Source organism: Pedobacter lusitanus (genome assembly GCF_040026395.1).
Lineage (GTDB): Bacteria > Bacteroidota > Bacteroidia > Sphingobacteriales > Sphingobacteriaceae > Pedobacter > Pedobacter lusitanus.
In genome coordinates this window covers 115343-173013 of record NZ_CP157278.1, presented here as the reverse complement: position 1 = coordinate 173013, position 57671 = coordinate 115343, and the positions used below count along the sequence as shown (strand labels likewise).

The window sequence follows — 57671 nt, the reverse complement described above, 5'->3', positions numbered from 1 at the left end:
TCTCAGATTATACATATCCTGGTTTCTGGAGGCCGACAGATCAAATGCCAGACCTTTAACCAGATTTTTAATATTCAGACTAAGTTTACCGGTGAAGCTTTCATAACTGGTAGTCTTAACACCTGCATTATTTTCTATATCAATAGGATTCAATTGTAAATCGCCATTGTACCGCTGACCAGTCACATCTTCGTCCGGTGTAAAAACAGGCTGCCTGGTACGGATACGATACAACAGGTCGATAATGTTTCCTGAATCATAAGAGTTTTCGTGGATCGTTGAATTTACATATCCGGCAATCAGACCTATACTTACATACTTGTTGACCTGAGAATTTACCGATAAACGTAAGTTCTGTCTGGAATTATCATCCGGGCCAAAACGTAATACACCATCACGTTTATAGTATGATCCGGATAATAAATAGTTTAATTCCTGTTTTCCTCCGCCTACTGACAATGCATAATTCTGAGAAGCATTGACTTTTTTCATCCCCTCTTTAATCCAGTTTGTATTATCATAATAATCCCAGCGATCTGCAGTTAAACTTGGTCTGTAGTTGAAGTTTGGATTTTTAAGCCACTCGATCTGTTCATCTGTAAACTCTTTTGCTCCCGTTGCGTTAAAACGGGCTTCATCAATCAGTGCCTGTTCGTCCCAGGAGTTTAACCGTTCAGGTTGTCTGGCTGTAATATTTAAACTGTAGTTATTGCTGAAATTAATCTTCGTTTTACCACTGGTAGACTTTTTAGTGGTAACCAGCACGACTCCGCCAGCGGCCCTTGCTCCATAAATAGAAGCTGCTGCTGCATCCTTTAAAACTGATAAATTTTCAATATCATCCGGATTGACCAGAGCCAGATCCATTTCCACTCCATCAACCAGGACTAAAGGTTTAGTATCATTAGCAGAAGAGAAGCCCCTGATACGCACGGCATAACTCTCTGCTCCTGGCTTACCGCTGTTCCTGGAAATCGTCACCCCCGGTGATATTCCCTGTAGCGCGGCAATTGCATTGGGCACGGGTCTGTTGGTCAGTACATCGCCGCTGATCTGAGCCACAGATCCTGTAAGGTTTACTTTTTTCTGTGTACCATAACCCACAACTATGACTTCATTCAGTCCCTGTGAATCTTCGTCCAAAGTAACGTTTACTGTTGCCTTTCCGTCAAATGAAAGTTCTCTCGGAAGAAAGCCGACAAAGCTGAAAACAATTATACCACTGCTGGTGGCGGATGTCAGGCTGTATTGACCGTTACCATTGGTAAATGTACCGGTTTTAGTGTTTTTGATGATTACGCTCACACCCGGTAAAGGTAAGCCCCTGGCGTCTCTCACTGTACCTGTTACTTTCTGCTGTGCAACAGCACTAAGGGAAAAGCAACAGCCAATCAAAAGACAAAGAAAGTAGCTGTAAAGTTTATCCATAATTTTTTTTATTTGGTTTATTTGCTTGTTTAACCCAATTCTGGAATTGGAAACCATTGATTGACAGCTGTTCTTATACCGGAAGGACTTGATTAGACGGAAGATTTAAAGAAATCGCACAGCAGTGCTGGCATCTCTGAGAGAAGTTTAGGGAATTCATCATATTATATTTGGTTTATTTGATTCGGAACTGAAATTAAACAACAGCACTCTAAATGGATTAAGCTAAATCTTCGAAAACGGCCTAAAGGCCGCTTTTTCATCATTTCAAGCGTTTGAAATAATTGAGATTATTGACTGGAGGTTAAATTGAAATCATGTTCAGGTTAAGTAAGAGATCGGAGTTGAGAAGGGGTTGATAAGGCCATTGGCCTTATCAACCCCTTCTCAACTCCGATCTCAATGCGACCTCTGGCTTATCTTCGGGTGAGCTGCGTGGGAATTGTACGTTTCCGGTCATTACCTGTTCAGGAATGAACAGCCAGGTTCATTTATATCCTTTTAAAACAATGATTTAACGGTTTTTATGATTAGATTACGTCTGGCACATCATTAGCTTATCAAGTTATATTATTAATTGCTAACCCCGGATAAAGATGTTCAAGTTAAACCTAAAGATTGCATGGAGAAACCTTTGGAAAAACAAAGGCTACACTTTCATCAATATTCTGGGACTTTCTATTGCAATGGCCAGCTGCATTCTCATTTTTATATTTATTCGCTATCAATTGAGTTTTGATAAAGGTTATAAAAATGACAACCGGATATACAGATTTACTACGCAATGGAAATATAACAGTTTTGAGGATTATAATCAGGGTGTACCTGTTCCTTTGGCTGCAGCAGCAAGGAATGAATTACCGGGTTTAGAGAAAGTTGCACTTTTAGCAAGCAGTAATGAGGTGATTCAGGTTAAGCATAAAAATGGAACAGACAGGATAAAAACCCGGGAACACATTTTTTATGCCGAAACAGACTTCTTTGACATTTTTGATCTGAGCTGGCTTAGCGGAAAACCAGCCCTGGCTTTAGCAGCACCCAATACGGTAGCACTATCAGAAACTACAGCAAAAAAATATTTCGGCACTGTTGCCAATGCATTGGGAAAAAGCATTCTTTATCAGAATAACGTATATCTGAAAGTTACAACTATCTTCAAAGATATGCCGGCAAATAGCAGTATACCATTAAAAATTATCGTTAGTTATCAGAATTTTTATGGCAAAAATAATAAGGACTGGAATTCTGTTGGCTCACAGATTGAATGTTATGTATTATTAAAAAATGGTCTGACAGCGACAGATCTTGATGGGCAATTAAGCTTGTTTAATAAAAAGCATTATCAGGATAAAAAGGTTGAAGGCAACCAGACTAACACCCTTCAGGCTTTAAGAGATATACATTTTAGTGAACAATATGGCAATTTCGCGAATAAGAATATCACCAGAAAAGAAATTTACGGGCTGGTCATTATAGGCTTATTTTTAATGCTTACTGCCTGCATAAACTTCATCAATCTGAATACAGCTCAGTCTATCAACCGCTCCAAAGAAGTTGGTGTGCGTAAGGTAATGGGTGGTGAACGCAAACAATTAATAGTTCAGTTCTTAACAGAGACTTTTACAATTGCATTGCTCGCTCTGATCGTTGCCTGTATTTTAACTGAGCTGGCACTACCGCAAATGCAGAACCTGTTTAAAGATCAGATTTCATTTGACTTCTTTGATCATCCGGTAATTCTTCTTTTTCTAACCGGGCTTACTGTTGTGGTAAGTTTAATGGCAGGTTTTTACCCGGCACTGATTATTTCAGGTTTTAGTCCGGCTTTGGCGATCAAAAATAAAATCACAGTAAATTCAGGAAATATGAGCCTGCGTAAGATTTTGATAGTCATTCAGTTTTCAATAACCATCATATTGATTATCGGGACAATCGTCATCCTACGGCAAATGGATTATGTGCATAAGAAATCATTAGGCTTTACGACCGATGCTATTGCGATGATCAACGTCCCTACAGATAGCTTAAGCCGGACCAAATACAGTATTTTTAAAAATCGTGCACTGCAGCTGAAAGGCATAGAAGGATTTAGTTATTGCCAGCGCCCCCCGCTGTCTGGAGACGTAAGTTCAACCAGCTTCATCTTTGACGGCCGTAAAAACGAAGATTTCGAAGTGAGAACTTCTATGGCAGATGCCGATTATTTCAACCTCTTTGATCTTAAATTGATTGCCGGAAAAATATACCTGGAAAGTGACACCAATACGGGTTATGTAGTTAATGAGACTTTCCTGAAAAAGATGAATATCCATAATCCACAGGACGCTCTCGGTAAAACAATAACCCTGAATAACAAAAAAATTCCCGTGACAGGTATCGTAAAAGATTTCAATGATAAATCACTCAAAGAAAGCATCTCTCCACTTGCCATTTTTTCACAGAAAAACGCTTATTATCTAATTGCAGTAAAAGTAGATAAGAATCAGCTTATGCCGGCAATGAATAAAATAGAAGGACTGTGGAACAGTACCTTTCCTAATGGGATTTACAACGCTGAATTTGTAAATAATGATATTAACCGGTATTATGAAAGTGAACGTATCACAGGAATATTATTCCGGGTGTTTGCACTGGTTATCATTTTTATATCATTTATAGGTCTGTTCGGTTTGATTTCATTTGTGGCTACACAGCGCACTAAGGAAGTAGCGATACGAAAAGTACTGGGCGCATCAACACTGGAACTGGTAAAAATGCTTAACGGCTCATTTTTATTCCTGGTTTTTATTGCCAATCTGGTAGCCTGGCCTCTGGCCTACCTCTTTACTACAAAATGGCTGGCAGGTTTTGCTTACCGTATAGATCTGGACATATGGCCATTCGTAATGGCCTTTGTAATCTCTATGCTGACGACTTTAATAACGGTAAGTATCCGCTCTTATAAAGCAGCGATTACCAATACAATTGATGTGCTTAAAAGTGAGTAGTTTTTTTTCAATTATTTACCAGTCATAATAATACCAATTGGTATATTTACTGACAAATAAAGATTGCTATGAAAAACGATACCACTCAAATCAGACAGGGACTGATCGCTCAGCTCGGTAAAACAGTAACGAACTCTCCATCGGCTTTTATGTTATGGCTTGCCCCGGTAGTACGGGAAATTGAAGAAGGAAGTATGACATTTGACTATCAGGTCAGAAAAGAAATGACCAATCCGATTGGCACTTTACACGGAGGCGTTACCGCGGCTATTATGGACGATATGATTGGCGCTACGATCATTAGTCTGGGCAGAGAGCACTTCTATACTACTGTTAATAATGTGATAGATTATTTTTCGACGGCAAAAATCGGAGACACGATTACTGGAAAAACAAAAATCATTAAAGCAGGCCGGCAAATTATCAATGTACAGTTTGAATTATGGAACATGGACAAAGAAAGATTACTTGCAAGAGGATACTCCAATGCACTGAAAACGGATCATAAAATAAATGAAGCAGAAAGCATTAAATAATGTAATTCTGTTCCTAACTTAAGTTTCTAAAATAAAAATTATGCAAAGGGTACTCTCCTGTCTGGTTTTAGCCTGCTTATTTCCAGGGTTTCTGATGGCACAGCTTCATCCTCCTGTTAATGCTGCTGCACAAAGAGTAGATCATGTGCTTGACTCCTGCAGTAAAAGGAATTTTAACGGAGCAGTGCTAATTGCAAAAAACGGAAAAATTGAATATCTGAAGTACACAGGACTTGCTAACAGGCATTATGATATCAGGTTTTCAGAGAAAACCAGGTTCAAAATATTCTCTGTAACCAAGACCTTTACAGCAGTTTTAATTATGCAGCTGTATGAACAGGGAAAAATTAACCTGGATGCAACGATAGCTACTTATTATCCGGAATACAAAGGTGAAGCAGCCAAAAAAGCTACTATAAGAAATCTTTTGACTTACAGCAGCGGAAGAGATACAAAGGATATGAGGGATCTTTTTGAAGCTTACAGCAATGATATATGGACTCCTGATGAATTTATTCAGAAATTCTGTTCTGAGAAGCTGATTGATACTCCGGGCACCAAATTCAATTATAGTAATGGAGATTACATTATTTTAGGCAGGATCATTGAAAAAATCTGCAAAAAACCATACGAAGAAGTACTGAGAGAGAAAATCCTGAAACCTCTGCATATGGTTAATACTGATTACCTGCATCATAATGATATTATAAAAGATATAGATGAAGGTTATGCCAATGTGGATTCCAGTACAACTGAAATAATTATGCCTACCAATCATTATATAGATAATCATTTTGCTGCCGGAGCAATGTACTCTACACCAGAAGATCTGCTGCGGTTTGATCAGGCGATTTTCAACCATACCCTGCTTAAAAAAGAAACCGTTGAACTCATGCTTACTCCTTATGAAAAACTAGGCGATGTAGCGATAGGTTTTTGGGTTTATCCAAAGAAATTCGGCAAAATTAACACGCTGTTTGCAGAAAGACAGGGTGCTGGTTACGGACATAATGCCAACTGGGTGCATCTTATAGATAAAGGGCTGACTTTTATATTATTATCCAACACCAATACTGTTGAGCTCAACAAAATGCGCATGAATGTGATCTCTGCTTATCTGGGACAATAGCATAAAAGTCCAGGGGTCCCCTTTATTCGTAATTTCCTTTATTTAAAGACGGGGTTCGAGCTTTTCAACCATAAAATCCAGCTTCTCTGTGAGTGAGTGATAAGATTTGGCATCCTGTTCTTTCAGTCGCACAGGGAACAAAATACCATGCAGATGATCTGTTTCATGCTGCAGGATGACAGCGGTGAATCCTTCTATAATTTCCTCTTTATGCGCCCCGTTTATGGTGGTATAAATTAGTCTGATTGTATGATGACGGACTACCTGTCCTACTGTATCAGCGATAGACAGACAACCTTCTCTGCCTTTGCGCAGCAGTGCTGATTTCCAGGTTATCTGCGGGTTCAGGAAGAGCTCAAATGGCAGTCCCTCTTTATCAAAACGCTGTACCCAGATGATATTACGGTTAATGCCTACCTGTGGTGCCGCAATACCAACACCAGGTCGTTTTGGATCAGCAAGCATAGCTAATTGCATCCTTCGGGCTAAGACTGGTATTAAAGGATCTTCCGGATTGATATTACTGGAAGCCGTAGTAAGAATTTTTAATTCACCGGGATCGCTTACCTGGGTTACTTTCAGCATTTTAGTGGTATCTCCTGAAAGGATCAGCTTCTTTTCAGCTGTATTGAAACTCTGTGCCATAATGTGTTGTGTGCTAAAAATAATAATGCAGCATAGTGCAAAAAAACCTGTTTTCATATTTCGATTGTTAAATCAGACAACATGTCTATCCATATAACCATTTATTTTTCTGAAACTGTTCGGAGAATAACCTTTAGCCTTTTTAAAAACCCGGATAAAATGAGCCGCATCTGCATAGTCCAGTTTATAGGCAATTTCCTGCACCAACAAATCCGTGGAAAGTAAAAACCTTGTCGCTTCAAATAACTTCCGTTCATTAATCAGTTGCTGCGGAGTCATTCCCGTTTTCTTTTTTATCATTTGATTGAACTTCCGTTCTGCCAGTTTCAGTTTTTCTGCATAAGCAGCAATAGAATACCCTCCCTGAAAGAATAAATGCAGATTCTTATTGAATTCATGAAAGATAGTAGAAATATTCTTCACCGCATTATTTTTCATGACCAGATGAGGCTTGAGCAATAACAACAAGGCTGTAATCAACGAATTTCCCAGCATGGTATGATTACTGCTTTCTATCGTCTCTTCATCCTTATCCATCAGATTAATGATAGTCATAATGGAGTGAAAATCTTTAGGTGAAAGCTTAAGTACCGGAGATAATGAAGTGTTTGCAAACAGATTGTAAATCTCTTTACTCAGACCGAAATTCTCTTCAATAATTGATTCCAGATTGATCAGTAAGACTTTACCGGAAAGGTTATCTATGCTTTTGAACTGATGCCCGACATCTGGCTGAAGCAGATGAACATTATATTCTCTGAACGAATATTCTGCTCCATCTATCAGATGTACTCCGTCTCCACTTTCAGTAAAGAAAACAGCAAAATAACTATGCTGATGTATATTGTCAGGTATTACCCCTATTCCCTTAAAAAGCTTAATATTTTTGAGATCTTCTATCAGAAAATTTGCCATGAATTCCGGCTGACCGGGAAAGGCAACTCTTTTAATGCTATTCAAAGAAGCCATTGCTATTTAATAACCATATAATTAATAATCATAAATAATTACAAATACGCGGACACAGCTCCACCAGAACAACGCTCTATGCTAAATGATAATAGCATTTAGCATAGAAATCATCCTAAAAAAACTGAGCTTATTATTTATAGATAACAGCTGATGTCCGATAAGGTTAAGCAGTGTTTATCTCGAGGAGAAAATTTTGTGATTTGTCATGTTTTTCATATATAGGTGCACAAATATAACACTATGATCCTATCAGAAATGGTAGTAAAACGACAAATAATTGTATATTTCAACTCTCATTGTCATACAAATTTATTTCCCTGTATTTTTCTCTGAATCTGTTTGGTGTACAGCCTTTATCTTTTCTGAAAACCCGGACAAAATAAGCAGCATCTGTATAGCTTAATTTATGTGCAATCTCCTGTACAAGAAGATTAGTTGATAATAATAACCTGGTCGCTTCCAGTAGTTTTCTATCATTAATGATCTTGATTGGGGTAAAACCCGTTTTTTTCTTCACCAGCCTGTATAGGGTCTTTTCAGTCATACCCATCTTTTCTGCATAAAAAGACAGTGATAATTCTTCACAAAAAAAAGCATCGACATAACTGTTAAACTCGTAGAATTTATCCCCAAAATCTTCTCCTGTATTCATCAGGGTTTTCAGATAGGGTTTGGTTAGCAATAACAGCGCAGTAATCAGGGATCGCTTATACATCAGATAAAGATTCCCCATCAGCTGATGATTATCCGTATTTAACAGATTCAGAATTGCCATCAGATTTTCAAAGATATCAAAAGGCAGATTTATAACCGGATATATCCTGGTATTAACAAAAAGATTAAATAGTTCACTGTTAATCTGATGATTTTCCTTTTCGATTTTCTTAAAATCAATCAGCAGTAATTTCCCCTGTGAATCATCAGATCTTTTAAGCAGATGAACCATATCAGACTGAACAATATGTACAGAATTCTTTTCGAAAGCATAATCACTTCCATCAATAAAATGTTCTCCGTGCCCTTTTTCAAAAAAGAACATTCTGAAACAATGAAGGTGGCATGATAATTTGAAACCTGAATCAGCAGGAATATCTTCTCTTTTAATATCAATTATTTTGAAAGTGGCGTTAAAATTCTGTTGAGCATCAAAAATTACATTTTCTTCTTTATACACTATAGTCCCCTTTTTATAAATACTGCTAAAATATGCAGCCTATCTATCTTAACGTTTAAATTTGATTTTGGTTTCTTATGATATCAGTAAGAGAACCTAAAAAGTGATTCCACTGACCTTTTATACTGGCTGTGGGAATATCTTTCATCAGGCAACTCCTGAATAATTTAAGCCTGGTGTTTTCATGATCTGATTGGAGATCTGAATCTTTAAAGACTTTTTTGAAAGTCTGATAATTCACCTGGCTGCCAGAAAAAAACAGATTGATATAATCCTTATTGCCGGATTTCAACTCCTCAGCCAATAACTTATTCAGTGCATCTGCTTCTTCGAAACTGGTTCCTTTCTTCGCTGGCACAACCAGAAAATTATTGATTGTAAGATCTGGTTCATAGAGGTTAAGCACATGAAACAGATGATCATCTACCAGAAAACTTTGATTTTCTTTAATAATCTGAGTAAATGCTAAGGTGGTTTTTAAGCTATCTTTTAATAACATCCCTAACCCGCCTGAATTTAATGGCAGTAACCTGTTAACCGACCAGACTGCCGAAGCTACAGCACCTGGTCTTGCCCCTTCCAGTGTGTAAGGTCCAAAATTCAGTTCTTCATCCGGATGCTGCCCAAAGTATTTGGATTGGGTGGCAATAATTGAGTTCAGTCTCCGGTCTTTATAAGCCACACATCCACCAGGATACGGAACATACCCGGATTTATGAGGGTCAATAGTTATAGAATCTGCCTGAGGCAAATCGCGGAGCGAGTTATAAACTTCAGGCTTGAGCAAATATGCTGCCGGCTGCTCAAGTTTTAATTTTTCATATGGCATAACCTCATGCTGATCATCCAGAATAACTGATCTGAAATATCCCCCATAGGCGGCATCAACATGAATATAAAACGACTGACCATACTTTTTCTGACACAGGTCTCTGAAGTGGAACATGGCTGATAAATTGTCCACACTTCCCTCTCCGCTGCTTCCCACAAATAAAACAACGGCAATAACTGGTATATTTTGTTCAATTAGCCAGGTTATTCGCTTATAAAGCTCCTGATTATCAGTTCTGAGATACTTATCCGGAGCTATCTTTTCTACATTATTTTTTTGAATCCCGAGCAGGTCTAAACATTTGTCCCAGGCGTAATGGCAGTTCTCTGAGAGCAGCACTTTACCGTTTTTCAAAACACTGTCATGTCTTAATAATCCGGCCAGTTCTATAATTTCTGTATAAAGCCCCATTTTTGCAACCTGATCCAGTAAAGCCAGAATTTTTGGAACAGGCATATTCACCAGCTGGTCTTTATCGGCAATCAGCATACTGGTCTGCTCATTTTGCAGAATTGCATAAGGTACACTCTTCAGGTTTCTGGCAATCCACATGGCCTCATAATTGGAGGCATGACCGCCGGAAGATAAATGAGCCCACCCTGAAGCTGGATTATAGCCTAACAGATTACAGAAATCAATACTCAATTCCCGCTCTAAGGCTGTGGTTACCGGAGATACTTCCGGGGTTACATTATTTGGATTATACAGCATAGTCATAAAGTAGGTTAAACTGGCTACCAGCGGAATATCTGTATTCATGTGCGCAATGTAGTTCTGCGATGCCCATGGAATAGATTCTTTACCCAGCCTGTCTGATAAATCACTTACAAGCTGATCAACCTCTCTTAAAGAATCAGAAGGTAATAACCCTGTCTTATCTTGTTTTGCTGACGGCTGGTGCCTTTCATACCAGGCGTAGAAATCATCCACTATTTTTTTTAATGTTTCTTTGGTCCAGACCTGATTTCCTTTTAACGGAAATAACTTTTTTGAAGATAATGACATGGTTATTACGATCTGATTAAGCTTAATTATTCAGTGCTATTTCACAAATTCTATCATGCACAAGATCCATCTGATCCCACGCGCGTTCACAAATTTCTTTCAGATTCCGCAACTGATCATCATCCAGACTCTTTAAATAATCAAGACCGATATTGGCATGATCATCATCAGCCTCAGCATGAAGTTCAAAGAAAGAAACTTCCTTATCCGGACGGTTAAAAATAGCTTTGGTACTTTCTCCGAATTCATGACCGCTATGCTCCACAACCATATGGACGATGACAATTTTTGCAGCTTCATCAGAGTCAAACATTCTTAGTACAAACCAGTTACTGGCAGCAATTAAAGCAGGATCTGTTATTTTAAGCTTGATATTATTTTGCTCGAAAAGAATTTTATCATGCCCGAATTCATCATGAAGATGATCTCTGTATAATTCATATAATTCCTCGTTGGTACAGGTAGCCTGTCTTGCCAGTACCATTTGCTGAAAGCATTTGGAAAACACATAAAGTGCCGCAATAAATCTTTCTTTGATACTGGCATCCTGCTGAATTCTGCCACTTTCAAACAGTTTAAATAAAGCTCTCTGCTGGTGCTGAGCCAGTCTTTTCTGGTTCAAGGCGTGAAGTTCGTCATAGGCATTTGAAGTCAGAAAATCAGCTCTTGGGTTAACTTCATCTTCATATAATCCCTTGCCCTCAAATTGTATCGAAAGTCCTTCAAATACTTCTGAAGGCTTAGTTTTAAAACCATGAATTTTATGAGGAGGAACACAGACAATGTCACCTTCTTTTAAAGATTGAGCCAAATCTCCGGTTAGCTCTACCGATCCTTTACAAACTAAAATCATTGATTTAGTGGGATGCTGATGATTATCCAGGCGCTCACCATCCTTAAGTTTTACCCAGCCAAAGGAGGGCCGGCCGCTTTCGGGAATAAATTCATTCAGCAACTCATTTCGCCGGAAATCACGTTGTTCTCCCAGGTGATGTGTAACTCCGTCTACAATGGCCGAACTTATACTTCTCACCTGTTCTCTGGCCACAACATTTACTTCTGCAGGAGATAATCCTGTAATAACATGATCTTTGTACATAACTCTTGTTTTTGATAGGTTGTAAATTGTTTTATAGGAGAGCGCTAATCAATTTTTCGTTCTGATACCTGTTACCTATTGATATCCGGAGATAATTTTCCATTCCGGAAGGGTTTACGACTACTTTTAAGCTGGCTTCATTCAGCCGGGCAACAGTTCGCGGCAGATCTTTAACTTTAACCGTGATAAAACTGCCTTCCCCGGCAATCCAGCTAATATTTGCTGATTTGGTTAATGATTTTTTCAGAAATGATCTTTCTGCTTTGAAAGCATCAATGAGGACAAAGTATGGAGCTGCAGTGGTCAGCTTTCCGGCAATGTATGTGATAGTCATAGCTGGTGTATTAAATGGGTATTGTACACGCAGCAGCGCATTAATTATACTGTAATGGGCAATTACTGCACCGAGTCTCAAACCGGCCATCCCGAATGCCTTAGACAGTGTTCGGATGATAATAAGGTTCTGATATTGATTTATATTTCCAATAAGAGATTCCATATCAGTAAGTTCAATATAGGCTTCATCAACGATAATCAAGCCCTTAAATTCTTTTAAGAGTGTGTTCAGATCTGCAGTATCCAGATTTGTCCCCATCGGGTTATTTGGATTACAAAGAATAATGCCTTTTGCATCAGCAGCTAAAATTGCTGTCATATTCAACCGGTCAAATCTCTCCCCGTTTAAGGGGATCATGATTCTGTTAACTTTAAGAATCCCGGCTGCCCTGTCAAATAATGGAAAATTTGGCGGAGTAAGTATGACGGAGTCTTCACCAGGCTCAAAAAAAGCCTTTAAAACCAGGTCCAGACCGTCCACTCCTCCTGTTGTAAGCAGTGTCTGATTGATACTTAAATTTTTTATCAACCCGTTTTTTCTTTCTTCAATCTGACAAATTACCTTCACATAGGCTTCGATTGCTGCTTTTGCTCTGAAATCCGGATATAATTTATAGTCTCCGCCAAATGGGTTCTCACTAAAAACCATATTTTCCAGACCAGATTCTTCCGGTCTTGTAAAAGGCGGTATCAAATCACTTAATGTCCTGACAACTGCTCTGCTTAGTGGATGAATCTCTTGAAATTCAGGTATCATTGGCTTATCTTTTACTATCGGGTAATAACCAGGAACATTCTTTTAAAGGGAAATATCGTTTTGTGATTTTTCCGTTTCCAGTAAAGCTCCCCAACTCTTTTTTTGTATTGATTAATGAAAAAATCATACTCAACGGGATTGAGATTACTGAGTACTGGCCTCAAACCAGCTCCTTCTACCCAATTGAATACAGCATCATCTCCTTCGAGTTCCATATAGTATTCGGTTTCCCAGATATCAATTGAGCTGGAAAGTGGATCAAACAGTGAATAGTAATAGTCAACTGACTGAACAATCTCCTTTTCAACCATTTCAAGAAGTGCTTCTTTTTGATTTAATATGCCTTCCTGTATCCCGTATCGCAAAACATCAATCATCAATTGATACCAGGGTGTGTAAAATGTCACAGGCATTTGAATAGCAAACTGCCCCCCTTTTTTCAATAATGTAGTTAAACGGATCAGGATGTTTTCATGGTTATCAATCAGATGGAATAAGGAATTAGCAATCAATAAATCTGGCTCATCATCTGGCTGCCATTTATTAATATCTGTTTCAATGAAATTCAATTCAGGATAGATTTCGGTGGCTACATTCAACATTTCTGAAGAATTATCTAATCCATATACTTTGGCATTACTCCATTTATCTTTGATTAAACGGGTCGTATTTCCCAATCCGCAGCCTAGTTCATAGATTACTTCGGGGTTATAGATATTAAGGCGGTTAATTAATTCCAGCGGTGGAATCAACCTGTATTTTTCATACTTTGAATATAAAGCAGGGTCCCATACAGACTCCAATATGTTCATACGTTATTTTATTTATAGTTGTAAGCAAAAAGACATTTGTATTCGATACTAAAATGATTTTTCATCTCTGTAAACAATGTAAAGTTAGAGGTACACAACTTCAGGGAGTATAATAATTAAGACAAATTATTGAAGATATACAGTAAATAATCTGGCCAGTGAAGGTGTTATTTTGATTGCTTTACTGTGCAGGCAAAATCTTAAGGCTGCTGATGTTTTTAATTGAGATCAGGATGAGGTTTTGCAATGCAGATCATCCATTCAGAAGTGAATTTCTGCTAAAAACTTGTCGGTTTCTTGTGTTGCTGCCGCAATTTTGTGACTGATTCTACTTATTGAATCGAAAATGCTGGAAATTATGTCCTGATCAGGCATAAAATATATAAAATGATGAAAATTATTATCACTAGGATTCAAGGGTTTAGCAATTAAAAACGAAAAAACCTGCTTTATTCTCATTTAAAACGCATTTATTAAATTTAAAATGATACTTTTGCATCACTGTAAACGGAAACGCTTAGAGTAATATTCTGAAAAGAATGATGATTCCGTAGCTCAGCTGGTAGAGCATTACACTTTTAATGTAGTGGTCCTGGGTTCGAATCCCAGCGGGATCACACAAAGCGCACCAAATGGTGCGCTTTTCGTTTAAAATGCTTTTTTTTTTTCGCATTTCTAAGAATAAGTAGCACAAATCTCATCATTATAGATCAACCTGATCGGTTACCTTTTCGGTTACCTTTTCTATTGCTTAAATTAGGTAACCGATTTTTATTAAAAAGCGGTTTGTGAGGTAGAAATTTTAAAGAAATCAATGTCGTCTGGAATAGTCTGGGACAACCTTTTGATTACTTAAATATGTGAAGATGAAAAAGCACAGTAAATTATCAATCTTGTTTTGGCTATGGAAGTCTAAAGTAAAAAAGGGTGAAAAAGTTCCAATTTATGCTAGGATTACCATAGATAGCCAATCTGCAGAAATGTCAACCAGTCGAAAAGTTTTACCTGAATTTTGGGATAACGAGACTAAAACTGTAATAGGGAAAAGTGCAGAAGTCAAAAGGATAAATTCCCACTTAAAGGAAATAGAAGTAGATTTAGAAAGGCTATATAACGTCTTGCAACCAAGGTATGATCAAATTGACCCTTCCCTATTAAAATTGCTTTAAAAGAATCCTTTCGACTCAAAAGCTAATTTAGTAGAACAACCTATCGTAGAAGAATCCATTCCCCCGGTAACTTTTTTAGAAGAATTAGATAGTCATATTTTGTCATTCAAAGAATTGGTTGACAAAAAGAAGAGATCTGGTGGTACATTACGCCATTGGAGAACAACAAGACGCAAAATTCATGATTTCATCATTTTCAAATTTGAACTTGATGATATACCCCTTGTCGATATTAAGGAATCATTTGCAGAGCATTTTTATGATTATTTAACTGTTTCAGTACCCGAATCTTTAGCAGAAAATACAGCATTAAAGCATGTTAGTAAAGCAAAGCAAATTCTAAAAAGGGCAAAGAAAAAGAAGCTAATTAAGGAAAATCCGATTGGTGAATTTTCATGCTACTGCCAAGATCCTGAAGTTGAGCCACTTGAAATTTATGAGGTTGATAAAATCTATAGGAAGTCTCTGCCAATTCAAAGACTTGATCAAGCCAGGGATGGGTTCATTTTTCAATGCTTTACTGGGTTTGCTTTTCAAGATATTAGGGATCTACTAACCTTAGACCATATTATTCATGTGGGAGTAAATGGAGAGAGATGGCTTATTAAGAAAAGGGGCAAAACGGATGTCTTTGAAATGGTTCCAATCTTGCCAATTATTGAAGAGCTGATCAAAAAATATGAAAATCATCCATGTCGAATTTTGCATACCCGTTTGATTCCCATTTTTAGTAATGCCAATTACAATGGCTATTTAAAGGAAATTGCAGCAATATGCGGGATTAATAGAGAATTAAAGACACACTTAGCACGACATACCTTTGCTGATATTATAATCAATGTTTTAGGTATGGATTTGGAAGATTTAATGAGGATGCTTGGTCATAAAAACATTCGCACGACACAACGGTACGTGAAAATTAGAAAGATCCGCATTAGCCGAAATATAGGTAAAACGATGAAGATATTATTTGACAAGCACGGTAAATTAAAGCCAATTAAGGCTGATTATGATAGAAAAGTTGCTTAACAATTCGTATATCTCCTATAATTATATTAAAACGAAACATTATCCTTTAGGTTTATAAAAATATCTTATATTTCATTTCTTTATGAACTTAGATAAGAAACAAAACTATTTATGGAAACACTAAAAGCAATAACCACAATTTTGGGTTTAATTTTCGGCGGAATTGTATTACGGTATGGTTAATTACAAGAAATTTTCAACAAAAGGAGAACTAAAAGAATTCTTTTTGTGAAAGAAGCAAATGAACTTTTTAAAAATCCAACACCGTTCAAAAAGAACTTTGTTGACCTTGATATAGAAGAGTCCTATTTTTTCATTCAAACAGGCATACAATGTAGCCATACAAATATCAAAAAATATGTAGATCTCAAAGCACGGCTAGGAGACAATTGGACTTGGAAAAAAATCAGTATTGCCGACCCCTATCTCAATAGGGAAAATGATAGTATCGAGGTTAATTTGGGGAAATTTACAAAGATGAGACTGTAAAGTGAACTGTGTCAACTCTAAAAAGTTAGAGTTAAAATAAGTAATTTAGTGATACTTAGGACACGATGAAAAATAAAGAACCATTCGATTTTGAGCGCTTCAAAAATGAAGCAATGGAAGGCCTTTATCAAGGCAAGAAGATGGGTGGCACCGACGGTGTTTTCGCCCCAATGTTAAAGCATTTATTGGAATCCATGCTCGAGGGAGAGCTGGACAATCATCTTCAGGAGAGCAAGGCTACTGATGATCCCAACCGCCGTAATGGAAGGACTAAGAAAAATGTCCGCAGTTTGCAGTCCGGAGAATTTGAACTGGAAAGCACGCGGGATCGCAATGGTACTTTTGAACCGAAAATTGTCGCTAAACGCCAGTTAATCATTACAGAAGAGCTGGAAGACAACGTAATAGCAATGTACGCACGTGGAATGAGTACCCGAAATATTTCTGATTATGTAAAAGAAATGTATGCCATGGATATTTCTGCAACGGAGATATCCAACATTACAGATAGGATTATTCCCGCAATGAATGAATGGCGGAACCGACCATTGGAAGCGGTCTATCCTTTTGTATTTCTGGATTGCATGCATTATAAAGTGCGCGAAAGTGGCGGTGTTGAATCCCGTGCAGTTTATAATATTCTGGGCGTTAACCGTACCGGTAAAAAGGACTTAATTGGCGTATATCTCTCAGAAAATGAGGGTGCTAAATTCTGGCTTTCTGTACTTACTGATTTAAAGCAGCGCGGTGTGGATGATATCCTGGTTGCATGCATAGATGGGCTAAAAGGCTTTCCTGAAGCGATAGCTGCAGTATTTCCCAAGACACAGGTACAGCTATGCATTGTCCACCAGATTCGAACAAATCTACGCTATGTCCCAGAGAAAGATAAAAAGGCTGTCGTTGCTGATCTGAAGCCTATTTATAAGGCCATCAATCAAGAACAGGGATATGAAAAGTTACTGGAGTTTGAAGATAAATGGGGTGAAAAATATCCGCTGTCAGTTAAGAGCTGGTTAGATAATTGGACGAATCTTTCTACGTATTTTGAATATTCCGCAGAAATCAGAAAAGTCATTTACACCACTAACGCAATTGAGGGAATGCATCGACAAATCCGCAAAATAACTAAAACAAAGGGTGCCTTTACCTCAGATCAGTCACTGTTAAAACTCGTATACCTAGCCTACAGGGACTTTTCTAAAAAGTGGACTATGCCGATGTGGAACTGGGGCTTGACAATGTCGCAGCTGCACATTAAATTTGGTGATCGATTGAAAGCCTTCGGCGACTTCTTCTAGGTGGAGGCTGATCGCCTCCACCTAGAAAAAAGTGATGTTGACACAGTTCACTTTACACTCCCCAGAGATAAAAAAAAGGCCACCTAAACCAAAAGACCCCGCATTGACCGGGCGTGTGATTGGATTTATAGTCTTCCTCATCTTATTTGCTATCATACTATTTGCAATTGCAATGGTGATGTTTCCTGGCCCGGACGAAGGCTATTATGATCCGTCACCATCAATGGGTCCTTAAACAAAACGCTCCATGACCTTTAGTATAAAGGTCTGTCATCTGGTTTCATATAAAGATCAAGCCTAACAGTATCTCCTTTTGCAAGTCTGAGTATAAGTGTTTTCATCTCTTTAAACCCAATATACCTGCTTATAATATAACGGTTACCTGACTTCGCACTCATTACGTATTTCCCAGATTCGCCGGTCTCAATTCTATCCTTTTTATCCACCGGAAATTTGGTGTTATTAGTAAATATCATAGCACCAGGTAAAGGTATTTTGGTTCCATATTCATACACAATACCAGAAATTATTGGCGCATGTTTTTTAGAAGATTTTTTAATACTCAGATCATAAGCTCCATTCTTTCTTTCAATAAAACCTTGTCTTACAGCACAACCGATAAGAGAGAATGTAAGAAGAATGAGAGAGGATATGTTAATTAGATTTTTGTAATTCATTGGCTAAATATAGCGTTCTAATAAGAATTAGAGTTAATATTTAATGTATAGTAGCAAATAATTTCTGACATCGATTACAGAAAAATGTTCTCCGGTTGGTTTTTCCGAGATATTGTTTTTCCACAGGATGCCCAAGCGGACAAACCTTGCGGGTATTGATCAACCAATGTTTTTTCAGAACAAAAGCTTTCTTCCATTCCAGAAAATCAAAACTATATTGCCTGGCTTCTTTAATCAGTGCTTTCAATTTAGCAGGAGGCAGGTCATCGACCGTGTTCAAAGGATGAACCCCTATTCTGTACAATACTTCATTTTTAATGATATTCCCAACACCAGAGAAAATAGTTTGATCCAGCAATACATCACAAACCAGGCTCTGCCCTTTTTGTTTCAGCTTTTTCATTGCAGCTTTGGCATCCCATTCATCAGACATGACATCGGCAGACCAGTCATAAACCACATTTAAATCCCCCTCAATAAACTTCAAAGAGCAAGTGTAGAAATTAAGCTCGGCGTTCTTAAAGATTAGGCCCAGTCTGATCATGCTGTCTTTGCGTTCATTAATACGGTATGATCCAAACATTAAAAAATGAATCCGCAATGCGAAATCTTTAAAACAAATCAGAAAATGTTTACCCCAGCTTTTAAAAGCAATAACCCGCTGATTAAGCATCCGGTCTTTATCAATTGCAGTATTTCCAATCACATCAATGACCAAAGCCTCTTCCAAATGAAGTTCTTCAACAAGCTCTCTTAAAATGACAATTGACGGGCCTTCGGGCATAACATTTCCTGATTTAGTTAAGCCTATTTTGCTAACCGGTGATGGTAAGTTTCAATTTCTCTAAGTGCTTCCAGAATGCCAGTCCTTTGTTTTTGTAGCAATTCAATATGATCAGCATGAGAAACATTGTCTTCCAGACAGCTGTCATATTTTTCTATAGCAGCTTTTTCGCCCGTTTCAATTGCCCCCAGTATAGCAGCATCTTCTTTACTGCTTAATGCTTGTTTAATGTCAATCCATGTACGGTGCAGCGCTCCCAAAATCCCACCATCTTCGTTTTCAGAATCTCCTCCATGCTGAGCGATATGTTCTTTAAGTTCCATAGCATAACCTGCCCGCTGAGCCGAATACTTTAAGAATAAGCCTTTCAATTCGATACTTTCTGTTGCTTCGCTCGCAGATTCATATCCTTCTTTTCCATCGTTTAAGATGTTGACCAATCCTTTCAGGTCACTGATAATTTCTTTATTGCTTTCCATAAGTTCCAAATTTTTCAGGTTAGAACCCCGAAAAACAGAAATAGTTTTGATTCTTTTAGAAAGCATTTTTATTGATTAAATTGCCATCAAACATAATGCTAATGAAATTATCAATCTTATTAATTATTGTATCATTATCCTCGTTTTCAGCAATTGCACAAGATAAATATGCAGAGGACATCGCAAAGAAATTTGTGACACAATTCAATAGTCAGAAGTACGATGATATTTTCGATTCCTTTTCTGTTAAGTATCAAAAAAAGTAACTAAAGAAGGGCTTAGAGCATATTTAAAGAAGATCAAGGGTATGACCGGGGGATTCAGATCTGCGCATTTTAAGACAAGGTCATAAAGAGTTTATAACTATTTTTTGATTGCAAAAATAGAAGGAATTAATGCTGATTTTCAGTTCAGTACTGATCAGGATAATAAAATTGACTTTATAAGTTTTCAAAGAATCGGAGGAACGGGGAATCTGCCACCAATTGGGAAAATGATTAAGGAATAATCTACCGAGTCGTGTTGGGCCGCCTAAAAAAGGCAGTTCATCTGTTTTCAAGAGAACTGCCTTAATCAGAAGCAGCAAAGCCAGTTCACGTTATTCGAGGTGATTTTTTAATCAGGCATAAGTCCGATAGAATCACCTGTAGTAACCTGAATATTACTTTGATTTAACTAAACTACCATCAGGCAATACATACACATGGTCAGGAGCATCTGGCATTTTTTCTCCTCCAGGCGATAAACAGCCACCATTACTAGCCTGTTTAGGATCTGCTACCGTCATTTTATCTCCATAAAAACCTTTAGCAACTTTTTCGTATTCACTCACAGTATAATTGTTAGCATCAAAAAGCATTATACCCCCATATCCACCATTTTCTTTATCAGTAACAATGTCTAAGTTCTTACTTAATGTTCCCCACTGAGCATGATCGCCTACAAAAATTCTGTTTCTGTCCGAATGATCATTTGGATCACCGGGTTTCCCTGTTTTCTTAAAATATTTGGTGTATTGAGATGGGCTCTGCGGATAATCTGTAACAGCGTAGGTTATTAAGTCAGAAATTTTTCCAAGTATTGCTGATGCATCTACCCCACTATCAGAATAGATATAATAGCCTATAATCGTATTAGGCATTAATTTGCGAATAGCAGCCACAACCATCGGAATAGATTCTTCATTTCCTGGAGCACCAGCATATTCATCGTCAATTTCCACCCCGTCCAGACCAAACTTATCTACAGTCGCTTTTACACTTTTCGCAAAATAATCGGCATCAGCCTGCTTAGTAAATTGACTCCAGCCGCTTCCATCATGATTGTTGAGCAAACTTAAAGTCACTTTTATACCTTTTGCTTTTAAGTCTTTTACATAAGTTGTTTTTTCTAACAGATAATCTACTTGTGCATTTAGCGAAACAACTGCCTGCGGCGTTTTCTCCTGACTAAGGTTGATATTTCCAGCAAAGATATTGGCAATATTGACCACTGTTTTTCCATCATTCATTTTGTAGCAACCCATATTATTCAGGCTGCCATTATTTACTTCTACATAGGCCATGGTAGCCGGAAAAGGCAAGTCATAAATCGGAGATTTTGGATCAAGCGGAGATCCGGAAGGAGTTGTTACAACCGGTTTACCGGGTCCGCCAATGGGGTCTATCCCTAACTTTTTACACGAAGACATGTAAGTTAAACAGCCGATGGTCAATATCAGACCATAAAAATTGATTTTTTTCATAGGTTATTTGGTTATATCTTTTTAGGTAAGACCTTTTATTTTAAGAAATCGCCTACAATAAACATAAATACTTCAACAATAAGTATTTAGAATCGAATGTATATGGATTTGACAAGATTTCCCGTTACAAGTAAGTTATATACATCATTAATCAAACAATAATCACACAAAAACCTAAGCTGCTCTCTACTCGCCAATTTTAAGTCCCGCCCCAAAACTGCAAAAATGTTTATTTGATTAGATTCCATGAGAAGTGGTTTAATTACTTTTTTTCAATTTAACAGGAACATCAGTAGGGATAGTCACTTCAGATAAAGGAACAGGAATATAATTAATAGCCGTAGCTATAACTTTCAACACCTTACTATCCACAGCCAGTATAACTCCCTTACCTTTCGTAAAACCCATTGGGCCGCCTGAAAAAGGAAGTTCATCTGTTATCCAAATAAACATCTTACCCATTTTTCCTCCATCCAGAATCACTTCTCTACAAGTAAAGCCCAGAATATTTCGGGTCCGGCTGCCTGCTTTTCCAAACTCTTTACCTTTAAAATTCATCGTATCCAGCTGTAATTCTTTTTTACCCGCTTCCTCAGTTAGTTTATATACCTTACCAGTGTCCATGTAAGTTGCCAGTATATTATCCTGATCGCTTTGGAATTTTAAACTTATACCATCTTCCTTTGAAGAATGATCTTTCTTTTTAGCCAGCAATTTGGCTTTAACTCCATTGAAATAAATTTCATTATTGTCCGTCACTGTTTCCGGAATCAAGTCTTTAAGTTGCTGCTGATCGGGTTTTAATCCCGCATGCAGGTTTTTAATTACATCATATTCTATCTTACCCTGAGTCTTGTCCTGCGCCTTACCATAAGTCACAGCGCTACTGATCAACGCCAGTAATAACATTGTTTTTTTCATATTTATTTATTTATGCTTTTGCTTTTGGAAAATGTCTGAACTTATAAATCAGGCTGAACAAATAATATTTACCGAGCATATTGTTCCTCCTATCCTCAATATAACCGTTACCTGTAATTCGGTTAATACTCTGATTTTTATTTAATAAGTCTTTCGCCTCTGCCTGCAAGCTAAAGTGTTTACCAATCGGTCTGTTTACAGCAGCATTCAGCAAGATGATGTTGTTATTAAAACCACTTGCCATGCCCAGCGTACTGAAGGCATCCAAAGCCGGCTCCAATGTAAACTTATAAGGTAGTAGAATGGTTCCTTCCAAACTATACATCAGGAACCAGTTCTTTTCAGAAAGGCCGGATGTTCCCGTAAAATGGCGGACATTCCAGGCAGCGCTGCCCTTGGCCGTAAGGCATATATCCGACCCCAGATAATAATTAAAATTAAAATCAGGTATCAGAGAAAAGATTTTGTTTTCATTGGCCAGACCGTTATTGAACAAGGTGTTTCGGGTATAAGTCAAATTCACACCAACTGAAAGAGAAGACCCATTCGCATCTACTCTAATACTTTTCCCAGCTGCAAAAGAAGCCTGATAATTGCCTTTTACATTCACAGGAATGATCAATTGTTTACCCGAATTCAGATCAGTTGTGACGCTGTCTGCAATGTCTCTGTCAAGTCTGACAAAGCTAAACCGGCCATAAAGATTATCTCCCTTTGTGATATTGAAATGATTAAAGGAAATTAACAACTGCTGACTTTTATTTTGTTTCAGATGGCTATTACCCTTACGGGTATACAATGGATCACTATTGTCCGTAAGGGGTTGTAAATTGCTGATGGTCGGGGCAGTTGCAGTTGAATTATATTTAACAATCAGTTTGTCAGTTTTACTGGTTTTAAGCTCCATATAAGCATCTGGAAGCAGATCATAATAATGCCCATTAATCTGATAACCTTTCATCGAAGAATTGCCCCGGATGTTGTTTTGCTGCCATCCCACCCCAAGTGTATACAAAAACCTTTTATAATTGCCTGCCAGAGAAAGCTTCGCCGTGTACTGTAGCCTGCGGGAAGTAAAAATATCACTTAAGTCCACGTCCTGGTTATCATAATGGCCAGCCTCATCCTTGTTATTTACCAAACGGTCATAGTTACCATGACTGTAATATAGCTGATTGCCTATCTGCAAGCTATTATTCTTAAATAAAGGCTCCGTAAACAATAAATTCGTTTTCAAACCAGACACGCTCGAATGATTTGCAACCCGCTGATCTATTCTTTCTATTCTGCTGCCCGAAGACGAATCATTATAAGTACTGTTACTTTGATTATAAAACAGGTTTTCGTTTTGATAGAATTCCGGGTCTAAATTTACGGCCAGAGTTCTTCCGTTTTTGGTAAAACGCTGGCGCAGCAGAATTCCGCTGTTTAATAAATTGTAGTGGCTTTCATTACTACTCTTCTGGGTACCCTCATTCAATAGCTTCATTCCATCAGGACTGGTAGAACGAAAATTACGGGAGTTGTCACTCTTTGAATTACTAAAGTTCATATGCGGTGTGATCTTCAGCGAAGTCGTTGCTCCTAATTTAACATCACCGCTCAGGTCTATGCGGTGATTGGTATTGCGATTACTAACAGATCCAGTCTGGTCATAATTGTAAGCATTATTCTGCAACAGGTATTGACGGGCATAATCAAAATTGTTATTAGTAAGATTGGTGTTAAAAAAATAGCTGCTGCGAAACTGAACATCCTTGCCCCAATCGTTATTGAAATTGACACCGCCAAATTTTGTATTGGTCAGACCGACAGGTCTTGCAATCTCTGCAAGGGCATCAGGACTTCCCTGCATGGATATCCCTTTCATACGCATCAGTTCCGATAAAGCTGACGGGGGCAGGTTATTTAACAAATTCTTGTCTTGCGAGATCAGACGGATCAGTTCGGCAGCATTAAAACCAGATTTATTGACATTATTGCCCTTTAGCAACGTAGAAAACTGCATATCCTCCACAAAGCTATTGGCGTTAATTCCGCTCTCATAAGTACCAGAAGTACCAGAAGTACCCCCTCCTGCACTTGCATTTCCAAAATACCCCCTTTTTCTGTTTTTCTTGGTCACAAGATTTATAGTTTTTACCTGATTTCCATCTGCAACCCCGGTAAACTTTGATAAATCACTTTTTTCATCCAAAACCTGGACCTTATCAATCATATCTGCCGGAAGATTTTTTGTTGCAACAGAAGGATCAGAACCAAAAAATTCCTTACCATCAACCAATACCCGTTGTACCTGTTCTCCCTGAGCCTTAATACTCCCGTCACGTTCTACATTTACTCCTGGTAGCTTTCTTAGCAAATCTTCTACAACTGCATTTTCTTTGGTTTTGAATTTATCCGCATTGTATTCAATAGTATCCCCTTTCATGCGAATAGGTGGTACCTCCTGTACTATAGATACTTCCTTTAATTGTGTACTTTCATTAAAAAGAGAGATTGTTGCCGGCAACGGCCCGAATTTACCCGCAGGCAGACTGAAATACAGCCTTAAAGGCTTATAGCCTAAATGATTTGCTTTCAAGAGAAAATCTCCCTTTGGCAACTGTTTAAAAACTACCAGTCCCTGCTGATCCGCTACAACTACATTCAATGCTTTGACCGTATCTGCTGCGCTGTAGACTTCAACTGTAAGACCTGGGATTGCCTTACGCGTGGCCCCATCTACTATTTCAATCTTTAGGATCTGTTGCCCATAAGATATCCCCCAAACACTTATTAAACCTAGAAATAGGACTGTAAAGAATTTAAACCTAACCATATTCCAAACATATGGAGCCACTAGCTTAAATCAGGTTAATGAACATGGATATTAGGTTAACGAACCTTGATATTTTAAGACTTTTAAAGTAACAGTTTTAATCCCCTGCTTCTGACGTTCACAATCTGTACCTCTTCATCATAGCGAAGATATTTACGCAACCGGCTAATATACACATCCATATTACGGGTATTGAAAAAGCTGTCATCTCCCCACAGATCCATCAGCATATCTTTCCTGGAAGTAATATCATTGGCATGATCAACCAGCATTTTCAGGATATCTGCTTCCTTCTGAGATAGTTTTTTCAGCTCCTTTTCATGACGAAGTTCCAGGCGATTATAATCAAATGTATAGCTTCCAATCCGTATAAGTTCTGTTACAGCTGGTTTAGCATTGAACATGGTCCTTCGAAGAATCGCATGAACACGGAAAATCAATTCTTCTATGCTGAAAGGCTTTTTCATATAATCATCTGCCCCAGCCTGAAAACCTTTTAATACATCTGGTTTCTCACTTTTAGCGGTTAGTAAAATCAAAGGGATATTATTGTCTATAGCTCTTATTTCACCAATCAGCGTTAGTCCGTCCTTCTTAGGCATCATAACATCAACGATACAAAGGTCAGGCTGGAAAGAATGGTACATAGTCCAGCCTTCTACGCCATTTGCAGCATGGGCCACTTCAAAACCACTGCCTTCCAGCGTTTCCTTTACCACAGCAGCAAGGATTTCTTCATCTTCTATCAGCAATAAACGTATTCTCCGGCTCATGATTTTTTCAATTGAAAAACAAATATTGTTCCCTTGTCCAGAATACTTTCAACCCTGACTGCTCCACCCAGTTTTTGGACAGTTGTCTTTACATAACTCAAACCCAGTCCATAACCTTTTACTTCATGTACATCTCCATGCGGAACCCGGTAAAATTTATCAAAAATAAAAGGCAGGTATGCTTTATCAATACCAATTCCCAGATCTCTAACCGAAAACACAACATGCTCCTTTCTTTCCTCCAGCCGGACAAAGATATCCTTTTGTGCCCCCTGTGTATATTTGATGGCATTATCGATTAGGTTGGATAATATAATTTTCAAACCGCCGGGATGAGTATTTAAATAAGGATCATCTAAAAACAATTCAGTATGTATTGTGACCCCAGGCAATTCCGAAAATCGGGGTAGTACAGTATTCAGCAATACTTTTAAATCTGTTTTTTCATATGGACCGATCAGTTTGTCTTCCTGATGCTCCATGCGCGTTAGGGTCAGGATATTCTCAATCAGGGACTGAAGTTTACGTAATTCTGCCTGCTCCAGTAATAAATACCGTTCTGTCTTTTCCTGGTCTTTGATACCGCCAAATTTTAACAAGACCTCATTGGTCGCACTAAGTATCGAAAGAGGTGTTTTCAATTCATGAGAGATATTACTGATAAAATCATTTTTCATGACTTCCAGTTTTTTTTGCTGAACAATAATTCGCCAAAGTACCCAAATACAGCCTACAATGAGTAAAACCAAGAAGAACGAAAGAGTCACCGGCCAGAATATTTTCAGAAAAAGCATAGCCCCCACTTCTTCGAACTTTAATAATAAGGTCACTTTGTTTTGAGATGTAACGATACTTTTGGATATTACACCGGCATTTTCATTTCTGATTAATGTATCTTTTTTAAACAATTTCAAACTAAAAGGCAATGTGACACGTCTGATTTTCAACTCCTTCTTAAGGTTTTTCCTGACCAGGGCTGTATCTACTTCTACGACTTGAGCAGCACTCAACATACCCGCAAGGAAATGGTTAACATCAAGATTAGTTGCCTTCGAATTAATTTTCTGGTTAACCACACTATCAGACCCATCTGACCATTTATGGGAAAGGGTAATGGTTGTATTTTTAAGCTCTGTCTTCCTGATCACTTTTCCGTCAGTCAGCCCTTTGGTAGCATTACTGATCACTGAATCCATTTTTTTATGCAATTTTACGCCAATTGGAAACACTGTTAACATCTGTAAAGACGTTGAAGGCTTCTTTTTACCACCGCCTTCTTTTTTTTTGCTCAGTTTTACAAGACTTTCCACCGTAGACTGGTCATACGCTTTTTGCAGCGCATCTGAAGCCATTTGTTCAAAGCTATTCCGTTGCTCTGTATAATTGGTCCGCACCCAATAGAGTTGGAATGCCAATACAGCAAGAGCAGTTGGAAGGGCAATCCACCAAATTCGTTTAACAAGGTTGTTCATTCCAGGTAAATCTACATGAAACACTACGTTTCGCAAAATCATTTTACAAAGGAGCTTCTTAACTTATTCTTTAGTCGATTGCATCTCCTTCATGTACCATTACAGAAGCTATATATTTAACATCAGGTTAGGTGCCATAGGCATCAGGATGAGTGTAAAACTTTTTGCTTGATTACCGCTGGCATCCGGGAAACCAGCAGACATTCCTAACGTAATAGCTCTCCAAACCACGGAAATTATAATAATCATGTACAAATGCTTTCCGATCCATGCTAAAAAACCTCTGAATTATAATTTAATGATAAAATATTAAATAAAAATCAACTATATTACAAATTAATCACAAATAGATTTATGACTGCAAGCTTGCCAATTTATCTACAACTTGAATTGTATAAAGGAGCTTCTTAACGCATTTTGCTATGAAGACCCTGAACCAAAAACTTATCGGTTTAAAAAACTCGAACCCAATCTCCGTTCGGCTGTTTGAAGAAGTATGTCATGGATAAACCACACGAAACTGACCCCTGCTGACCAATTCAAAATGCCCCCCTTCGCCTGACCAAATTGACCCCAGTTCGCCAATGCAAACTGACCCCTTTGGCCAATTAAGTTGACCCCCTAAAAACTGTAAAAGTGTTTATCTGATCGGATTCTTTGAGACGCGGTTTTTGTTTAGCTTTTTAGTTCAACAAACACCCCTAATTACGATGTCCAATACGCCAATCAAAATGAATAAACTACGACAGATTATCCGTCTATACTGCCAGGGTATAGGGATTAAGACGATCCATGGGATGATAGATACCTCTCGGAATACGATTAAGAAATATGTGCGGTTATGGCACAGTTTAGGCTTGAGTCAGGAAAAATTCAACGCTAAGAGTGACGGTGAGCTTTCCGTTTTATTTTGTACGCCAGTTGGTAAAAATTCAGGAAGCCCACGCATGAAGCATCTGGAATCACTGCTACCTGAGATCTGCAAGAGGCTCAAAAAGAAGGGGGGTAACTCGCGATATGTTGTATAAAGAGTATATAGCGCAGCATCCTGCAGGGTATAGCCGTTCCCGGTTTAATAATACTATTCATATTTATTTACGGCTTTCCCGTCCGGTTATGCACATCGAGCATAAGGCTGGTGACAAAATTTATATTGACTTTGCCGGGAGTAAACTTTCTGTTGACCCACAGGAAGGTATAGCACGTGATGTGGAGGTTTTTGTTGCCATTCTAGGTTGTAGTCAATTGACTTATGTAGAAGCGGTAGAAAGTCAGCGCAAAGAAGACTTGATCAAGGCCTGTGAAAATGCCTTGCATTATTTCGGAGGCATCCCTCAGGCTATTGTACCGGATAACCTTCGTTCTGCGGTCACTAAAGGAAGTAAATACGAAGCTGTACTTAATGATGAATTTGCTTGTTTTGCGGAGCATTACGGGGTTACGGTTGTTCCTGCCCGGGTCTATAAACCCCGAGACAAGTCTTTGGTAGAAGGAGCAGTTAAGTTAATCTATCGTAGCATTTACAGCAGATTAGAAGGGCGTAAATTCAATGATTTAAATGCATTGAATACAGCCATACTTGTTGGCCTTGAAATACACAACAATAAGCCGTTTTCTGGACGGAGTTACTCCCGGCGCGAGCAGTTTGAAGAAATTGAACGGGAAATGCTTGGCGCACTTAACCCTTTGCCTTATCAGGTACATAAGCAAACAATGGTCACAGTCAACAAAACTGGTTATGTTCGTCTGGGGGAGGATATTCATCACTATAGTGTACCATACACCTACATAGGAAAAAAAGTAAAGCTGTTGTATACCAGTATATTGGTAAAAATCTACTATCAGTACACCTTAATCGCGTGTCATACACGTGACAGAACTAAATACCAGTACACTACTGATGAAAACCATCTGGCCTTACAGCATCATTTTCTGGGGGAATGGACACCGGAAAAATTCATTGCTCAAGCAACAGATATTCATGAAGATGTTGCGCTTTATATTTCTAAAGTACTGGAACACAAAGTTTATCCTGAACAGGCCTATAAGTCTTGCTCGGGTATTTTGAGTTTCGCCAGGCGCGTTGGTTCCCAGCGACTTACCGATGCCTGTCGTTGGGCTGACAAGCTGGGACAGTACAATTATCCTGTGATCGAAGAGATCCGCCATAAGCGTCTGGATCAGCTTCCTATTGAACAGGAAGAACCGACACCCGCAATCCCATCCCATGATAACATCAGAGGTAAAGGCTATTATCAATAATCAACCCTATAAAACAAAAGAAAATGAATAATGAAACCTTAGAGAAGCTCCGACAGCTTCGCTTGTTTGGCATGTATGATGCTTTTAAAACTAACCTGGAGACTTCAGTCAAAGAATCCCTCACTGCTGACCAGTTTATTGCGCTGCTAGTCGCCAGTGAGTGGGACGACAGGCGTAATCGGGCTATAGAACGGGCAATAAGAGTAGCTGGCTTTCGCTATAAAGCTGCCCTGGAGCAGCTCGATTATTCTGTGGATCGCGGGTTGGATAAAAACCAGGTTCATAGACTGGCCGCACTTGACTTTATCAAAGAACGTAAAGACCTGTTCATTACCGGTTCCACCGGAACTGGAAAAAGCTATCTGGCAACAGCCCTTGGTTACCAGGCTTGTCAGATCGGCTATAGAGTGATGTATGTCAATACGGCTAAACTTATGGGGCAACTTAAACTGGCTAAGGCTAAGGGCAATATACTGGCAGAATTGAAAAGAATTGAGCGGGTAGACCTGCTCATTCTGGATGACTTTGGACTACAGCCTTTCGATCCACAGGCAAGACTTGCCTTACTTGATGTGATTGAAGACAGACATCAGAAGCATTCTACTATAGTCACTTCACAGATCCCCGTCAAAGAATGGTATGACATCATCGGTGAAAAAACTATTGCCGACGCTGTACTCGATCGTATCGTACACCACTCCTTGAGGATTGAATTATATGGAGAATCACTTAGGAGAAGAAAGTCTAAAACTGAAAATGTATTTTTGTAAAAACAATAGTTGTTAATCAGGATAAAGTAGTCTATTCAAAGAGCCAATCCGTACAACAACTTTTACCTTTTTTTAAGGTTAACTCTGAGGGGTCAATTTGCACGGGTCTTCAGGGGTCATTTTAATTGGTATATCCACCTATTAGGCCCTGTTCTAAAATTGCCATAAATTGAATTATTGAAATGTTAAAAAATCTGTTAATTCAAGTCGTTGCGTGCCGGCAAGCTTTTGGACTCGTTGAACGAATGTAGAATAGAAAAGGATAACAAACTAATAATCAGAGGCCGATGTCCGACATTGTCCGGGATTGTCCGTAATTGTCCAGGTGTTTTAGAAATAAAAGATAGATTTTGAGTAATTTAACTGACTATGAATACCTATCGCTTCCATTTTAATGACGGTAATAAAACCACAACTATTCTGTTTTGGTTTTTTACCACGTTGCTGACTGTTGCACTAACAGCCATCGTTTTAGTGATACATCCCGACCCGCTTTTCCCAGCCTGGCTATTGCTGATCTCCGTACCATTAATGTTAACAGCCATTTACAGACTGTTTAAAGTGGCCTCCGAGCGGCAGTTGACAGAAATTGTTTCACTAAGTGAAAAAGGCTTTACCAGCATCTGTTTCGGTTCTGTATTATTTTCCGAGATACGCTCTATCCAGTTTCCTGCAAGAGAAATAGCATTGTTAGGGGGAAGACAATACGACGATTACAAGCAAACTGATGTTGATCTTCCGACTCTCGTATTTTCAATCACCATTGCCAATGGAAAAACGTTAAATTGGGTATTGAATGAGTGGGGAGGGTTTTACAACTCCGAAGAAGAATTTTCAATTTTCTTTAACTTTCTCACAGCGCTAACCGACCAGCTGTATCAACTTTATCACGCTAATGAACCATATAACAGCTATTTAAAAATCCTTGACGAAAAAGGTTCCTGGGAAAAGCGAGATTTAATAATGAGTTTGTACGACTTAACCTATCCGGAAATTATAGATGCATTGAGAAAAATAGATCCCGTGCATGAAATTATAATAGAAAATGAAGCTTTTATTCCTGAAGCTGATCTTATCCTTTGCAGATTTAAAGGAGAAAGGTTTAACCTGAAATACGATTTGAATTATGGACCAGACTTAGATGCTGTAGGAAACATAAATAAATCAGATTTAGAAACAATAGAACAGTTAATCATTGAACAGCATCGTGCTTCAAATAAGGATAAAATCAAATGAAAACGTTAGTGGTAATTTTGTAAAACGGACCTGACCAGATAAACTAATGAGACTTATGAAACATTCAATATCATTTTTACTTTTCATCTTTATATTGACATCTTGTAATTCAAATCTTTCATCAGAAAAAGTAGAAGATATTGGATTAATAGGTGCAACTATCGAGATTACTCAAAAACCTACTGACGAAAAGAGTAGTTGGATGACTATCAATTTATTTGATAAACATAATAAAATCATTAGGAACGATTCTATAAAAATAATAGTAAATGGTATTGAGACCGCGCTACAACATCGTCAAGGCTTATATTATACTGATGAATCAAGGTATTATTCAGAAAATGCACCTGCAAACCAAATCTATAATTTTGGAATAAAACTATCTAACGGAAAAAAATATTTCCTTGGAAGTATTAACTCCCTGAGTGAAGAAAAAATTGAAAATATAGAGTGTGCCGAACAAGGCGATTTGAATAAAAATACGGTTATCAAATGGAAAGATTTAAAAAACATAAACAAACTTACAATTTATACATCAACCTTATTAAAAACAGCAAATAGTAATGACAAAAACTATTCAAGCAAGGATGTTATAGTAAAACAAATAAGTAGTAATGGGGAATATACAATATCGAAATCTGAATATTTCGACCCGAAATGGACAGTTAGTGGTTTTGAATTCAAATTTGCGACAACAAGGTTTGGGAAAATGAACCCTAAACTTATTGACGGCAGTAAAATATCGATTTCAACATCAATCGAAAAAAATATTAACCTTGAAAAAGCACGATGAAAACTATAACGACCTTAATTCTATCGATTTTGCTATTGATGGCTTGTGTAGACAATAAATCAACTGGCAGACAAACAAAACCCGAAGATGGATTGATCAGTGACGCTGAGCATCACATCAAAGATAACCCCGAAATTGCGCAACAAAAAGGCCCAACTCTTTATACAGGTTGGTATTATGTTGTCGATAGCGGTAAAGGCATTAAACGGCAATTAGATAAATCGAAGGAGATCTATTTTATAGACAGGCACCCAATTGTTACGCCCAGCAACTTTATCAACCTTTCAATTGAAGAAAACTATGAGGGTGGCGTAGAATATTGTCGGTTGTTTATGGAACTTGACGGACCAGGTTCAAAACTTTGGGCTGCTGCAACAAAGAAGGCAATCGGAAAACAACTTGCATTCATTCTTGACAACCGACTTCTATATGTCGCACCGGTATTTGCACAAATCCTAAATGGCATGACAGTAATAAATCTGACCAACTATTCAAAAGAAGAATTTGAAAACTTCAAAACAATCATCAAAAGTGAGCGATAAGCTAGACATGGAGGGAATTACTAGAGACTGTAAAGTGAACTGTGTCAACTCTAAAAAGTTAGAGTTGACACAGTTCACTTTACAGTCTCTATATTTCGATGAAAAACCCTATGTGTCATTATCACTGTTGCAGACCCTATACCTTTTTGATGAATCGCTATGGCGTAAAATATTATACCCAATTGAATATATTGACGGATTAGGGTATAATTTCACAGAATTTCTGAAGCTTTCATTACCCGGGCGGCATCCGGACGACAAATGGTTAGAAGAAACAAGTTCTGCGTCATGTAATAGATTTTATTTTAAAGATTTGACTGTTGCAGAGATTTTATTACCCCCTGGCGGTTATGGCGGAAATTGCGGAGAGAAGCAAATGGAAAGCCCTTCTCGAAATTTTTCATGATCAAATATCATTACAAATTATTCTTTTTATCTCTAGTCAAGGTCATGAATACCAGATCTTCATATTCTCCACCATATTTAAAATAATTCTTTAGTTTTCCATATTCAACAAACCCAAATTTCTTATAAAGATTTTTAGCCGCTTGATTTTTGTCTATTACTGACAAAATAATGTTTTCTAAAACTGGATCGTCAAAACCAAGTACAATTGTAGCATTTAAAAGCCCAAACCCGATTCTTTGCCCCATGAATTCTGGCATTACATACATACTGCTAATTTCTCCTGTATGCCTTGTCTTTTCTCTCTTCTCCCGAATAAAACCACAAATTCCTACCAGTTTTTCTTTTATAAATGCGCCCATTAAGAAGTCGGTTTCAGGTTTTTCATTTATTATTCTGTCAAATTTAAAACTTGACGAACCTAATTCTTCTTCATAAAGTGTACCGAAGTTTTGAGAAGAATTTTTTAAACAGTGAAGTCTTATTTGATGATATTGTTCAACTTCACTGACAGTTACCTTTCTGTAAACGATCTTATTGGATGATATCTCTGTCATATTAAATAGTTTATGATCACGTATATTCCAGACAGATCACAGCTTTGCTCATCAGATCGTCATGAAATAAATAAATCTGGTCGGCGGCATTTTCCTGAAAATTGTATCCTTCCATACAGGCAATATAGTTAAAAAGACTTCCGTCAGGTTTGAAAGGTTTGTCCATTAAATTTCCTCCTGAGCACTCACAGTCATCAAGAGGGAGGTTATCTATATTAATTTCATCTATTACTCCATTGATTTTCTTACTTATAGTCTCTGAGAAATAATCTGAAGGTTCATCTTTGTGTATATCTTCGACGGTTAGTTGAAGCAGCCGTTCTAATCTTCTGATCCCCTCTACCGTTAAACCAGGCCTGTAGAAATCCCGGGCGTATAGTTCCCCAAATTTTTTATAGTATGCCTTCTTTAATTGATACACCGCTTCATTATAATTATACTGTATCACTTCATCGGTGTATTCAAGATGGTAATTTGCCGGCAAAATTTCAGTAGATACGGTAAAGTACTCCCACTTCCCGTCGAATTTATATTTTCCATCTATGATATCAAAACCAAACATATCACACTTGGTGTAATCTGTGTGAAATTCTGTTGTATTTTCACCGACCCTGCCGTCATAGATCTCTTTTACAGATACAAAATGTAACCACTGATCTTTATCCGGTGAAAAGAACTTCAGGTTAATAGAACATAATGGCAGGAAATATTTTCTGTGATTTTCCAAATCGTCATAAAAAACATCTTGATATTCGGGAAATATTTGAATGAAACTGGCTTGTATTTCCATACTCGTCTGATTTATCTGTTTGTATCATAAAGTTAATTTTTACACCTCGCTTTTCGTAACTAATTCCCAAAATTTAATGTACTCTTAACTTCCAGAACCGCAACATCTGGACCATCTGTTTTTACATAAACTGTACCATTATAGCAATCCAAATAGGAAATACTTTTGTCTTACCATAAGGCAAAAGCAATTGAGCCTTTGACAGAAAGTCCAATCAGTAACAATTCATCAATTAAAACGATTAAAATGGCAAAATCAATTTTTTATCACGCAGGTTGTCCGGTATGTATAAGTGCAGAACAGGATATTTTAAATCTTATTCCTTCAGAACAAGTAGAAGTAGTTCATTTAGGAACAGAAAAAGCAAAGGTCAAAGATGCAGAAAGCGCAGGTGTAAAATCTGTTCCTGCCTAAGTCACGCCTAACGGGAATGTGTTACATATCAATTTTGGAGCTTCCATAGAAGATTTGAAGTAACCATAAACCATAGCCCTAACTATTTGTACCTTGCGGGCAAATTTTAGGGCTTTCTTAGATAAACACACAAAAACAGGAGAAGCATAAAGAAATCAGAAGAGGATGAACATATACGATCTTATTATTAACGACAAAGAACAGGTATCACTGAACGATTTATTTCTTGATCATGCCAACAGGAATGAATTTGTACAGCTGATCAAAGAATATAGTTACATCGACGAGCTGAACAGGTATGGGTTGCCAGTTAATAATAAGATATTACTTGAAGGAAGTTCGGGTTGCGGTAAAACCACAAGCGCTAAAGCCATTGCAAACGCACATGGAAAAGACATTCTCATACTCAATCTTAGCAACATTGTCTGCTCAAGGATCGGGGAAACATCACAAAATATCAAAGTGATTTTTGACAAAGCAGCCAAAGAGAAAGCAGTTCTTTTCTTAGATGAATTTGATCAGATAGGCAAAGCCCGTGGCAATGATGATAAAGATGTAGGAGAAATGAGAAGACTTGTCAACACGCTGATACAATTGATAGATTATTATCCTCAGAACGCGCTTTTGCTATGTGCAACTAACCATGCTCAAATTATTGATACCGCACTTTTGAGACGTTTTCATTTAAGAATAAACTTTAAAATGCCATCCCCTACCGTTTTAGATGAGTATTATTATAAACTGTTATCCCGCTTTCCAGAAAACATGCAGAATATTGTCCGCAAATATGATATTTCATTTGCCGAAGCTAAAGATTATGCATTTACCCTTGTTAAGTCGGTATTGATTGCAGAATTGGAAGCAAAAACAAACACGGTTGAAGCATGAGCGATGAGATAGAAAGAAACTCTTAACGGGTAAAGATCCACAATTGGAAAAGGCCATCAGCCTGATTCCATAAAACTTAATTTAAGACCTGAAAAATATTCAGGTCTTTTTTTATACCCAAGTCACATGCTTATGGAGGAGTGGGATGTGTGTTTTATCGTTTTTTTATCATTAATCTTGAAGTAAGAATATTATATAATTATACTAAACAAATCATTACTGATGACCAGCCTACAGAACATAAATGCCCCTTTTGATTTCACTTATCTTCATTCTTTTAGCAGAGATAACGATTTTCTGATTGAAATTATTGATTTATGCTTAATAAATACTCCATTATATATGGAAAGCCTTAACAGCAGTTTTGCAAAGAAGGAACTGGAGCGGGTGATTTTTTTTTTATATAGGATAAAATCGACAACATCAGTAATGGGCAGAAATGATATAAGTATTTACATCTGCGGAATAGAAAAAAAAATCTTGGAGGGACTATCATATCCTGCAGAAGTGGCATCTGATATCGCAGTATTGACCGATCTGATATATCTATTTTATATTCAGCTGGAAGAAGCCAGACAAACTTTAGTATAGTAATAATTGCATAGTAAGTAATAGTGTCACATCCTTATGTGAGTGTTATTAAGTAACAATATGGGGCACCTTTCTATCCTATAAACAGTCAAATGAATATACACCGTAAACAATTTTTAAACTATGCAATTGATTATTTCTAACATTACTAAGACCTATAGCAACGGCTTGAAAGCATTAAATAATATTAACCTGATCATTGATAAGGGAATGTTTGGTTTACTTGGGCCAAACGGAGCCGGAAAATCAACTTTAATGCGGACCATTGCTACTTTGCAGGACCCGGATACTGGTCAAATCATGCTTGGTGACATTGATGTACTGAAACAAAAAACAGAATTGAGAAAAACGCTCGGTTATTTACCACAGGATTTTGGTTTCTACCCCGGAGTATCAGCATTAAGTCTGCTAGATCATTTTGCAGTGCTAAAAGGAATTACTTCCAGATCAGAAAGAAAAGAAATTGTTGAGGCATTATTAGTACAAACTAACCTGTTTGATGCTCGTAAACGTAATGTAAGCGATTATTCTGGTGGTATGCGCCAGCGTTTTGGCATTGCTCAGGCATTAATTGGCAATCCTAAACTTATTATTGTAGATGAGCCAACCGCAGGTCTTGATCCAATGGAACGTAATCGTTTTCACAACCTGTTGAGCGAAATCGGAGAGCAGATAATAGTTATCCTTTCCACTCATATAGTAGAAGACGTGAAAAATCTGTGCAAAAAAATGGTGATTATGAATAAGGGAACAATTTTACTGGAAGGTACTCCTGCAGAAGCCCAGGCTACAGTACAAGATAAAATATGGACAAAGAGTATTGAAAAAGAAGAGTTGGAGAACTACCGCAGTCAGCTTCAGGTGATTTCTTCCCATATGGTTAGTGGCCGTGTGATGATCCATGTTTATGCAGATACAAGCCCAGATGCAGGTTTTGATCAGATTACTCCAGATCTTGAAGACGTTTATTTCTCAGTCATTACTAAAAACTAGCTTATTTATGTTTAGGGAAATATTTCTTTTCGATCTGAATTTGAACTTCAGAAAAATATCAGTATATGTTTATTTCGGGATATTTTTCCTGATCAGTTTAGCAATAGGATTAAGCAAAGCCGGCGTTTTCAATGTGGCCCGGAGTGATTCTAATCTACTTGTTAATTCGGCTGTGGCAATATCAAAAATTCTTGTGTTTTTAGAGAATGGCATTTTAGGATTGATTAATAGAGTTATCCTGGTAGCAATTATGGCTACTGCTATACAAAAAGACTACAAATACAATACTCATCCGCTTTATTTTACCAAACCTATACATAAAAGCAGTTATTTTTTCGGAAGATTTAGTTCTGCCTTTTTAACTGCACTTTTTGTTTTCTCGGCGAAGGTCATTGGTTATTATATAGGCTGTCTCTTTGGGTTGGGTAAACCACAAATGGCCGATTTCTCTATAATCAATTTTTTGGAACCCTTTCTGCTTTTTGTCGTACCCAATGTCCTGCTGTCTGGTGCTATCTTTTTTTCGTTAACCACTTTTACCCGCAGTACATTACCGGCGTATTTGTTTTGCATAGTACTTTTGGTAATCAACTCAGTTACCTCTATAATTACTGCAGATTTAGATAATAAATCTATCGCGGCTATTTGGGAACCATCTGGCTCAGAGGCTTTAGGCAATTTAATCCAATATTGGACCCCAGATGATCAAAATACGCGGATAATCCCTTTGGAAGGAGTTTTGCTCTATAACCGGATGTTATGGATTGGGCTGGGTATTATTATTACACTAATTTGTTTTCTTAAATTCAGTTTTAGTCAATTCCTTATACCTTTTAACTGGTTTAAAAAAGCGGGCAAAGAAGAAAATCTGACAAGAGGGAATCAGATTCAGTCACTTACGATGTTGCCAAAGGTAACTCAGAAGTTTTCTGCAATAGAAAGCTGGAAACAGTTATTCTATTTGGCGAAATTTGAACTTGTAAACATCACCAAAGGTTCATTCTTTATTGTTATCTGTGCTTTGGGGTCTGTTATGATGTTCATTATCTCCCGGTATATGGGTTCTATGTATGATACTGAGACCTATCCTGTTACTTACCAGATTCTAGAAAATTCGGCAGGAATATTTTTATTTTTTATAATCATACTAGTCGTGTTCCTCTCCGGGGATCTAATATGGAAAGAGCGCGAACAAAAGATAGATGAGCTTACCGGTACTGCACCAGTTAGCAATACAGTACTTTTCTTCTCTAAATATCTGGCGTTAATTTATGTTATTGCTATTCTGCTGGGTGTGATCATTATAACGGGTATGCTTATTCAATTCTCAGCTTCCTATTTTAATGCAGAGCCATTATTGTATGTTAAATCTGCATTCCAGATGCTTGTTGAATTTATGATCATTGCAGGAGTTTGTCTATCTATACAGGCATTTTGCCCCAATAAATACCTGGGTTTCTTCATATCCTTGTTGCCGATTCTTTTGGTTAAAGTGGTATTTAATTTATTGAACTGGAATAATGATCTGTATAGTTTTAACTCATCCGGACCGTCAATGTATTATTCAGATATGAATGGTTTCGGACATATTGTAGGCGTCTGGCTTTTATTTAAGGGTTATTGGCTCAGTATTGTGTTGGTGTTTTGTTTATTTGCTCTAACAGTCTTTGCAAGAGGTAAGGAAAAAGGTTTAAATGCGAGATTTCGTCTTTCAAGATTATCCTTTACTGCGGGGCACAAATTAGTGCTCCTGATTTGTGTACTATTTGCGATAAGTTCTGGTGGTTTTATTTATTATAATACTAATGTACTCCATAGATATCTTGTTCCTAAAGAAGAAGAAGAAGCACAGGCAGCTTTTGAAAAAAAATATAAAGTTTATGAAAAAACACCTCAGCTCCGCATTGTGGAATCTAAGGTCGATGCAGCAATTTTTCCAAAAGAAAGGAGCTTACGTGTAAAAGGTTTCTACTACCTGAAAAACAAACAAAAACTACCAGTTGATACTTTGTTTGTTAATTATACAGGTGGCGAAAAGAGTGAATATCACTATAGTAAACTAGAGATTGAAAATAAAGGAGGAACATTGATCAGTAATGATCAAAAAAACGGCGTTAAAATTATACGCCTGAATAATGCCGTGCAACCTGGAGATTCCGTTAAATTTGTCTTTGAAATGGAATACAAACCTGTGGGGTTTGAAAATGGTGAGACAGAAACCAAGATTGTTTATAACGGAACTTTCTTTAACAATTCTGAATTTCCATCCATTGGTTATAATTCTGGCGCTGAGCTTGGATCCAATACTGCCCGTAAAGAGTACGGTTTGAAAGCAAAAACAAGAATTGCACCAGTAACGGATTCGGTAGCCAGAAAGAATACCTATATTTCTAATGATGCTGACTGGATTCGTTTTGAAACTACTGTCAGCACTAGTGAGGACCAAATTGCAATAGCACCTGGCTATTTGCAAAAAGAGTGGGTTAAAGATGGAAGACACTATTTTAATTATAAAACCGATAGTCCAATCCTTAATTTTTATGCGTACCTCAGTGCACGTTACGAAGTGAAAAGGGATAAATGGAAAGGAGTAAATATAGAGGTCTATTATCAAAAAGGTCATGAATATAATCTGGCCAGGATGATTAAAGGGATTAAGAGGGCGTTGAGTTATTACACCAAAAACTTTGGTCCTTATCAACATCGTCAGATGAGAATTGTTGAATTTCCACGTTATGCCTCATTTGCCCAATCTTTTCCAAACACGATTCCTTTTTCTGAGTCCATTGGATTTATTACAAGAGTAGATAACGTGAATACTGAGAAAATAGATGTTCCTTTTTATGTTACTGCACATGAAGTTGCACACCAGTGGTGGGCACATCAGGTAATCGGAGGTAATGTACAAGGGAGTGTGATTATGGCCGAAACAATGAGTCAATATTCGGCTTTGATGGTTATGGAAAAAGAATACGGGAAACAGTCCATGAAAAAATTTCTCAGATATGAAATGGATAATTATCTGAGGGGAAGAACTCAGGAAAATAAAAGAGAAATGCCGTTAATGCTTTGTGAGAATCAGGCTTACATCTATTACCGTAAAGGTAGCGTAATTATGTATTCGTTAAGAGATTATCTGGGTGAAGATGTATTAAATAAAGCATTAAGTAATTATCTACAAAAAACAAAGTTTCAGGAGCCACCATATACTAACTCTATTGAATTTGTGAACTCCCTTCGTGCAGCAACACCAGATAGTTTAAAATATATCATTAGAGATATGTTTGAAACGATTACCGTTTACGAAAACTATGTAAAAGATCTGAATTACAAAAAAATGAAAGGGGGTAAGTATGAAGTTTCACTTACTGTGGGTAGTGCTAAATTCCGAGCGGATACCTTAGGGAAAAGCACCAGAATACCTGTAGCGGATTATATTGATGTCGGCGTATTTGCATTGAAAAATGTAAACGGTAAAATGCGGGATAAGGAATTAATATTGAAAAGGATAAAGATGGATAGGTCTGAAAAAACATTTACATTTTTAGTGAATGAAAAACCAGAAAGTGCCGGCATCGATCCTTACAATAAATTAATCGACCGTACGCCTGATAACAATACCTGGAAATTTGGGAGCAAACCACCAAAGGTAAATACGGATATTGAAAATAATGATAAAACAAAATTTAAGGTAGAGGTCAAAGTCAACTGAGGTTATAAATTAGGATTATCTCTTAAAGCAGAAAGCCCGGTCTTTATATGATCGGGCTTTCTTTGTCTGATGAGTTATTTAGATCGGGATATATTTCAATTATCCGGGCCGTCAATGGCCAAAGCTGACACGAATACTATAGTCTTATAATGTTGAACCTTTTTCGAAATAGGTAAGACCTGATATTTTTGTTACTGCTCAGAATAAGTATTGCATGTAGATTAACATATGTAAATATATGTGTTGGAGCAAAGCTGAGTTCAAATTTTAATTTGTAAGGCAGCTAGTGGAGAGAAATGAAAGGTTAATATATAATTGTAACTCTTAAATCGTTTGTATATTATAGGTGATTGTTACCGTATAGGTACTTCCGTTGATGTACTCAGGATGAGCCTTAAATAAGCCTAGCATATCTTTTGATGAAATACTATATTTCGGGTCATATGCCGTACTTAATGAACCAGGTTCCGATGGATATATGACCGATGGAGATGTAATATCCAGGGGAGTACCATACAAGGTTTCACCTGATCTTTTAAAAGCAACTTTAACCAGGCTCATGATGTTCTTTAATGCCAGGGAGGCGTTGGCGTCAGGCTTAATACTTAAAGTGTAGGGCATAGAGCTTGTGACTGTAATGTCGGCTGGCTTCGGCTTTTCCTGATCAGTATAATAATCTACGATACTGCTATAATTAAATGATACTATTGAACTCGTACTCGCAGCAGATGAACCTATTACATCACTTAAATTCAGATTGACTGATACTGGTTTGCTATTTAATGGTGCCGTTTGTGCCTTGAGCTGTGCTCCGAATACAACGATAATCGTGGTCACAACTAATAATGTTTTTTTTTTCATATTGTTTGATAGCAGCTTAGTGTGCTGTTAGACTATAAATAAGATCTATGGTGTATGTACCTTTTTTTGCCAGTATTAATTGCGGGCTGGAAAGAAAGCTGTATTTTACATCTATACTTTTATCTAGTACCTGAGTCCCATTGTCTATTAATTTTTGTGATGCTATTCCTAATGAATTAACTTGTTTAATGTCTGATTTTCCATACGCAGGGCCAATATTTAGCTGTGAAGAAGGGAGGGTTGACGGAACACCGTTAAAATTAAAAAAAGCAGAAGAGGATTTTACTGTTAAATCGAAAGGAACATTGTCACTCACAACTAATTGTCCAGGCACGGTTTTACTTACTCCATTTTTATAATCCGCAACATTCGTAAAGGAGAGATCAACATTACTTTGACCTGTTGTTATGGACGCAAGCTCACTTACTGTAAAAATCAGGTTAATATTGTTTAGGCTTTTGTTAGCTTGTGTAGTACTAGTGATTGGAAGTTCAATCATTCCAGTATAAGTTCCTGCTCTAAAAAAGTTACTTTTCATAGCTCCAGTACTCACGTAAAAATCTATATTATCAACTGTCGTATTTCCAGCGGGAATAATCGTAACTGATTCGACTGCATTATAGCCATGTCCTCTGATTAAAGTAGCTGGTAATCCGACCTCCCCAGAAGATCTTATTAAGGACGTACTAATTTCGGGATAAATAAGTTGACTGGCACCTTTTGTGCCTGTATAACTAAAGTTACCAGTTGAAGTTGTGTAAGCAACTCCTAAAGTATAAGGTATATTATGTATAACTGTAATTGTGGCTCCTGTACCTTTTGTTGCAGAATTGTAGCCTGAACGATAATACGAAAGATCATCAATAATCAAATTAATCGAAGTCTTATTGATACTGGGTATAACAAAAGCATCTATATTTACTGTTACATCCGAAGAGGACGGACTGACTTTTGGACTTGCAAAACTAGTAAAATTGCGGGTTTTTTCTTTATAATTCAATTTTCCAGTATATACACCTGGCAACCAGGAATAAGAGTTGAGATTTGGAATGGTTATAGACAAATTAACAGTCTCTTGTCCACTAAAAAGATCATTGGTTCCTTTTTCCCAAATATTTAGGTCTGATCCAATTGAGTAGGCCCCAGAATTAGCTTGACTAGAAGAAGAGCTTGTCATCGATAGTGCAGAGATAGGAAAACTATTTATTGAACTACTCATATTCGGAGCCTGTGGTGCTACATTAAGAATTATATAACCAGTAATATTACTACCATGCCAATTGCTATTCCATGCTACGATCACATCCTGGGTATTTGATTTTACTGTGTTTGACCGAATTGCTGCTGCATCGATATTTAGAACATATTGTGCCTGTGCCTTTAAGGCTCCACAAATACTGCAGCATAATATTAAAATTATTCTCATTACGATTTGATATACTCTATTACTATTTAACATGAATGGTTTTTTTGGCCACTTTTATATTATTGTGATTAGGGTTTGAGTCTGAATCCAGCATAGCAATTATCAGGTAATCACCTGAAGTAACATTTTCGGGAAGATCGATGTATACCAGTTGTGTATCCTGCGGCATAATTGCCAGATCGTGCGGTGTAATTTTGATCTCCTCTCCTGTTTTCTGATTTGTCAGTTCGATCTTCAGCATAGCAGTTTTATTTATATTTCCTGTGTTCTTATATTTAATTATAAGCTGCCTCTTTTGTTTCCCGGAAAGAGCTTCTTTATAAGAAAATTCTTGAAATTCCAGATCACCGGTCTTCGTCCCATAAGGTGTATAAAATAATTGTATTCCATATTCGTAAGCGACTTTTATCCCAATTGCAGGATTTTCAGTTTTTTGAGGTTCCGCTGTGGTTTGTGTAAAATAAAGAATACTGTTTGTTGAAGTACTATCAGTCGAAAATTTGGGGATTTCCATGTAAACAGAAACTTTCTTACTCTCGCCGGGGTTAATTACAATGGTGCTTTCATTAAGCTTTACTTGTTTTGCATTAGAGTGCGGAAATTTGCCGGGAACTTCGTAGATTTTACCTCCAACAGAATCTCTTTTCCAATCTTTTAAACTGAGTGCAAATTCGAAAGGTCTAGTCCCGCTATTACTCAGACTTAAAACCTGACTTACAGTTTCGCCAGGTTTACCTTCAAAAAAAAGACGCGAAGGAGATATTCCGATTTGACAATACGATTGTTGTATACCAGTAAAAATGCATATCAACATCATTAAAAAAATCAAAGTATAGAGTCTGCATACTTTTTTATATTGTTCACGTGGAAATTTCAGAAGCATAACTATTTTAAATTGAGTTTTAAAAACATGTATACAGTTTCTAAACTGTATACATGTTATAGATAGAAAAGGTGCTTATATAGCCTCAAGCGTGTAATACAATGTAACTGAGTACATACCCGATGATTTGGTGATATAGGTAGCAATGTCTGTTTTAGCAATACTATATTTTACGTCATAGGATGTACCAGAAGTACCGGGCTCTGATGCATATATTTGGGTAGACGTAGTGACTGGTGAAATAGGGTTATTACTATAAGCAACCTCACTAGATCTTTTTACATTCAATTTAAGCACACTTACAGGTATCTTATCTGTCCCTGATCCTTGTGTGAAATTAGCTGCAAGTGCTTTCACAGTAAGGTTATATCCTTTAGAACTCATTGCTGTAATAGTCTTGATTTTTTCTACAGTTTTATCTGCTTCATAATCGGCAAGAGTAGAATATTGAAAATCAATGGTTTCTGTAATTCCAGTTCCTGTAGTACCAGCGGTGGCAATATCCTTACCTGTTCCGTTAGTGCCTGGTATTGCTCCTATTATATCGTTTAAGGTAATATTTACCTGAGTAGTATTAACGATTGCTGTTGTTTTAACTACGGGATTTACTGGTGATGTACCTATTTGTGCTTTAGATTCACTACTTGTAAATGCCATCATTCCCAGGATAGCTGTCACTGTTAATAATTGTTTTTTCATCTTATTTTATGGTTTATTATATGGTTACAAAAATACGCTGTAATTGTATCAAGCATGAATCTTTATAATCGCATAAAGATGTGATAACTTATTTCAAATCAATGCATTAATAGGTAGTTAAAATGTTTTAACATCTACCTTTATTCTAGTATTTCTCGCCTTAAATATGATATTGTTAGGCGTGTTGCGTTTAAGATCTACCTGTTCGCGTACATTACTTATAGAAAGAGCTTCACCAGGGTTTTTTATGTATACGAGGTATCTCCCTTCGGCCAGATAGAAATCAAATTCACCTTTTGCATTGCAAACTGCAGTGTAAACTGTGCCATTTTCTCCGAGCGCAGTGACCCGAATACCACTAAGCTGAATATTTTCATTTATATATTCTTCTTTGAGTACCTGTATGGATCCCGTCAATTTTAAGGTCTTAACCATTGCTATATTCATATGTTTATCGCGGCTCAATAAAATACTGCATGATTCTAACGCACTCCAACCTGATTGATTAACAGTTGAGATCATATATTCTCCTGATGGAGCCACAAATTGGACATTACCACTGCTATTGGTAATTGCTGCCAGATCTTTGATTTTAACAAGAATACCTGGGATTACCTTCTCTTGATGATCCATTATACCATTACCATTCAGGTCTTCGTAATAAGTCAATTTCAATTTCCATGTTTTCTGACCACTCATCTGACCAAAATGTTTCTCTACTCCGAAGCTAAACTGACGATTAGAAAAATAATTGATATCTCTGTAGGTATAAGCTGACTCACTATAGTTAAGCCCGACTTCCGGATTATAGGTAGCCATACGTTCCTGTCTGTTCAGTCCATAAAATAGATTCATAGTAACAGCCCAATCGTCTTTTAGCAAAAATCTGCCATAAGCATTAATTGTATAATTCTGATTACCATTATAACCATAATAGCTATAATTAGCCGATGTAGTAAAGCTCATCCGCTTTTTTAATGCTGCAAAGCTCATATTTGGGCCTATAGAAAGCATGTTATAGTTATTGCCGCCGTTATTGGCGAGTGCATCTGAAATATAAAAGGCATTATGCTGATAAAAACTATTCACCCCAAAAATATTATTGCGATAAGATAGATTCACGCGGGACGAGAAAAATGGTGCAGGTGGTTCGTTTGAAGTGTTCTGATAAGTATAACCATTATCCACATTTAAATCGATGTACTGAAACGCATCTTTGTAATTAAAATTAAAGCGGGTTCTTACGGAAGCTGATTTCCAGTTCTTTCGGCCTTCACCACCCACAACGCTATTCGATAGCATCTGCTGTCCAAAATAATATGGAAATATCCCAATGTGGCAGCGCCCTAAGTCTCTCATATAACCAATTTCATAGGTTTGATTTCCATATTGGCTGGTTTGTTCAATATAATCGTTATACTGTTTTGAAATATAGTTTGGTCTGTTATCCATGATGCTTACACGTGCACTGAAACTATTCAACTTATCAGATGTATAATTGAAACTATTATCCGAATAGAGCATTCCTCTTCGCATTCCTCCATAATTAGGAGTTGCATAATAATTGGATGTGGAAAGATTTGTTTGCTTAAATTTATGATCATAAGCCAGTTCAAGCCCTAGTCCAGAAAATGTCTTGTTTGAATTATTATCAAGTAGTTGTATACTATAACCGCCTCCAACAGTTAGCTGTTCATCTTTACTTTTCAGCAGTTGTTGTTTTCCTGAAATAAGGTTGGTCCTGAGTCCGGAAAGGACGTCCTTATTTTGCAATAAAGTTATCCTGGACTTTTCTGTTGAAGGTAAGCCGTCCAGATATTCTATGGCAAAGGTATTTCCTCCTTTTTTTTCTGCTCCAAAACTGGAGAATATCGAATTGTTGTTTTCCAGCACATAAGCATTAAGTGATTTATTCTGGCCTAAAAAGGCTGTCCCTTTGACTCCACGTCCATATACATTAAAATCGAGGTTTGCATATATATTTCCTCCTTTAATGGCCAATTTTTTGTTCTTATATTCCAGATAAGTATCTGATGTATATATACGGCCACCAATCAAGGGTGAGTAATTAAGATTTAAATTGTAAGCTAGTTCCTGTTTCTTTTTTAGATCAATCTTACCATTGCCAAATAACTGCAAAGAATTAAAATTATTTGCATTCATGTAGTTCAGTGAAAGCGTATTAGGTCTCGTTTTATAATAAATATCCTGTTCATTGAGGACAAGGTTTCTGTTACTTGAGACTGTCATAATCCTTAGCCTTCTTACAGACAATTGGTTACCTGATTGATCAACGGCTTTGATCGTTACTAGAAAGTCGGCAGCGGCGTTGTTCCTTGATTTGTTGATGGCAACAAAAGGGAGTATCTTTTCTGTTCCTGCGGCAAGTGTCATCCTACCTTTTGTTCCCAGAAACTCCTGTCCTTTAGGGATTCCCGATAGGTCCAGATCAAATGTAATAGGAATTAATCCGCTATTAAATACACGCAATTGAAGATCCGCTTTATTGCTAATCGGATCAAAGTATATTTCTGAAGACTGTACATCGAGCACCAGGCCGCTGACATTCAATAATTGTGTATAGAAACTGCTTGATTTTTGCACATTAATGTTCCGCGTAATACTTCTTAACTTTACTTCAAAAGATTGAATATTCGATTGAATAGTCTGTTCATCGGAAAAGTATTTCAAGGGGAAAGATTTTGTTTGTCCAGCTTCGATAATCATTGTGTCAGGAAGTTTAAGAATCGCGTTATCCAAATTTACGTTAACCCCATTTCTTACCAGGCCGACTGTGGACAGAGCTGCATTCTTAATAATAAGATAATTTGAAAACGTCTTGCCTCCCTCAATGTTAATTGTGTCAGCTTTAAAATGGTAAGAAACAAAATCGGAGGACTGAGCTCTGACCTGATATGAAAAAAGGATGATAATTAAAAACAATAAAATAATTGTTCTATTGTTTTTAATTTTCTGATAAGTGGTGTTTATAATCTTCTTTGCTTGTAACATTTTTAATGGGAGTCAAATATGTATATAAGCCTGGTATTTATACTCTGTAAAGCGGTCACATAAAAATGTGAATATATCTGTCTGTAAATAAACTATTTACATAGTGTTTATATGTCGGGTCTGCCGGGAATTATCCGGTTTTTAGCTTTAAATAATTTGTTGTTTCCGCTTACACTAAATGATGATCATGTTTTTTTCTGTAGAAACTACAACTGAGTTCTTATTGATCCGTTTTACTAAAGAGGATATTAAAGAATATCAATGGAAGGGTATTTGTATAGCTACTCCAGAATGTGACACTTTTTCCTTTATCATATAAAGTACCCCCAGAAAATGTGTGACTTTTGGGGGTACTGCAAAAAGGTCTGACATCCTTTTTTTATTTATCTGGGGGATGTTGTTGAAACGGAATCCCTCACCTTTTTATTTAAACATTCTTCCTCTATTGGGGGATGTCAGAAATCACATATGCTTCAGTAATTACATCATTAACAGTAAATCCCCAAGTGCTACCGTACGTATTGAATTGGTTATTATAAGTTAACACAGCATTTAGATATTGTCCACTGCCAAAGAAATCATAGTCGATCCACAGGAACCCGGCATCACCCCACGCACTACCCCATGAGTTCTGTACCTTAAAAGCATGTCTATTATCATCATAACCAATAATTGCCATCGCATGGTGACCTACAGGTACATTTCTTCCAATATTGCCGGGGGTTAAAAAACCATCATAACTGAAACGAGGTGAACCAAATCTATTCCATACAGGCTGAGTATTCATATTGTCATCTGCAGCTGTAGCGAAAATAATTGGATGTTTTTGATAAATCAACATCTTTAGTAATGCTGTGTTTTGTCTGGTTGCTTTATCAATTACATAATAGTCGACATTTGCTATCCGATGTAACCTTGCACTATCTCTTTGGAGCGGAGTAACATTATTGCTGCAGTCTGTGCTGAATGGAAGTGTCTGGTAGGTACACGCGCCTTGATTTTTAAGGGCCTCCAAAGCACTTGCTGTCGATATACCCGTATTACAATTTGCTGACAACTGATTATAGATAAAGCCAGGACTAAATACGTTTACCCCGGTGTTATAAACAGTATTTTTTGATCTGTATAAATTTTCTATTGACCATGCACAGTATGTAGTAGCCCACGCTACACAGGTTCCTGTTTGTCCCTGATTTTGAATTGGTGGTGTTCTTAACGAGAAAGTAGTAGGGAAAATAGATTCTGTAATTGCAATTTTATCTCCATTTAGTTTTGGTAATTTATCCAGGATTTCTTTTGGGGTTGCGATAAAACCTGAAAAGAAAGATTTCTGGCTGGTAATGTCATTAGAATTACCTTGTTTAGGTTTAGGAGAGTCTTGTGCAGTGTTCTTTTTACAAGAGTAAAAGCAGAAGAGAATCAGTAACATACTGAAGAGGGATGCGAATTTAAATTTGTTTGTGTTTTTCATAATTAATTGGTTTTAAGTTGTTGTTTTTTTAAAAGTAGATAAAAAGGAAGTTAAAAAAAACAAACAATTATCACATAAAGATGTGATTAATAGCGTGTTGCGAATTCAACATGGAATCTATTGATTGAAAACGTTTGTAAGGCTATTCTGCACTTTCCAGTACCCTCTTGGAAATTGAATAACTTCTGCGGTGCTTAATGTGACGTTGCCTAACGGAAGCAATAATCCAGCAGCTAGAGGTGGCGTTGATATCTTTATTAATGGTGTTTATTATAATTCATTTAGTCTAACTGACAAAAGGAAAGAGAGTATTCCAACGAATGGGTCTATTATTTTCCCTAGTTCATATGATGGGACTCAAACTGTTAAATTTGAAATTTCAGTTGATTCGACAAGTTCAGATGGTGCATTACTTAGTAATATAATCCGATCAGGCGAAGCGAGTTTAACTTTACGTAAATAATTTAAAAAAAGAACAGATTAGTTGTTTCCTTATATGCCAAAGGGATGTCCAATGCGGATATTGAGGAGGAACTGCGTGAACTATACGATTTTCGCTTACCTCCCTCCACAATCTCCACCATAACCGCTATATATGATTGTGTGGATGGACGGAATTGTTTTTAAGGTAAGAGAAAACAACAAAGTCATTAATAAAACTATCTATCTGGCTGTTGGACTTAACATCGAGGGACGTAAAGAAGTATTAGGACTGTGGCTGGGTAAGAATGAGAGCTGTGCCTTTTGGATGAGCGTATTAACCGATTTGCAGTCTAGAGGAGTATAGGATATTTTGATTACTTGTACGGATAATCTGGGTGGTTTTACCCAAACAATCCGCTCCTTATTTCCAGAGGCCACTACACAAATCCGTGTAGTTCATCAAATTCGTAATGCCTGCAAATATGTGGTATGGAAAGATAAAAAGTCTTTTACACAAGATATGAAGCCAGTATACTCCGCACCGAACAAACAGGCTGCTGAAGCTGAATTAGCTACTTTTGAACAAAAATGGGGAATCAAATATCCTAATGCAGTCCGAAGTTGGAGAGTGAATTGGGATGACCTTACCGCATCCTTTGAGTTTCCATTAGAGATCCGAAAAATCATTTATACCACTAACTTAATTGAGAATTTGAATGGAAAGATCAGAAAGTACACCAAGAACAAAATGTCGTTCCCTACCGATGAGGCTGTTAAAAAATCAGTATATCTATCCTTAATGGAAGCAACCAAGAAGTGGACAATGCCAATTCATAACTGGCCTGTGATTATTAATCAGTTTATTGCTATTTTTGATGTAAGGGTTAAGGTCTAATACCCTAACCCCAAATTTCATTTACACAGTTTTCTGGATACTGCCCAGCAGTACACAATTTCTCTATCTCATTTATTAAAGATGTATCTTGCTATCTTCCATTGGCCATCCTCTTTCTGTAAAATAAATAATTCTCTGCCTTCTTCAGGTTCCTTAACACCGGTCTCTCGGAGCACTTGTGTACCTCTTGAAATCGTTCTGGCAAATGCATATTTTTCATCTATGATTACAATCTCATCAATCTGAAATTTCAATTTTAACTCAATAGCTTTGAATACAAATTCATAAGATCCCTTTACTTGTTCCCGGCCAATAGCTGAAGGCCCTCCGGTTGGCATAAATACGCCGTCTTTAGTATATAATGATAATACTTTATTCACGTTTGAAGTGTTCAAAGCATCCTGATAATCAAAAAACAGTTTCTCAATTGCTGTTTTCTCTGTTTCCATTTTTGCGCCTTTTTTATTTAATTGCTCTTTCTTTTGATATTGAGCACTAGCAAAATTGATTGATATTAAAAGACTTAAACTAAGTAGTAAGAATGATTTTTTCATGATGTTCTTTTTAAATGATGTGTTATACAATAATGACTATTTTACCATTGGTTTTATTGCTGTCCATTAATTTGTGGGCATCGGCAATTTCGTCGAATCTGAATGTTGCAGTTCTGATGGAAATCATCTTTCCTGAAGCAATGTGCTCGGCGATAAGACTTAATGGACTTTCTTGCAATGGGTAAGCTGGATTACCTAATAAACCACTTTGCGAGAAACTTATTTTTACTGATTGCCCCAATTGAGTCATTAAGTTTAAATCCGGAATAATTGGGGGCCCACCTAACAGACCGATAACTGTTACTTCTCCAAATGGTCTTACCGCAGCAACAGTATCCAGTATCCCTTTATCACCACCAACAACGTCCAATGCTTTGTGCACACCATCAGGAACAATTTTGCGCACTTCTTCAGAAACATTTCCATTGTCAATGATCATATAATCAGCGCCAAGTTCTTTCAGGCGTAAAAACTTATTGACGTTTCTTGTGGTCGCAATGACTTTAAGCCCTTTTAGCTTGGCATAAAGTATTGCAGCAGCACCAGCAGCACTTGTCCCCCCTTTTATCAACAGTATTTCTCCGGCACGAATTTTTAATACCTTATCTAATGCAATTGCGATGGTACCAAATGATTCAGGTATAGCTGCAAGCTCCTCGTAAGAAATATTACTGTTAATAGCCAGGACGTTCTCAACAGGAGAAACAACGTATTCGGCATAACTGCCCTGACGGGTCATACCTAATCCACCCATTACTGTAATTACCTTCTGACCAATTTCAAACCTGCCGGATTTATCTTCAACTACCTCACCTACAGCCTCTATACCCAAAACAGCAGGTATAGCAGTAGCCTCTATAATTCCCTGTCTTACATAGGATTCCAATTTGTTTAATCCAAACGCTTTGATCTTTATTTTTACGGCTCCGTTTGTGGTTTCAGGTTCTGTTATTTCATGAATGGTTAAAACCTCTGGTCCCCCATTTTTGTTTAAGATGATTGCTTTCATTTTTATCTTGTTTTTGATCACAAATAATTATTAAGCAAAATTAGCACAGATCATTTCCATCAGTTATAATCTATGTTAATAAGCAATCTTAACATAAATTAAGATTTTCTTGTTCCAGAATCAAAAACTGCGTGTCAAATAATCCGGTCAGATAGGTAAAGCCTGTGGTAATGAGAGTAAATGAGAGCACGCTTTTTTCATAATGCCCCATCTCCTGCCCACAACAACACACTCATTATCACATCATTATGTGATAATCAAAAAACACAACACCTATAAAAATATTTTCATATTAGAATAATCAAACTAAATTATATGAAAAACCAAAAAACAATTGCTATCATCAAGGTAGCCATCCTAACAGTACTGTTAATGTCATGCAGTAAAAAAAATGATAAAATTACAGATCAGGTCACTACGGGCAGTAATCACAATGCCATATTAAATGACCTGAATAAAATTGCCTCATTAGGCTACAACCCATTCACAGTACGTAAAAAGGGTACTGGATACTTGGTTGAAAATGATATTTTCTTATCAAGATCTTATCTTGACAGTCAAACACTTCCAAAATCAGGAAGCCCAAAAACGGAACAGTATCAATCAATATTTTCTGTCTCTATTCCCGGCCCCACCAGAGTATTGAATGTCTATATTGATGATCCTACAAACAATCCTGCACTCAAGACGGCAGTTATTGCTGCATTACAAGATTATAATGATGTTCGCTTAAAACTCTCATTTAAATTGTCTACAGATCCTTCGGTAAGTGATATCACCATAAATTCATCGGACCTTAGCGCAGGAAAGACCCCATGTGAGTTGGCAGGCGGGACTATATTAGGGCAGGACGGTGCATTCCCTAATGTCCTTGGAACCCCTGGCAGTATAATTACCATCACCAATAATCCAAATGCAATTGCATCAAAAACCCCAACACAATTGAAAGTAATTATTATTCACGAATTAGGCCATGCAATCGGCTTGAGGCATACTGATTATTATAATAGGTTACTGAGCTTTATACCTGGAGCAATAAATGATAACATGACAACTGATCAGTTAACAACAATTCTTCAACAGAATATACAACCTGACAGCCAAGGTTGTAGCACTAAAGATGAAGTTAACTCAGAGATTGCCAATCTGATTGAATCCAGAAATGAAGATCAGGGTAAAACATACTTGAAAACTATGCTTGATTATTTTCGTTATGGTGTGAACGATGAGCTCGCTTCTCATATTTATGGAACTCCAACAAAAGCTGATCCTGAATCCATAATGCTTTCTCACTCAGTAGGTCAGACTGGATTAAGTACTTATGACAAAATCGCATTACTTAGCCTATATGGTTCTGATGCACAAAAAGCTTTCTTAAAGAAGACATTATACGAAGACGGAACAGTCAATCAACCTCAAGTACTGTTAGCTTCACTTAGTGCCTTATAATTTTATAATCCCCCGGATTATAAGTCATCATCCGGCGTAATCAAATAGTTTCACAAAGGCGCAAGAAATTGCGCCTTTTCTTCTAATTGAAGTTTACGCCCACATTTTTTTGAATGATTTCACATCAACATGTGATTATGAATTTTCGTTTACATGATCTGGAAGCCATTAATTTTGATAAAGGTTTAACATCCTGTTCAACAATTTAGTAAGCCACAGTTAATTGATTTAAAAAATTTCAAGGGGTTGCTATTCATTATACCCTTATTAAACATGAAGCACTATCAATTGACAATATGTGTACTATTTGCATTGTTATCATACGCTTGCAACCAAAACCCTCTGGAAAACGAAATATCAGAAAAGCCCGATGAAAAGGTATTCATCCATATTATTCGGCCACATGGCTCTTCTGCCCCCGAAATTATCAGAAAAAAACAAATTCCAATTCTTTGTTATCATCAAATTCGAAAATTAAAGAAGACAGATTCAAAACGATCCTTAAATGATATTATTTCTCCTGAAAAATTCTCAGAACATATAAAATTGCTAGCCGATAGTGGCTATCACACTATTTTGCCAGATGAGCTTTACAATTATCTGCTTTTTGGGAGAAAGCTGCCAGAGAACCCCATCATGATCACTTTTGACGATGCTCATAAGGAACATTATACAGTTGCGGCCAGAGAATTGACGAAATATAATTTCAAAGGGGTATTCTTTATTATAACCAGCATGATTGGTAAACGTAAGTCGTTAAACAGAAATCAGATAAAGGAGCTTTCAGATCATGGTCATGCCATTGAAAATCACACACGTACGCATAAAAATTTCGCCGATTTTACTGATAATGACTGGAATGATCAGATAGATGGACCAGCAAAAGAATTAGAAAATATAATTGGTAAAAGTGTAGGGTATCTCGCTTTTCCTTACGGTGTAATCAACGCTGAACAGCTGCCTGAGCTAAAAAAACATCATCTCAAAGCCTCTTTTATACTTTCTACCAGACGTGACCGTAACTATCCTTTATTTACTTTGAGAAGGATGGTTGATCCCGGTAATAGCAGTATAAAAGGTTTCTTATTTAGGCTCAAAAAAAATTTTTAACATATTTATTTTCAAATAATTTGAGGGATTTAGCCGTTTCAAGGCACTTAACTTAAATAAGTAGAATAAAATACACAGGGAGGTATTCCTTGCATTAGCGCAGGAAAAGAACCCACGTTAGTAACTCTAATTAATACATACATCAATTTAAAATATAAACATGAAATTAAAAAGCACCATCCTTTTAGCATTATTTGCTTTAACAATTAATGCATCTGCACAACAAGAAAAAAACACTTATACCATTTCGGGACATCTTGAGGGATTGAAAGACGAATGGATTTACATAGAAAATGATTCCGCTCAAATCAAAAATGACAGATTTAAATTTACCGGACAGACAACAGAACCAATTATGGTTCACCTATACACAAAATCAAAACCACACATTTATCTTTCCCTTTTTGTCGATAAAAATGGCATTACTAGTATTGAAGGAAAAGCAGACTCATATGATGAATCTATAATTACCGGCAATACCGCACAGACAGAATATAATAAATTAAACGCTCAAAATATGGCCCTTAATTTACAGAAAAAAAAGCTTTTTTCTGACTACAAAGCTGCAGCAGCAGCTAAAGACAGTACTAAAATAATTTCTATAGAAAAAGCGTATGAAGTCTTAGATCAACAAACGGAATCTGCAGTCAAAGCGTTTATAAAACAAAATCCTAAAAGTTTTGTGAGTGTATACCAAATTCAAGACATGGAATACAAAAATAATGCTGAAACTCTGGATGAGCTATTTAAAAGTCTTGACTCATCTGTTCAAAAATCAGTTTTTGGAACAAAGCTAAATGCAATGATCGCTGTCAAGAAAAAAAGCAGCATAGGTCAACCAATAATGGAATTTTCTCAACCTGATGAATCAGGCAACCTTGTCAGTATATCTTCCTTTAAAGGTAAATATGTGTTACTTGATTTCTGGGCCAGCTGGTGCGGACCATGTCGTGCAGAAAATCCAAACATACTAAAAGCTTACAACCAGTTTAAAGACAAAGGATTCAATATTTTTTCTGTTTCTATAGATAATAACAAAGAAAAATGGCTCAAGGCAATAAATGACGATCATCTTTCATGGATTCAGGTTTCTGATCTTAAAAAAGAGAATGAGGCAGCTAAACAATTTGGTATACGTGGTATCCCCTCAAATTTCCTTATTGATCCAAATGGAAAGATTATAGGCGTAAATCTTAGAGGAGAAGAATTACTAAAAAAACTGCAAGAAGTTATAAAATAATAACTCATTTTAAAAAAGAGGAATTGAAATTAGCCTAAAACTCAGATTATTCTAAAAATTAAAATCAAACCAAATAATAAATATATTCAAAATGAAAAAAAACAACCTTTTTTGTCTAATGACAATGTGCGTGGCTGGATTAATTTACCTGCCAGCCTGCAAAAAAACGACCGCGCCGGATCTATTGAACGATCAAAAAAATGTCACAAATTGCGCAGTTACGACTAAGCCTGCGGACACTCTTCCCGCTCAGGCCCTGATAACGTATGTAGAAACTAATACAAGTAATTTAAGCAACATGGGCCTGTTTACCTTAAATGGTGCAACTGGTATTAAAGATGGGTCTCCTGTAGTAAATGTTGCATGTATCTTTGCCGGCAATATTAATCTTAGTCAGGAGAAAACCCCAAAAGCTGTTGTTTCCTTAAACCCACAAACATATTATTTGCTTGAGAAAACAGATTATGTAAAAAAACTGCAGGCAAAAGGTATTAAGGTGACATTAAGCCTATTGAATAATCATGATGCAAGTGGATGGAGTCAGTTTACATCACAGGATGATGCAGATTATTTTGCTAGAAGTGTAAAAGCCACAGTTGACAAATACGGTTTAGATGGCGTGGAAGTTGACAACGAATATTCTAATGGAGTTGCAAATGATGCATCAATGCCAATGGTGTTAGCGGCCATCCGTAAATTACTCCCAACAAAAATAATAGGGCTTTATTTATTCAACGTAAATAGTACTGAAATTAAAAATAGTGCAGCATTAATAACATATGCAATCACAAATTTTGGTGGCAGTTTTAGTGGAAATGGGATTCCTGCCAATAAAATATTTGTTGAAAGCACTTCTTCTGATATAACTAAAGTCACAGCATCTGCTATGAAAAATAGTGGAGGAGGCGTTATGCTTTTTGCTGCCAATAGTAGCAGTCTAACTGCACTTAATGATTTTGCAAAGACTCGCTATGGTTCCAAAGCTCAGGTAACTGCAACTGGTCTAGCAGCAGATGGCCCCTATAATGGTAACTCTGATGTAGCAGCAATTGATAAAAATAATGATGGAAAGATAAAAGATGATGTTCACTATTATGTTTTACCTACTACTGCTGATACAGCGAACGTATCCCGTTCCAAATAACTCATAAAGACAAAACAGCAAGCCCAATCCTTAATGATTGGGCTTGCTGTTTTCTACTGTAAAGATTTATACCAGCACTTTCTGTCTTCTCATTCACTATAAGAGTAAACGCCTTTTCAGGCTTATCTATCTTTATTCGCTTCCATACAAACACATACTAACCTTTATATA

General features: G+C 37.1%; 50 protein-coding genes, 1 tRNA gene and 1 pseudogene (1 of these 52 cut by a window edge). 26 read left to right on the top strand and 26 right to left on the bottom strand.

What is annotated here, in order from left to right:
• Positions 1-1428, bottom strand: partial view of a SusC/RagA family TonB-linked outer membrane protein gene (locus PL_RS00810; RefSeq protein WP_041877517.1) — the 5' portion only. Its footprint begins 1692 nt before the window's first position; the window shows 1428 of its 3120 coding nt (coding positions 1-1428); its start codon is at positions 1426-1428; its stop codon lies beyond the left edge, outside the window.
• A gap of 596 nt (positions 1429-2024) precedes the next feature.
• Here PL_RS00810 and PL_RS00805 point away from each other — a divergent pair.
• The 3 genes from PL_RS00805 to PL_RS00795 all read left to right on the top strand — a co-directional run bounded on the left by PL_RS00805 (position 2025) and on the right by PL_RS00795 (position 6080).
• The gene (locus PL_RS00805) at positions 2025-4415 is read left to right on the top strand and encodes an ABC transporter permease (protein ID WP_041877518.1); all 2391 of its coding nucleotides are present in this window, start codon (positions 2025-2027) and stop codon (positions 4413-4415) included.
• 68 nt (positions 4416-4483) lie between these two features.
• Positions 4484-4951: a PaaI family thioesterase gene (locus PL_RS00800; protein ID WP_041877519.1), complete on the top strand. Its 468-nt coding sequence runs from the start codon at positions 4484-4486 to the stop codon at positions 4949-4951.
• Positions 4952-4991: 40 nt separating this feature from the next.
• Complete coding sequence (locus PL_RS00795; RefSeq protein ID WP_235324401.1) at positions 4992-6080, top strand: serine hydrolase domain-containing protein; 1089 nt, start codon at positions 4992-4994, stop codon at positions 6078-6080.
• Positions 6081-6122: 42 nt separating this feature from the next.
• Here the strand turns inward: PL_RS00795 and PL_RS00790 are convergent, their stop codons facing one another.
• The 7 genes from PL_RS00790 to PL_RS00760 all read right to left on the bottom strand — a co-directional run bounded on the left by PL_RS00790 (position 6123) and on the right by PL_RS00760 (position 13712).
• The gene (locus PL_RS00790) at positions 6123-6782 is read right to left on the bottom strand and encodes a peptide deformylase (RefSeq protein ID WP_052495974.1); all 660 of its coding nucleotides are present in this window, start codon (positions 6780-6782) and stop codon (positions 6123-6125) included.
• Positions 6783-6797: 15 nt separating this feature from the next.
• Positions 6798-7694, bottom strand: coding sequence for an AraC family transcriptional regulator (locus PL_RS00785; protein WP_041877520.1), 897 nt, complete (start codon positions 7692-7694; stop codon positions 6798-6800).
• 289 nt (positions 7695-7983) lie between these two features.
• Entirely contained in the window at positions 7984-8871 is an 888-nt protein-coding gene (locus PL_RS00780; protein WP_348620760.1) for a helix-turn-helix domain-containing protein, read from the bottom strand.
• Positions 8872-8926: 55 nt separating this feature from the next.
• Positions 8927-10708 (bottom strand): pyridoxal phosphate-dependent decarboxylase family protein, encoded by a 1782-nt coding sequence (locus PL_RS00775; RefSeq protein ID WP_041877523.1) that lies wholly within the window; start codon positions 10706-10708, stop codon positions 8927-8929.
• A gap of 22 nt (positions 10709-10730) precedes the next feature.
• The gene (locus tag PL_RS00770; RefSeq protein ID WP_041877525.1) at positions 10731-11807 is read right to left on the bottom strand and encodes a cupin domain-containing protein; all 1077 of its coding nucleotides are present in this window, start codon (positions 11805-11807) and stop codon (positions 10731-10733) included.
• A 31-nt stretch (positions 11808-11838) separates the two neighbouring features.
• A complete protein-coding gene (locus tag PL_RS00765; protein ID WP_041877526.1) occupies positions 11839-12900 on the bottom strand; it encodes a pyridoxal phosphate-dependent aminotransferase in 1062 nt (353 codons plus the stop codon).
• A gap of 14 nt (positions 12901-12914) precedes the next feature.
• On the bottom strand, positions 12915-13712 hold the full coding sequence (locus PL_RS00760; RefSeq protein ID WP_041877529.1) for a methyltransferase domain-containing protein: 798 nt from the start codon (positions 13710-13712) through the stop codon (positions 12915-12917).
• 544 nt (positions 13713-14256) lie between these two features.
• On the opposite strand from PL_RS00760, the gene PL_RS00755 reads away from it, so the two are divergent.
• The 5 genes from PL_RS00755 (at position 14257) to PL_RS00735 (ending at position 17700) form a co-directional block, all read left to right on the top strand.
• A tRNA-Lys gene (locus PL_RS00755) sits at positions 14257-14329 on the top strand.
• Positions 14330-14578: 249 nt separating this feature from the next.
• Positions 14579-14881, top strand: a complete 303-nt coding sequence (locus PL_RS00750) for an Arm DNA-binding domain-containing protein (RefSeq protein WP_052495943.1) — start codon at positions 14579-14581, stop codon at positions 14879-14881.
• 99 nt (positions 14882-14980) lie between these two features.
• Positions 14981-15910, top strand: coding sequence for a site-specific integrase (locus PL_RS00745; protein ID WP_052495944.1), 930 nt, complete (start codon positions 14981-14983; stop codon positions 15908-15910).
• Between the two features lie 228 nt (positions 15911-16138).
• Positions 16139-16399: a hypothetical protein gene (locus tag PL_RS00740; RefSeq protein ID WP_041877245.1), complete on the top strand. Its 261-nt coding sequence runs from the start codon at positions 16139-16141 to the stop codon at positions 16397-16399.
• 65 nt (positions 16400-16464) lie between these two features.
• Positions 16465-17700 carry an IS256 family transposase gene (locus tag PL_RS00735; RefSeq protein WP_041877246.1) on the top strand — a complete coding sequence of 412 codons (1236 nt, stop codon included), beginning with the start codon at positions 16465-16467 and terminating at the stop codon, positions 17698-17700.
• Positions 17701-17954: 254 nt separating this feature from the next.
• Here PL_RS00735 and PL_RS00730 read toward each other — a convergent pair whose 3' ends face one another.
• From PL_RS00730 to PL_RS00720, 3 genes are read right to left on the bottom strand one after another with little or no spacing between them, the layout of a single operon-like run.
• Entirely contained in the window at positions 17955-18377 is a 423-nt protein-coding gene (locus PL_RS00730; RefSeq protein WP_041877248.1) for a hypothetical protein, read from the bottom strand.
• A 40-nt stretch (positions 18378-18417) separates the two neighbouring features.
• Complete coding sequence (locus tag PL_RS00725; RefSeq protein ID WP_041877250.1) at positions 18418-19161, bottom strand: DNA-formamidopyrimidine glycosylase family protein; 744 nt, start codon at positions 19159-19161, stop codon at positions 18418-18420.
• 23 nt (positions 19162-19184) lie between these two features.
• A complete protein-coding gene (locus tag PL_RS00720; RefSeq protein WP_041877335.1) occupies positions 19185-19640 on the bottom strand; it encodes a ferritin-like domain-containing protein in 456 nt (151 codons plus the stop codon).
• A gap of 101 nt (positions 19641-19741) precedes the next feature.
• On the opposite strand from PL_RS00720, the gene PL_RS00715 reads away from it, so the two are divergent.
• Positions 19742-19906 (top strand): hypothetical protein, encoded by a 165-nt coding sequence (locus PL_RS00715; RefSeq protein WP_160292043.1) that lies wholly within the window; start codon positions 19742-19744, stop codon positions 19904-19906.
• A gap of 104 nt (positions 19907-20010) precedes the next feature.
• Positions 20011-20148, top strand: coding sequence for a hypothetical protein (locus tag PL_RS00710; protein WP_160292044.1), 138 nt, complete (start codon positions 20011-20013; stop codon positions 20146-20148).
• A 153-nt stretch (positions 20149-20301) separates the two neighbouring features.
• Here the strand turns inward: PL_RS00710 and PL_RS00705 are convergent, their stop codons facing one another.
• The 5 genes from PL_RS00705 to PL_RS00685 form a co-directional block, all read right to left on the bottom strand.
• The gene (locus tag PL_RS00705; RefSeq protein ID WP_052495945.1) at positions 20302-21384 is read right to left on the bottom strand and encodes a glycosyl hydrolase family 18 protein; all 1083 of its coding nucleotides are present in this window, start codon (positions 21382-21384) and stop codon (positions 20302-20304) included.
• Positions 21385-21642: 258 nt separating this feature from the next.
• Positions 21643-22305 carry a hypothetical protein gene (locus PL_RS00700; RefSeq protein ID WP_041877251.1) on the bottom strand — a complete coding sequence of 221 codons (663 nt, stop codon included), beginning with the start codon at positions 22303-22305 and terminating at the stop codon, positions 21643-21645.
• A gap of 10 nt (positions 22306-22315) precedes the next feature.
• Positions 22316-25126, bottom strand: coding sequence for an outer membrane beta-barrel protein (locus tag PL_RS00695; RefSeq protein WP_041877252.1), 2811 nt, complete (start codon positions 25124-25126; stop codon positions 22316-22318).
• An 83-nt stretch (positions 25127-25209) separates the two neighbouring features.
• Positions 25210-25899 carry a response regulator transcription factor gene (locus tag PL_RS00690; RefSeq protein WP_041877253.1) on the bottom strand — a complete coding sequence of 230 codons (690 nt, stop codon included), beginning with the start codon at positions 25897-25899 and terminating at the stop codon, positions 25210-25212.
• Positions 25896-27371, bottom strand: coding sequence for a sensor histidine kinase (locus tag PL_RS00685; RefSeq protein ID WP_160292045.1), 1476 nt, complete (start codon positions 27369-27371; stop codon positions 25896-25898). The genes PL_RS00690 and PL_RS00685 overlap by 4 nt, the downstream gene beginning before the upstream one ends.
• Positions 27372-28388: 1017 nt before the next feature.
• Here PL_RS00685 and istA point away from each other — a divergent pair.
• The 6 genes from istA (at position 28389) to PL_RS00655 (ending at position 33380) form a co-directional block, all read left to right on the top strand.
• Positions 28389-29633 carry an IS21 family transposase gene (gene istA / locus PL_RS00680; protein ID WP_200890669.1) on the top strand — a complete coding sequence of 415 codons (1245 nt, stop codon included), beginning with the start codon at positions 28389-28391 and terminating at the stop codon, positions 29631-29633.
• A 23-nt stretch (positions 29634-29656) separates the two neighbouring features.
• Positions 29657-30403, top strand: coding sequence for an IS21-like element helper ATPase IstB (gene istB, locus PL_RS00675; RefSeq protein ID WP_041877258.1), 747 nt, complete (start codon positions 29657-29659; stop codon positions 30401-30403).
• Positions 30404-30772: 369 nt separating this feature from the next.
• Positions 30773-31639 carry a hypothetical protein gene (locus PL_RS00670; protein WP_041877260.1) on the top strand — a complete coding sequence of 289 codons (867 nt, stop codon included), beginning with the start codon at positions 30773-30775 and terminating at the stop codon, positions 31637-31639.
• Between the two features lie 55 nt (positions 31640-31694).
• Positions 31695-32432, top strand: coding sequence for a hypothetical protein (locus PL_RS00665; protein WP_152620235.1), 738 nt, complete (start codon positions 31695-31697; stop codon positions 32430-32432).
• Entirely contained in the window at positions 32429-32974 is a 546-nt protein-coding gene (locus PL_RS00660; RefSeq protein WP_152620236.1) for a SecDF P1 head subdomain-containing protein, read from the top strand. The genes PL_RS00665 and PL_RS00660 overlap by 4 nt, the downstream gene beginning before the upstream one ends.
• Positions 32937-33380 carry a hypothetical protein gene (locus tag PL_RS00655; RefSeq protein WP_348620744.1) on the top strand — a complete coding sequence of 148 codons (444 nt, stop codon included), beginning with the start codon at positions 32937-32939 and terminating at the stop codon, positions 33378-33380. Before PL_RS00660 ends, PL_RS00655 begins: the two co-directional genes overlap by 38 nt.
• A gap of 10 nt (positions 33381-33390) precedes the next feature.
• Here PL_RS00655 and PL_RS00650 read toward each other — a convergent pair whose 3' ends face one another.
• Together PL_RS00650 and PL_RS00645 are read right to left on the bottom strand one after the other, a co-directional pair.
• Entirely contained in the window at positions 33391-33936 is a 546-nt protein-coding gene (locus tag PL_RS00650) for a GNAT family N-acetyltransferase (protein WP_041877269.1), read from the bottom strand.
• A gap of 16 nt (positions 33937-33952) precedes the next feature.
• Positions 33953-34726, bottom strand: coding sequence for a hypothetical protein (locus PL_RS00645; protein WP_041877271.1), 774 nt, complete (start codon positions 34724-34726; stop codon positions 33953-33955).
• Positions 34727-34972: 246 nt separating this feature from the next.
• Between PL_RS00645 and PL_RS00640 the strand changes: the two genes are divergently transcribed.
• The 5 genes from PL_RS00640 (at position 34973) to PL_RS00620 (ending at position 41324) form a co-directional block, all read left to right on the top strand.
• Positions 34973-35140: a thioredoxin family protein gene (locus PL_RS00640; protein WP_235324389.1), complete on the top strand. Its 168-nt coding sequence runs from the start codon at positions 34973-34975 to the stop codon at positions 35138-35140.
• A 165-nt stretch (positions 35141-35305) separates the two neighbouring features.
• Positions 35306-36028: an AAA family ATPase gene (locus tag PL_RS00635; RefSeq protein ID WP_041877273.1), complete on the top strand. Its 723-nt coding sequence runs from the start codon at positions 35306-35308 to the stop codon at positions 36026-36028.
• Positions 36029-36250: 222 nt separating this feature from the next.
• Positions 36251-36619: a hypothetical protein gene (locus PL_RS00630; RefSeq protein WP_348620739.1), complete on the top strand. Its 369-nt coding sequence runs from the start codon at positions 36251-36253 to the stop codon at positions 36617-36619.
• 123 nt (positions 36620-36742) lie between these two features.
• The gene (locus PL_RS00625; protein WP_041877278.1) at positions 36743-37612 is read left to right on the top strand and encodes an ABC transporter ATP-binding protein; all 870 of its coding nucleotides are present in this window, start codon (positions 36743-36745) and stop codon (positions 37610-37612) included.
• 7 nt (positions 37613-37619) lie between these two features.
• The gene (locus PL_RS00620; RefSeq protein ID WP_052495946.1) at positions 37620-41324 is read left to right on the top strand and encodes an ABC transporter permease/M1 family aminopeptidase; all 3705 of its coding nucleotides are present in this window, start codon (positions 37620-37622) and stop codon (positions 41322-41324) included.
• A gap of 324 nt (positions 41325-41648) precedes the next feature.
• Here the strand turns inward: PL_RS00620 and PL_RS00615 are convergent, their stop codons facing one another.
• The 6 genes from PL_RS00615 to PL_RS00590 form a co-directional block, all read right to left on the bottom strand.
• Positions 41649-42185, bottom strand: a complete 537-nt coding sequence (locus PL_RS00615; protein ID WP_348620737.1) for a hypothetical protein — start codon at positions 42183-42185, stop codon at positions 41649-41651.
• A gap of 16 nt (positions 42186-42201) precedes the next feature.
• On the bottom strand, positions 42202-43644 hold the full coding sequence (locus PL_RS00610) for a hypothetical protein (protein ID WP_152620238.1): 1443 nt from the start codon (positions 43642-43644) through the stop codon (positions 42202-42204).
• A complete protein-coding gene (locus PL_RS00605; protein WP_152620239.1) occupies positions 43634-44428 on the bottom strand; it encodes a COG1470 family protein in 795 nt (264 codons plus the stop codon). Before PL_RS00605 ends, PL_RS00610 begins: the two co-directional genes overlap by 11 nt.
• Positions 44429-44569: 141 nt before the next feature.
• Positions 44570-45193: a hypothetical protein gene (locus tag PL_RS00600; protein ID WP_041877292.1), complete on the bottom strand. Its 624-nt coding sequence runs from the start codon at positions 45191-45193 to the stop codon at positions 44570-44572.
• Between the two features lie 117 nt (positions 45194-45310).
• Positions 45311-47920, bottom strand: coding sequence for a hypothetical protein (locus tag PL_RS00595; protein ID WP_348620733.1), 2610 nt, complete (start codon positions 47918-47920; stop codon positions 45311-45313).
• 727 nt (positions 47921-48647) lie between these two features.
• On the bottom strand, positions 48648-49676 hold the full coding sequence (locus PL_RS00590; protein ID WP_041877304.1) for a C1 family peptidase: 1029 nt from the start codon (positions 49674-49676) through the stop codon (positions 48648-48650).
• Positions 49677-50271: 595 nt separating this feature from the next.
• Between PL_RS00590 and PL_RS00585 the strand changes: the two are divergent.
• Positions 50272-50994: pseudogene (locus tag PL_RS00585) on the top strand (IS256 family transposase).
• A 68-nt stretch (positions 50995-51062) separates the two neighbouring features.
• Here PL_RS00585 and PL_RS00580 read toward each other — a convergent pair.
• Positions 51063-51548: a YybH family protein gene (locus PL_RS00580; RefSeq protein ID WP_052495947.1), complete on the bottom strand. Its 486-nt coding sequence runs from the start codon at positions 51546-51548 to the stop codon at positions 51063-51065.
• Between the two features lie 22 nt (positions 51549-51570).
• The gene (locus tag PL_RS00575; protein WP_041877307.1) at positions 51571-52557 is read right to left on the bottom strand and encodes a zinc-binding dehydrogenase; all 987 of its coding nucleotides are present in this window, start codon (positions 52555-52557) and stop codon (positions 51571-51573) included.
• A gap of 315 nt (positions 52558-52872) precedes the next feature.
• Here PL_RS00575 and PL_RS00570 point away from each other — a divergent pair, with 315 nt between their 5' ends.
• The 4 genes from PL_RS00570 to PL_RS00555 all read left to right on the top strand — a co-directional run bounded on the left by PL_RS00570 (position 52873) and on the right by PL_RS00555 (position 57500).
• Positions 52873-54006: a M57 family metalloprotease gene (locus tag PL_RS00570; protein ID WP_041877310.1), complete on the top strand. Its 1134-nt coding sequence runs from the start codon at positions 52873-52875 to the stop codon at positions 54004-54006.
• Positions 54007-54279: 273 nt separating this feature from the next.
• Positions 54280-55116, top strand: coding sequence for a polysaccharide deacetylase family protein (locus PL_RS00565; RefSeq protein WP_082035758.1), 837 nt, complete (start codon positions 54280-54282; stop codon positions 55114-55116).
• 160 nt (positions 55117-55276) lie between these two features.
• Positions 55277-56356 (top strand): TlpA disulfide reductase family protein, encoded by a 1080-nt coding sequence (locus PL_RS00560; protein WP_052495949.1) that lies wholly within the window; start codon positions 55277-55279, stop codon positions 56354-56356.
• 91 nt (positions 56357-56447) lie between these two features.
• Positions 56448-57500: a glycosyl hydrolase family 18 protein gene (locus PL_RS00555; protein WP_082035759.1), complete on the top strand. Its 1053-nt coding sequence runs from the start codon at positions 56448-56450 to the stop codon at positions 57498-57500.
• Positions 57501-57671: the final 171 nt, after the last annotated feature.

Bases quoted from the DNA above. Each gene is read 5' to 3' on its own strand.
- PL_RS00805 (WP_041877518.1), top strand. From the start codon at position 2,025: ATGTTCAAGTTAAACCTAAAGATTGCATGGAGAAACCTTTGGAAAAAC.
- PL_RS00800 (WP_041877519.1), top strand. From the start codon at position 4,484: ATGAAAAACGATACCACTCAAATCAGACAGGGACTGATCGCTCAGCTC.
- PL_RS00795 (WP_235324401.1), top strand. From the start codon at position 4,992: ATGCAAAGGGTACTCTCCTGTCTGGTTTTAGCCTGCTTATTTCCAGGG.
- PL_RS00790 (WP_052495974.1), bottom strand. From the start codon at position 6,782: ATGAAAACAGGTTTTTTTGCACTATGCTGCATTATTATTTTTAGCACA.
- PL_RS00785 (WP_041877520.1), bottom strand. From the start codon at position 7,694: ATGGCTTCTTTGAATAGCATTAAAAGAGTTGCCTTTCCCGGTCAGCCG.
- PL_RS00775 (WP_041877523.1), bottom strand. From the start codon at position 10,708: ATGTCATTATCTTCAAAAAAGTTATTTCCGTTAAAAGGAAATCAGGTC.
- PL_RS00770 (WP_041877525.1), bottom strand. From the start codon at position 11,807: ATGTACAAAGATCATGTTATTACAGGATTATCTCCTGCAGAAGTAAAT.
- PL_RS00765 (WP_041877526.1), bottom strand. From the start codon at position 12,900: ATGATACCTGAATTTCAAGAGATTCATCCACTAAGCAGAGCAGTTGTC.
- PL_RS00760 (WP_041877529.1), bottom strand. From the start codon at position 13,712: ATGAACATATTGGAGTCTGTATGGGACCCTGCTTTATATTCAAAGTAT.
- PL_RS00750 (WP_052495943.1), top strand. From the start codon at position 14,579: ATGAAAAAGCACAGTAAATTATCAATCTTGTTTTGGCTATGGAAGTCT.
- PL_RS00735 (WP_041877246.1), top strand. From the start codon at position 16,465: ATGAAAAATAAAGAACCATTCGATTTTGAGCGCTTCAAAAATGAAGCA.
- PL_RS00730 (WP_041877248.1), bottom strand. From the start codon at position 18,377: ATGAATTACAAAAATCTAATTAACATATCCTCTCTCATTCTTCTTACA.
- PL_RS00725 (WP_041877250.1), bottom strand. From the start codon at position 19,161: ATGCCCGAAGGCCCGTCAATTGTCATTTTAAGAGAGCTTGTTGAAGAA.
- PL_RS00720 (WP_041877335.1), bottom strand. From the start codon at position 19,640: ATGGAAAGCAATAAAGAAATTATCAGTGACCTGAAAGGATTGGTCAAC.
- PL_RS00715 (WP_160292043.1), top strand. From the start codon at position 19,742: ATGAAATTATCAATCTTATTAATTATTGTATCATTATCCTCGTTTTCA.
- PL_RS00705 (WP_052495945.1), bottom strand. From the start codon at position 21,384: ATGAAAAAAATCAATTTTTATGGTCTGATATTGACCATCGGCTGTTTA.
- PL_RS00700 (WP_041877251.1), bottom strand. From the start codon at position 22,305: ATGAAAAAAACAATGTTATTACTGGCGTTGATCAGTAGCGCTGTGACT.
- PL_RS00695 (WP_041877252.1), bottom strand. From the start codon at position 25,126: ATGGTTAGGTTTAAATTCTTTACAGTCCTATTTCTAGGTTTAATAAGT.
- PL_RS00690 (WP_041877253.1), bottom strand. From the start codon at position 25,899: ATGAGCCGGAGAATACGTTTATTGCTGATAGAAGATGAAGAAATCCTT.
- PL_RS00685 (WP_160292045.1), bottom strand. From the start codon at position 27,371: ATGAACAACCTTGTTAAACGAATTTGGTGGATTGCCCTTCCAACTGCT.
- istA (WP_200890669.1), top strand. From the start codon at position 28,389: ATGTTGTATAAAGAGTATATAGCGCAGCATCCTGCAGGGTATAGCCGT.
- istB (WP_041877258.1), top strand. From the start codon at position 29,657: ATGAATAATGAAACCTTAGAGAAGCTCCGACAGCTTCGCTTGTTTGGC.
- PL_RS00670 (WP_041877260.1), top strand. From the start codon at position 30,773: ATGAATACCTATCGCTTCCATTTTAATGACGGTAATAAAACCACAACT.
- PL_RS00665 (WP_152620235.1), top strand. From the start codon at position 31,695: ATGAAACATTCAATATCATTTTTACTTTTCATCTTTATATTGACATCT.
- PL_RS00660 (WP_152620236.1), top strand. From the start codon at position 32,429: ATGAAAACTATAACGACCTTAATTCTATCGATTTTGCTATTGATGGCT.
- PL_RS00650 (WP_041877269.1), bottom strand. From the start codon at position 33,936: ATGACAGAGATATCATCCAATAAGATCGTTTACAGAAAGGTAACTGTC.
- PL_RS00645 (WP_041877271.1), bottom strand. From the start codon at position 34,726: ATGGAAATACAAGCCAGTTTCATTCAAATATTTCCCGAATATCAAGAT.
- PL_RS00640 (WP_235324389.1), top strand. From the start codon at position 34,973: ATGGCAAAATCAATTTTTTATCACGCAGGTTGTCCGGTATGTATAAGT.
- PL_RS00635 (WP_041877273.1), top strand. From the start codon at position 35,306: ATGAACATATACGATCTTATTATTAACGACAAAGAACAGGTATCACTG.
- PL_RS00630 (WP_348620739.1), top strand. From the start codon at position 36,251: ATGACCAGCCTACAGAACATAAATGCCCCTTTTGATTTCACTTATCTT.
- PL_RS00625 (WP_041877278.1), top strand. From the start codon at position 36,743: ATGCAATTGATTATTTCTAACATTACTAAGACCTATAGCAACGGCTTG.
- PL_RS00620 (WP_052495946.1), top strand. From the start codon at position 37,620: ATGTTTAGGGAAATATTTCTTTTCGATCTGAATTTGAACTTCAGAAAA.
- PL_RS00615 (WP_348620737.1), bottom strand. From the start codon at position 42,185: ATGAAAAAAAAAACATTATTAGTTGTGACCACGATTATCGTTGTATTC.
- PL_RS00610 (WP_152620238.1), bottom strand. From the start codon at position 43,644: ATGTTAAATAGTAATAGAGTATATCAAATCGTAATGAGAATAATTTTA.
- PL_RS00605 (WP_152620239.1), bottom strand. From the start codon at position 44,428: ATGATGTTGATATGCATTTTTACTGGTATACAACAATCGTATTGTCAA.
- PL_RS00600 (WP_041877292.1), bottom strand. From the start codon at position 45,193: ATGAAAAAACAATTATTAACAGTGACAGCTATCCTGGGAATGATGGCA.
- PL_RS00595 (WP_348620733.1), bottom strand. From the start codon at position 47,920: ATGATTATCGAAGCTGGACAAACAAAATCTTTCCCCTTGAAATACTTT.
- PL_RS00590 (WP_041877304.1), bottom strand. From the start codon at position 49,676: ATGAAAAACACAAACAAATTTAAATTCGCATCCCTCTTCAGTATGTTA.
- PL_RS00580 (WP_052495947.1), bottom strand. From the start codon at position 51,548: ATGAAAAAATCATTCTTACTACTTAGTTTAAGTCTTTTAATATCAATC.
- PL_RS00575 (WP_041877307.1), bottom strand. From the start codon at position 52,557: ATGAAAGCAATCATCTTAAACAAAAATGGGGGACCAGAGGTTTTAACC.
- PL_RS00570 (WP_041877310.1), top strand. From the start codon at position 52,873: ATGAAAAACCAAAAAACAATTGCTATCATCAAGGTAGCCATCCTAACA.
- PL_RS00565 (WP_082035758.1), top strand. From the start codon at position 54,280: ATGAAGCACTATCAATTGACAATATGTGTACTATTTGCATTGTTATCA.
- PL_RS00560 (WP_052495949.1), top strand. From the start codon at position 55,277: ATGAAATTAAAAAGCACCATCCTTTTAGCATTATTTGCTTTAACAATT.
- PL_RS00555 (WP_082035759.1), top strand. From the start codon at position 56,448: ATGAAAAAAAACAACCTTTTTTGTCTAATGACAATGTGCGTGGCTGGA.